This is a genomic window from Paracidovorax wautersii (assembly GCF_900113035.1).
Taxonomy (GTDB): Bacteria; Pseudomonadota; Gammaproteobacteria; order Burkholderiales; family Burkholderiaceae_C; genus Paracidovorax; species Paracidovorax wautersii.
This window is the reverse complement of sequence record NZ_FONX01000010.1, coordinates 56,503-113,952: the sequence shown is the minus strand read 5'-3', so window position 1 is coordinate 113,952 and position 57,450 is coordinate 56,503. Positions and strand designations below refer to the sequence as shown.

The 57,450-nt window shown below is 69.2% G+C and carries 46 protein-coding genes (1 of these 46 only partly in view); 30 read left to right on the top strand and 16 right to left on the bottom strand.

The genetic code is table 11. The features are described 5' to 3' along the window. The 3 genes from BM070_RS15230 to sucC form a co-directional block, all read right to left on the bottom strand. A protein-coding gene (locus tag BM070_RS15230; RefSeq protein WP_092940267.1) for a TerC family protein crosses the window boundary here: on the bottom strand, positions 1-414 show its 5' portion. It extends 279 nt beyond the left edge of the window; the window shows 414 of its 693 coding nt (coding positions 1-414); it begins with the start codon at positions 412-414; its stop codon lies off the left edge, out of view. A 143-nt stretch (positions 415-557) separates the two neighbouring features. Next, positions 558-1,454 (bottom strand): succinate--CoA ligase subunit alpha, encoded by an 897-nt coding sequence (gene sucD / locus BM070_RS15225; protein WP_092940266.1) that lies wholly within the window; start codon positions 1,452-1,454, stop codon positions 558-560. A gap of 15 nt (positions 1,455-1,469) precedes the next feature. Then, positions 1,470-2,630: an ADP-forming succinate--CoA ligase subunit beta gene (gene sucC / locus BM070_RS15220; protein ID WP_092940265.1), complete on the bottom strand. Its 1,161-nt coding sequence runs from the start codon at positions 2,628-2,630 to the stop codon at positions 1,470-1,472. Positions 2,631-2,810: 180 nt separating this feature from the next. Between sucC and argC the strand changes: the two genes are divergently transcribed. Further along, positions 2,811-3,743, top strand: coding sequence for an N-acetyl-gamma-glutamyl-phosphate reductase (argC, locus tag BM070_RS15215; RefSeq protein ID WP_092940264.1), 933 nt, complete (start codon positions 2,811-2,813; stop codon positions 3,741-3,743). A gap of 22 nt (positions 3,744-3,765) precedes the next feature. Here argC and dprA read toward each other — a convergent pair whose 3' ends face one another. Together dprA and BM070_RS15205 are read right to left on the bottom strand one after the other, a co-directional pair. Further along, the gene (gene dprA, locus BM070_RS15210) at positions 3,766-4,995 is read right to left on the bottom strand and encodes a DNA-processing protein DprA (protein WP_092940263.1); all 1,230 of its coding nucleotides are present in this window, start codon (positions 4,993-4,995) and stop codon (positions 3,766-3,768) included. A gap of 52 nt (positions 4,996-5,047) precedes the next feature. Continuing rightward, positions 5,048-6,265, bottom strand: coding sequence for a LysM peptidoglycan-binding domain-containing protein (locus tag BM070_RS15205; protein ID WP_245785245.1), 1,218 nt, complete (start codon positions 6,263-6,265; stop codon positions 5,048-5,050). A gap of 245 nt (positions 6,266-6,510) precedes the next feature. Between BM070_RS15205 and def the strand changes: the two genes are divergently transcribed. The 6 genes from def to BM070_RS15175 all read left to right on the top strand — a co-directional run bounded on the left by def (position 6,511) and on the right by BM070_RS15175 (position 11,212). Then, positions 6,511-7,020 (top strand): peptide deformylase, encoded by a 510-nt coding sequence (def, locus tag BM070_RS15200; protein WP_092940261.1) that lies wholly within the window; start codon positions 6,511-6,513, stop codon positions 7,018-7,020. After that, the gene (locus BM070_RS15195) at positions 7,017-7,580 is read left to right on the top strand and encodes a hypothetical protein (RefSeq protein ID WP_245785244.1); all 564 of its coding nucleotides are present in this window, start codon (positions 7,017-7,019) and stop codon (positions 7,578-7,580) included. Before def ends, BM070_RS15195 begins: the two co-directional genes overlap by 4 nt. A gap of 67 nt (positions 7,581-7,647) precedes the next feature. Beyond that, on the top strand, positions 7,648-8,727 hold the full coding sequence (gene fmt / locus BM070_RS15190) for a methionyl-tRNA formyltransferase (protein ID WP_092940260.1): 1,080 nt from the start codon (positions 7,648-7,650) through the stop codon (positions 8,725-8,727). After that, positions 8,724-9,548, top strand: a complete 825-nt coding sequence (locus tag BM070_RS15185; protein WP_092940259.1) for an AzlC family ABC transporter permease — start codon at positions 8,724-8,726, stop codon at positions 9,546-9,548. The genes fmt and BM070_RS15185 overlap by 4 nt, the downstream gene beginning before the upstream one ends. Beyond that, positions 9,545-9,910 carry an AzlD domain-containing protein gene (locus BM070_RS15180; protein WP_092940258.1) on the top strand — a complete coding sequence of 122 codons (366 nt, stop codon included), beginning with the start codon at positions 9,545-9,547 and terminating at the stop codon, positions 9,908-9,910. The genes BM070_RS15185 and BM070_RS15180 overlap by 4 nt, the downstream gene beginning before the upstream one ends. A 108-nt stretch (positions 9,911-10,018) precedes the next feature. Beyond that, the gene (locus tag BM070_RS15175; RefSeq protein ID WP_092940329.1) at positions 10,019-11,212 is read left to right on the top strand and encodes a phosphoglycerate kinase; all 1,194 of its coding nucleotides are present in this window, start codon (positions 10,019-10,021) and stop codon (positions 11,210-11,212) included. Between the two features lie 144 nt (positions 11,213-11,356). Here BM070_RS15175 and BM070_RS15170 read toward each other — a convergent pair whose 3' ends face one another. Further along, positions 11,357-11,992, bottom strand: coding sequence for a YbhB/YbcL family Raf kinase inhibitor-like protein (locus BM070_RS15170; protein WP_092940257.1), 636 nt, complete (start codon positions 11,990-11,992; stop codon positions 11,357-11,359). Positions 11,993-12,215: 223 nt separating this feature from the next. Here BM070_RS15170 and pyrF point away from each other — a divergent pair, with 223 nt between their 5' ends. The 4 genes from pyrF (at position 12,216) to BM070_RS15150 (ending at position 16,094) form a co-directional block, all read left to right on the top strand. Then, complete coding sequence (pyrF, locus tag BM070_RS15165) at positions 12,216-13,040, top strand: orotidine-5'-phosphate decarboxylase (RefSeq protein ID WP_092940256.1); 825 nt, start codon at positions 12,216-12,218, stop codon at positions 13,038-13,040. 17 nt (positions 13,041-13,057) lie between these two features. Next, the gene (locus BM070_RS15160; protein WP_092940328.1) at positions 13,058-13,954 is read left to right on the top strand and encodes a LysR family transcriptional regulator; all 897 of its coding nucleotides are present in this window, start codon (positions 13,058-13,060) and stop codon (positions 13,952-13,954) included. A 134-nt stretch (positions 13,955-14,088) separates the two neighbouring features. Then, entirely contained in the window at positions 14,089-15,078 is a 990-nt protein-coding gene (locus BM070_RS15155; RefSeq protein ID WP_092940255.1) for a Bug family tripartite tricarboxylate transporter substrate binding protein, read from the top strand. Positions 15,079-15,089: 11 nt separating this feature from the next. Beyond that, a complete protein-coding gene (locus BM070_RS15150) occupies positions 15,090-16,094 on the top strand; it encodes a M14 family metallopeptidase (protein ID WP_092940327.1) in 1,005 nt (334 codons plus the stop codon). A gap of 129 nt (positions 16,095-16,223) precedes the next feature. Here the strand turns inward: BM070_RS15150 and BM070_RS15145 are convergent, their stop codons facing one another. Continuing rightward, positions 16,224-17,165, bottom strand: coding sequence for an EamA family transporter (locus BM070_RS15145; RefSeq protein ID WP_092940326.1), 942 nt, complete (start codon positions 17,163-17,165; stop codon positions 16,224-16,226). A gap of 396 nt (positions 17,166-17,561) precedes the next feature. Between BM070_RS15145 and BM070_RS15140 the strand changes: the two genes are divergently transcribed. The 3 genes from BM070_RS15140 (at position 17,562) to BM070_RS15130 (ending at position 23,083) form a co-directional block, all read left to right on the top strand. Then, positions 17,562-19,532: a methyl-accepting chemotaxis protein gene (locus BM070_RS15140; protein ID WP_092940254.1), complete on the top strand. Its 1,971-nt coding sequence runs from the start codon at positions 17,562-17,564 to the stop codon at positions 19,530-19,532. 198 nt (positions 19,533-19,730) lie between these two features. Next, a complete protein-coding gene (locus tag BM070_RS15135; RefSeq protein WP_092940253.1) occupies positions 19,731-21,602 on the top strand; it encodes a DUF1800 domain-containing protein in 1,872 nt (623 codons plus the stop codon). Positions 21,603-21,625: 23 nt separating this feature from the next. After that, entirely contained in the window at positions 21,626-23,083 is a 1,458-nt protein-coding gene (locus BM070_RS15130) for a DUF1501 domain-containing protein (RefSeq protein WP_092940252.1), read from the top strand. Here the strand turns inward: BM070_RS15130 and BM070_RS15125 are convergent. Further along, complete coding sequence (locus BM070_RS15125; protein ID WP_092940251.1) at positions 23,073-24,011, bottom strand: LysR family transcriptional regulator; 939 nt, start codon at positions 24,009-24,011, stop codon at positions 23,073-23,075. The genes BM070_RS15130 and BM070_RS15125 overlap by 11 nt on opposite strands. Positions 24,012-24,183: 172 nt before the next feature. Here BM070_RS15125 and BM070_RS15120 point away from each other — a divergent pair, with 172 nt between their 5' ends. From BM070_RS15120 to BM070_RS15055, 14 genes are all read left to right on the top strand, one after another. Beyond that, positions 24,184-25,146 carry a Bug family tripartite tricarboxylate transporter substrate binding protein gene (locus BM070_RS15120; protein WP_092940325.1) on the top strand — a complete coding sequence of 321 codons (963 nt, stop codon included), beginning with the start codon at positions 24,184-24,186 and terminating at the stop codon, positions 25,144-25,146. 1 nt (position 25,147) lies between these two features. Further along, positions 25,148-26,203 (top strand): 4-hydroxythreonine-4-phosphate dehydrogenase PdxA, encoded by a 1,056-nt coding sequence (locus BM070_RS15115; RefSeq protein ID WP_092940250.1) that lies wholly within the window; start codon positions 25,148-25,150, stop codon positions 26,201-26,203. Between the two features lie 122 nt (positions 26,204-26,325). Continuing rightward, a complete protein-coding gene (locus BM070_RS15110) occupies positions 26,326-27,498 on the top strand; it encodes an L-rhamnonate dehydratase (protein ID WP_092940249.1) in 1,173 nt (390 codons plus the stop codon). 8 nt (positions 27,499-27,506) lie between these two features. Next, a complete protein-coding gene (locus BM070_RS15105; RefSeq protein WP_092940248.1) occupies positions 27,507-28,436 on the top strand; it encodes a dihydrodipicolinate synthase family protein in 930 nt (309 codons plus the stop codon). Positions 28,437-28,542: 106 nt separating this feature from the next. Further along, positions 28,543-29,538, top strand: a complete 996-nt coding sequence (locus BM070_RS15100) for a TRAP transporter substrate-binding protein (protein ID WP_092940247.1) — start codon at positions 28,543-28,545, stop codon at positions 29,536-29,538. A gap of 19 nt (positions 29,539-29,557) precedes the next feature. After that, complete coding sequence (locus BM070_RS15095; protein ID WP_092940246.1) at positions 29,558-30,058, top strand: TRAP transporter small permease; 501 nt, start codon at positions 29,558-29,560, stop codon at positions 30,056-30,058. A gap of 25 nt (positions 30,059-30,083) precedes the next feature. Beyond that, entirely contained in the window at positions 30,084-31,361 is a 1,278-nt protein-coding gene (locus tag BM070_RS15090; RefSeq protein WP_092940245.1) for a TRAP transporter large permease subunit, read from the top strand. A gap of 21 nt (positions 31,362-31,382) precedes the next feature. Further along, a complete protein-coding gene (locus BM070_RS15085) occupies positions 31,383-32,324 on the top strand; it encodes a YncE family protein (RefSeq protein ID WP_092940244.1) in 942 nt (313 codons plus the stop codon). A gap of 45 nt (positions 32,325-32,369) precedes the next feature. Next, positions 32,370-33,356 carry a TRAP transporter substrate-binding protein gene (locus BM070_RS15080; protein ID WP_092940243.1) on the top strand — a complete coding sequence of 329 codons (987 nt, stop codon included), beginning with the start codon at positions 32,370-32,372 and terminating at the stop codon, positions 33,354-33,356. A 1-nt stretch (position 33,357) separates the two neighbouring features. Then, positions 33,358-34,293 carry an amidohydrolase family protein gene (locus tag BM070_RS15075; protein WP_092940242.1) on the top strand — a complete coding sequence of 312 codons (936 nt, stop codon included), beginning with the start codon at positions 33,358-33,360 and terminating at the stop codon, positions 34,291-34,293. Continuing rightward, positions 34,290-35,246, top strand: coding sequence for an amidohydrolase family protein (locus BM070_RS15070; RefSeq protein ID WP_092940241.1), 957 nt, complete (start codon positions 34,290-34,292; stop codon positions 35,244-35,246). The genes BM070_RS15075 and BM070_RS15070 overlap by 4 nt, the downstream gene beginning before the upstream one ends. Before the next feature lie 39 nt (positions 35,247-35,285). After that, the gene (locus BM070_RS15065) at positions 35,286-36,284 is read left to right on the top strand and encodes a TRAP transporter substrate-binding protein (protein WP_092940240.1); all 999 of its coding nucleotides are present in this window, start codon (positions 35,286-35,288) and stop codon (positions 36,282-36,284) included. Positions 36,285-36,338: 54 nt separating this feature from the next. Further along, positions 36,339-37,949: an aldehyde dehydrogenase (NADP(+)) gene (locus BM070_RS15060; RefSeq protein ID WP_092940239.1), complete on the top strand. Its 1,611-nt coding sequence runs from the start codon at positions 36,339-36,341 to the stop codon at positions 37,947-37,949. 299 nt (positions 37,950-38,248) lie between these two features. Further along, a complete protein-coding gene (locus BM070_RS15055; RefSeq protein WP_245785242.1) occupies positions 38,249-39,289 on the top strand; it encodes an alpha/beta hydrolase in 1,041 nt (346 codons plus the stop codon). Positions 39,290-39,329: 40 nt separating this feature from the next. Here BM070_RS15055 and uvrA read toward each other — a convergent pair whose 3' ends face one another. Beyond that, the gene (uvrA, locus tag BM070_RS15050) at positions 39,330-42,440 is read right to left on the bottom strand and encodes an excinuclease ABC subunit UvrA (protein WP_434803192.1); all 3,111 of its coding nucleotides are present in this window, start codon (positions 42,438-42,440) and stop codon (positions 39,330-39,332) included. A 347-nt stretch (positions 42,441-42,787) separates the two neighbouring features. On the opposite strand from uvrA, the gene BM070_RS15045 reads away from it, so the two are divergent. Next, a complete protein-coding gene (locus BM070_RS15045; protein WP_092940237.1) occupies positions 42,788-43,969 on the top strand; it encodes an MFS transporter in 1,182 nt (393 codons plus the stop codon). Positions 43,970-44,012: 43 nt separating this feature from the next. On the opposite strand, the gene BM070_RS15040 is transcribed toward BM070_RS15045, so the two are convergent. Then, complete coding sequence (locus BM070_RS15040; protein WP_092940236.1) at positions 44,013-45,431, bottom strand: chloride channel protein; 1,419 nt, start codon at positions 45,429-45,431, stop codon at positions 44,013-44,015. 258 nt (positions 45,432-45,689) lie between these two features. Between BM070_RS15040 and ssb the strand changes: the two genes are divergently transcribed. Next, positions 45,690-46,259, top strand: a complete 570-nt coding sequence (ssb, locus tag BM070_RS15035) for a single-stranded DNA-binding protein (protein ID WP_092940235.1) — start codon at positions 45,690-45,692, stop codon at positions 46,257-46,259. 171 nt (positions 46,260-46,430) lie between these two features. Here the strand turns inward: ssb and BM070_RS15030 are convergent, their stop codons facing one another. The 6 genes from BM070_RS15030 to BM070_RS15000 all read right to left on the bottom strand — a co-directional run bounded on the left by BM070_RS15030 (position 46,431) and on the right by BM070_RS15000 (position 57,145). Beyond that, on the bottom strand, positions 46,431-49,640 hold the full coding sequence (locus tag BM070_RS15030; RefSeq protein ID WP_092940234.1) for a type I restriction endonuclease subunit R: 3,210 nt from the start codon (positions 49,638-49,640) through the stop codon (positions 46,431-46,433). Then, positions 49,637-51,661, bottom strand: coding sequence for an RNA/DNA-binding domain-containing protein (locus tag BM070_RS15025; RefSeq protein WP_092940233.1), 2,025 nt, complete (start codon positions 51,659-51,661; stop codon positions 49,637-49,639). Before BM070_RS15025 ends, BM070_RS15030 begins: the two co-directional genes overlap by 4 nt. Beyond that, on the bottom strand, positions 51,661-52,608 hold the full coding sequence (locus tag BM070_RS15020) for a DUF4268 domain-containing protein (RefSeq protein ID WP_092940232.1): 948 nt from the start codon (positions 52,606-52,608) through the stop codon (positions 51,661-51,663). The genes BM070_RS15025 and BM070_RS15020 overlap by 1 nt, the downstream gene beginning before the upstream one ends. Next, entirely contained in the window at positions 52,605-53,798 is a 1,194-nt protein-coding gene (locus tag BM070_RS15015; RefSeq protein WP_245785241.1) for a restriction endonuclease subunit S, read from the bottom strand. Before BM070_RS15015 ends, BM070_RS15020 begins: the two co-directional genes overlap by 4 nt. Positions 53,799-53,847: 49 nt before the next feature. Next, positions 53,848-55,410: a class I SAM-dependent DNA methyltransferase gene (locus tag BM070_RS15010; protein WP_092940230.1), complete on the bottom strand. Its 1,563-nt coding sequence runs from the start codon at positions 55,408-55,410 to the stop codon at positions 53,848-53,850. Positions 55,411-55,903: 493 nt separating this feature from the next. Beyond that, positions 55,904-57,145 carry a sensor domain-containing phosphodiesterase gene (locus BM070_RS15000; RefSeq protein WP_092940228.1) on the bottom strand — a complete coding sequence of 414 codons (1,242 nt, stop codon included), beginning with the start codon at positions 57,143-57,145 and terminating at the stop codon, positions 55,904-55,906. Positions 57,146-57,450 lie beyond the last annotated feature (305 nt).

The following is a 57,450-nucleotide window of genomic DNA, read 5'->3' as shown; positions in this document are numbered from 1 at the left end:
CAGCACCATGTTGCCGTGGGCGGCAGCCGCCACGGCGATCACGTTGTCCAGGCTCATCACCAGGTCGGCGATCAGGATGGTGCGCACGGCAGCCATCAGGCCGCCGCTGGCCTTGGATTCGCCTTCGTCTTCGTCGCCATCGGTGAGCAGCTGGAAGCCGATCCAGAGCAGCAGGCAGCCACCGATGATCTGCAGGAAGGACAGCTCCAGCAGCTTGGCCGCGACCACGGTCAGCGCGATGCGCAGGAACACGGCAGCGCCCGAACCCCAGGCGATGGCCTTCTTCTGCTGGTGGGGCGGCAGCGAGCGGGCCGCCAGCGCGATGACGACGGCGTTGTCGCCCGAGAGGATGATGTTGATCCAGACGATCTTGACCAGACCGATCCAGAAGTCGGCGGATTGCAGGAATTCCATGGCGTGTGCTCCGGTGTTATGAATGCAAGAAGCGCCCGAAACTCGCGTTTCGGGCGCTTCCGTTCTTTTTGGAGCGCCGAGTTTATCGGCGGCCCAGCACCGGAGCGTGCGTAGTTTTGCTTATCGCCGCACCGGAAGCCGAATCACTTCAGCTGGGCCTTGAGCAGCTTGCCCAGTTCGGACGGGTTGCGCGTCACGACGAAGCCGCACTCTTCCATGATGGCGAGCTTGGCATCGGCCGTGTCGGCGCCGCCGGAGATCAGCGCGCCGGCGTGGCCCATGCGCTTGCCGGGAGGGGCGGTCACACCAGCGATGAAGCCGACGATCGGCTTCTTCATGTTGGCCTTGCACCATTGGGCGGCTTCGGCTTCGTCCGGGCCACCGATTTCACCGATCATGATGACGGCGTCGGTGTCGGGATCGTCGTTGAAGGCCTTCATGACGTCGATGTGCTTGAGGCCGTTGATGGGGTCGCCACCGATGCCCACGGCGCTCGACTGGCCCAGGCCGACTTCGGTCAGCATGGCCACGGCTTCATAGGTCAGCGTGCCGGAGCGCGAGACCACGCCGATGCGGCCCTTGCGGTGGATGTGGCCGGGCATGATGCCGATCTTGATCTCGTCGGGCGTGATCAGGCCGGGGCAGTTGGGGCCCAGCAGCAGCGTCTTCTTGCCGCCGGCGGCTTCCTTGGCCTTCATCTTGTTGCGCACTTCGAGCATGTCGCGGACTGGAATGCCTTCGGTGATGCAGATGGCCATGTCCAGGTCGGCTTCCACGGCTTCCCAGATGGCGGCAGCGGCGCCTGCGGGCGGCACGTAGATCACCGACACGGTGGCGCCGGTCTGCGATGCGGCTTCCTTGACGGAGGCGTAGATCGGGATGTTGAAGATCGACTCGCCGGCCTTCTTGGGGTTCACGCCCGCGACGAAGCAGTTCTTGCCGTTCGCGTATTCCTGGCACTTTTCGGTGTGGAACTGGCCCGTCTTGCCCGTGATGCCTTGGGTGATGACCTTGGTGTCTTTGTTGATGTAGATCGACATGAGTGTTCTCCGGGCTTACTTGACGGCAGCAACGATCTTCGTCGCAGCTTCGGCCATGGTGTCTGCAGCGATGATGGGCAGGCCGGATTCGGCCAGCATCTTCTTGCCCAGCTCTTCGTTCGTGCCCTTCATGCGCACGACCAGCGGCACGTTCAGGTTCACGGCCTTGCAGGCGGTGATAACGCCGGTGGCGATGGTGTCGCACTTCATGATGCCGCCGAAGATGTTGACCAGGATGCCCTCGACCTTGGGGTTCTTGAGCATGATCTTGAAGGCTTCGGTGACCTTCTCGGGGGTGGCGCCGCCGCCCACGTCCAGGAAGTTGGCCGGCTCGCCGCCGAACAGCTTGATGGTGTCCATGGTGGCCATGGCCAGGCCGGCACCGTTCACCAGGCAACCGATGTTGCCGTCCAGGCTGATGTAGGCCAGGTCGAACTTGGAGGCTTCCACTTCGGCCGGATCTTCTTCGTCCAGATCGCGGTAGGCCACGATCTCGGGATGGCGGAACAGGGCGTTGGCGTCGAAGTTGAACTTCGCGTCCAGGGCCATCAGGTCACCCTTGGAATCGCAGTTCAGCGGGTTGATTTCCACCAGCGACGCATCGGTTTCCATGTAGCACTTGTAGATCTTCGCGAAGATGTCCAGCGCCTGGTCCACGGACTTGCCGGTGAGGCCGATGGCTTCGGCGACCTTCTTGCCCTGCTCGGGCGTGATGCCGGTGAGCGGGTCGATCATCTCGGTGACGATCTTCTCGGGCGTGGAGTGGGCCACTTCCTCGATGTCCATGCCGCCTTCGCTCGAAGCGATCAGGGCGACCTTCTGCGTGGCGCGGTCGGTGACCAGCGAGACGTAGAGTTCGTTCTTGATGTCGGCGCCGTCTTCGATGTAGAGGCGGCGGACCTTCTGGCCTTCGGGGCCGGTCTGGTGGGTCTTGAGCTGCATGCCCAGGATCTCGCCAGCGAGCTTCTTGACGTCGTCAATGCTCTTGGCCACCTTCACGCCGCCGCCCTTGCCACGGCCACCGGCGTGGATCTGGGCCTTGACCACCCACACGGGGCCGCCGAGCTTCTGGGCGGCTTCCACGGCTTCCTGCACCGTGAAAGCAGGAATGCCGCGCGGAACGGGCACACCAAAATTGCGCAAGATTTCCTTGCCTTGGTATTCGTGAATCTTCATGAGGTCTCTCTCAGGAAAGGATGGTGTTTACCCGTTTGCCATGATGTTGGAATGTCTCTGGCCGCGGGCTTGGGACATGGCAACCGGCGACTGTATCATGCTGCGGCGCACCATCCATGTGGATACAACTTACGTCCCCACCGCGGCCCCCGCCGCACTTTTTCGCAGGAGCTCTCCCCCATGTCTAAAGTGTTCATCGACGGCGAAGCCGGCACCACCGGGCTGGAGATCCGCGAACGCCTGCAGGCCATGCCGCAGGTCGAGCTGGTCAGCATCGCGCCCGAGCTGCGCAAGGATGCCGCCGCCAAGCGCGCGCTGATCGCCGGCGTGGACCTGGTCGTGCTGTGCCTGCACGACGACGCCGCGCGCGAAACCGTCGCGCTGGTGGACGCCATCACCGCCGAAACCGGCCGCACCATCCGCATCATCGACGCCTCCACCGCGCACCGCACGGCGGACGGCTGGGTCTATGGCTTTCCCGAACTCTCGGCCGACCAGGCCCAGGCCGTGAAGAGCGCGCTGCGCGTGTCCAACCCCGGCTGCTACGCCACCGGCGCCATCGCGCTGCTGCGCCCGCTGGTCGATGCCGGCCTGCTGCCCGCCGACTACCCGGTGGCGCTGCCCTCGGTCAGCGGCTATTCGGGCGGCGGCCGCCCGATGATCGAGGCCTACGAAAAGGGCGAAGCCGCGCCCTTCGAGCTCTACGCCCTGGGCCTGTCGCACAAGCACCTGCCCGAGATCATGAAATACACCGGCCTCGCGCGCCGGCCGATCTTCACGCCCTCGGTGGGCAACTTCCGCCAGGGCATGCTGGTGCAGTTGCCGCTGCACCTGGACCTGCTGCCCGGCACGCCCAAGGTGGCCGACCTGCACGACGCGCTGGCCGCCCACTACGCGCGCAGCAACACGCCCGACCAGTGGGTGCGCGTGCTGCCCCGCACCGAAGACGGCAAGCTCGAACCCACCGCCGTCAACAACACCAACCAGCTGGAGCTGCGCGTGTTCGGCAACGACGATCACCGCCATGCCGTGGCCGTGGCACGCCTGGACAACCTGGGCAAGGGCGCCAGCGGCGCCGCGGTACAGAACCTGAAGCTGATGCTGGGCCTCTGACGGCCCATCGATGGCCGAGGCCTCAGCCCCGGCCCATGCGCTGGAACAGGCCGCCCGGCAACCGGGCGACCTGGCCGTCGAGCTCCAGTTCCAGCAGCGCGACCTGCAAGCCGGCCGTGTCGCGCCCCGTACGCGCCTGCAGCGCGTCGAAGCTCACCGGATCGAAGCCCAGGGCATCCAGCAGATCGGCGTAGGGGCCGTCGGCGGCCCGCTGGCCATCCTGCGATCCGGGTGCGGCCTCGTCTTCGTCCTCTTCTTCCGCCACCGGCTCCACGCCCGCCCCCGCGCGGCGGCGCGGCGCTTCGCCGGCGATGGGCGCACGCAACTCCTCCAGCACGTCCTGCGCCGACTCCACCAGCTTGGCGCCCTGGCGGATCAGCGCATGGCAGCCGCGCGACTGCGGTGCGTGGATGGAGCCCGGAATGGCGAACACCTCGCGCCCCTGCTCGGCCGCCAGGCGGGCCGTGATGAGCGAGCCCGAGGCCAGCGCCGCCTCGACCACCAGCGTGCCCTGCGACAGGCCCGAGATGATGCGGTTGCGCTTGGGGAAGTTGGGTGCCAGCGGCGGCGTGCCCAGCGGGTATTCGCTCACGATCAGCCCATGCTGGGCGATGCGGCGGGCCAGGTCCAGGTTGCGGCGCGGATAGACGCGGTCCAGCCCCGTGCCCACGATGGCGATGGTGGCCGGCACGGACGGATCGCCGGGGTCGTCCAGCGCGCCTTCGTGCGCGGCGGCATCCACGCCCAGCGCCAGCCCCGAGACGATGCCCAGCCCCGCGCCGCGCAGGGCGCGGGCGAACTGCCGGGCGTTGTCCGCCCCCTGGGCCGTGGGGTTGCGGCTGCCCACGATGGCCAGGCAGCGGGACGAGGGAAAGGGGTCGCACTCCCCGGTGACGAAGCGCGGGGCGCCCATCACGTAGAGCAGCAGGGGCGGGTCTTCGGTTTCCAGCAGGCTGCGCGGGTAGCGCGCATCGCCCAGGGTGACGAGGCCCCGGGCGGGGCCGCCGGCCTCGGCGCCGGGCAGGGCCAGCCACTGGTGCACGGCCTCGATCCGGGCGGCCAGCGCCTCGGGCGCGCTGCCGAGGGCGCGGGCCTGCGCGGCAGTGGCGCCGCAGGCCTGCAGCGCGGCCTCGGTCTGGCCGAAGATGGCCTGCGGCAGGCCGAAGGCGGCCAGCAGGCGGCGGGCGGTGGTGTTGCCCACGCCCTCGGTGAGCGTGAGCCGCAGCCAGGCGGTCAGTTCTTCGGAATCCATGGGCACGACGACGAAGGCCGCGACGGCGCCGGACGGGCCGCGCGAGCTGCGCTTACTGGGGGTTCACGAGGCGGTCGCCCACGCGCACGCCCTGCTGCACGCGCAGCAGCAGCGCGTAGGACACCCGGTCGAAGGTACGGAACACCATGGCGGTGCCGTTGGCCTCGCTGGGCAGCTGCAGGGAGATGCGCTCGCCGCCGGTCTTGTCGGTGATGCGGGCGCCCTGGGTGAGCACGGTGAGCACGTAGCCGGCCTCCATGCCGTCGCGCGTGCCCTTGTTGATCGCGATCACCTGGTTCTGCGCGGCGAAGGCGAGGGCGCTGCTGCCGTAGAGCGACACCACGCGGGCATCGACCGGCATCTGCGGCTCGCGCGGGGTGTAGCTGGTCAGCACGCGCTCGGGCGCGGGCAGCAGGCGGTCGCCCGCGCGGATCTCTTCCTTGGCCGAGCGCAGGTCCACCGTGGCGGGCACGATCTCTTCGGTGGTGCCGCCCTTGCCGTCGGGCGAGGATTCGACCGACTGGCTGCGCACCAGCTCGGCCAGGCCGACGTACTGCGCCTCGTAGCCCAGGATCTCGCCAGTGACCGGGTCCTTCATGGGCGTGGCGCTGCGGAACACGCGGTACTCGCGCGGCGACTGGGGCGTGATCGTGAGCGGACTGCCCTCCGGGCCCATGGCGTAGGCGCGGTCGCCGCTGGCCATGAGCACGCGCGCCTGGGTGGTGGCGACGATGCGCGGCGCCTGCGAGAAGGTGAGCTCATCGACCACCAGCGGCTCGACGAGGAAGGGCTCGATGAGGTGCGGGGGCAGCGTGGGCAGGGCGCTGGAGGCCAGGCTCTCGGAGCGGGTGCGCGGCGACAGGCGCACGGTGTCCGTCGGGTCGCCGGAGCGGCTGGTGCGCAGGCGGGCGTAGCCATCGACCTTCTCCAGGTAGAGGGTCTGGCCGGGGTAGATCAGGTGCGGATTGGGAATGGCCTGCAGGTTCATGCCCCAGAGCTCGGGCCAGCGCCAGGGGCGCAGCAGGTACATGCCCGAGATACCCCAGAGCGTGTCGCCGCGCTTGACCACGTAGGTGTCGGGCGCGGTGGGGGAGAGTTCGGAGAGGGGAATGCCCCGCGAGGCGACCTGCTGGGCCGTGGCGCGCTGCGCGCCGGTGACGGGATAGCGGCCGGCGGCGGTCTGCGCTGCGGCGGGAAGGACGGCCAGGCATCCGCTCAGGAAAGCCAGCGTGCCCAGCACGTTGCGGCGCGCGCGGATGGATGCCCTCATGTCGTTCCTTGTGTAATGCATTGGAAAGGGGAAGAACCGCAGGAAGCAATCGCCGTTGCAATCGCGGCCGCCAGGAAATCCCGGGCCCCTGCATTCTGCTTTTTGTAACGAATGACACAGCTGCCGAGACGTTCAAAACCGTTTGTGATTCTCTGCGCAAGCCCTTTCAGGGGCAATGATTATTGACAGCGCGCCCCGTGCACCCGGAGAAAGTGGCGAAAATAGCGACATATTTCCCCCGCGCCATGGCCATTCTTTCCATTCTCCGCTACCCCGATCCGCGCCTGCACAAGGTCGCCCAGCCCGTCCAGCAGGTGGACGACCGCGTGCGCGCCCTGCTGGACGACATGCTCGCCACCATGTACGACGCCCACGGCATCGGCCTGGCCGCCACGCAGGTGGATGTGCATGAGCGCATCGTCGTCATCGACGTCTCCGAAGAGCGCGACACGCCCCTGGTGCTGATCAACCCCGAGATCGTCTGGGCCAGCGCCGAGCGCGTGACGGGCGAAGAAGGCTGCCTCTCGGTGCCCGGCATCTACGACGGCGTCGAGCGCGCCGCCGCCGTGCACGTGCGTGCGCTGGACCGCGACGGCCAGGCCCGCACGATCGAGGCCGAAGGCATGCTGGCCGTGTGCATCCAGCACGAAATGGATCACCTGCTGGGCAAGGTGTTCGTCGAATACCTCTCGCCGCTCAAGCGCAACCGCATCAAGACCAAGCTGGTCAAGCAGCAGCGCGAGGAACGCGCATGACCCAGCGCGGCGGCAGCTGCGAGAGCCGCACGGCCGCCGGCCTGCCGGTGTTCGCCCTGCTCCGCGCCTGGCCCTTCGCCCGGTGGCTGCCCCTGGCGGCCGCGCTGCTGCTGGCCGCCTGCGCCGCAGCGCCCACGCAGATCGCGCCCGGCACGCCGCGCGCCGCCGTGGCCGCCCAGCTGGGCACGCCCTATTCCGTCTCCCCCCTGCCCGGCGGCGGCGAGAGCTGGCTCTACACCACCTACCCGATGGGCTTCTATGCCTATCACGTCGATCTGGACGCGGCCGGGCACGTGGCCCGCACCGAGCAGGTACTGACCTTCGAGCGCTTCGCCGCCATTCCCGTCGGCCGCTTTACCGCCGCCGACGTGCGCGCCACCTTCGGCCCGCCCTTCGTGATCGAACGCGTGTCCAGCTTCAACGGCGACGTGTGGACCTACCGCTTCATCGCCGACATCAATCTGCGCCGGCTGGCCCATGTGCATATCGACCCGGCCGGCGTGGTGCGCCGCGTGATGTTCACCGACGAGCCGATGTCCGACGACCGCCGCGCGTTCTGACTCCCCGGGCCGGGGCCATCCCCCCGGCCACTCCTGGCGCCCTGGGGCGCATTGCAGAATCTCCACCATGAAGATCGTTTTCGCCGGCACGCCGGATTTCGCCCGTGTGGCCCTCGAACGCCTGCTCGCCGCCGGCTTCACCGTACCGCTGGTGCTGACCCAGCCCGACCGCCCCGCCGGCCGCGGCATGAAGCTGCAGGCCTCGCCCGTCAAGCAATGCGCGCTGGAACACGGCATCGCCGTCGCCCAGCCGCGCAGCCTGCGCCTGGACGGCAAGTACCCCGATGAGGCCGCCGCCGCGCGCGAGGCGCTGCTGGCCGCGGGCGCCGATGCGATGGTGGTGGCCGCCTACGGGCTGATCCTGCCGCAGTGGGTGCTGGACCTGATGAGCGCCGCACGGCCGCCCGAAGGCGCGAAGGCCCCCCAGGGGGGCAGCGAACCACGCACCGCGGGGAGCGTGGGGGCCCACGGCCTGGGCTGCCTCAACATCCACGCCAGCCTGCTGCCGCGCTGGCGCGGCGCCGCGCCCATCCACCGCGCCATCGAGGCGGGCGACGCCGAGACCGGCGTGACCATCATGCAGATGGACGCCGGCCTGGACACGGGCGACATGCTGCTGATGGAGCGCCTGCCCATCGCCGCGCACGACACCACCGCCTCCCTGCACGACCGGCTGGCCGCGCTGGGCGGGCGCATGATCGTCGAGGCGCTGGAGCTGGCGGCCTGCGGCGGCCTGCGCCCCGAGCCGCAGCCGGCCGAGGGCGTGACCTACGCGCACAAGATCGAGAAGGCCGAGAGCGCCATCGACTGGACGCTGCCGGCCGAGGCCATCGGCCGCCGCATCCGCGCCTTCGACCCCTTCCCCGGCGCCAGCACCACGGCCCAGGGCGAGATGGTCAAGCTGTGGAGCTACGAAATCGATAGCACGCAGCCCGCACCGGATGCGCGCCCGGGGCAGATTCTTGCCATAGAACCGGCCGGCATCGCCGTGGCCTGCGGCCAGGGCGCGCTGCGCCTGACGGTGCTGCAGCGCGCGGGCGGCAAGCGCCTGCCGGCGGCCGACTTCCTGCGCGGCTTCCCGCTCGCGCCGGGCCAGCTGCTGGGCGCCGCGGCAGAAACGGCCGCCGCTTCGCCGGAGCGCGCATGAGCCGCCTGCAGGCGCTGCGTGCCACCGTGCGCGACCCGGCTTTCCGCACGGGCGTGACGGACATGATGGCGACCTGCGTGGGCATCGCCGCCTGGGGCCTGGTGACCGGGGTGGCCATGGTCAAGACGGGCATGTCCGCACCCATGGCCATCTTCATGTCGCTGGTCGTCTATGCCGGCAGCGCCCAGCTGGCCGTGCTGCCGCTGATGGCGGTGGGCGCGCCGCTCTGGGTGGTGTGGCTCACTGCCATGTGCGTGAACCTGCGCTTCGTCATCTTCAGCAGCATGTGGCGCAGCTACTTCCAGCCGTTGCCGCGCCGCCACCGGCTGGCGCTGGGCTATTTCAGCGGCGACGTGATCTTCGTGGCCTTCATGAAGCGCTTTCCCCGGCCCGAGCCGCAGCCGGAGCAGGTGCCCTACTTCTGGGGCGCGGCGACGATCAACTGGTTCTCGTGGCAGGTGCCGGCCATCGCGGGCATCCTGCTGGCCAACGCGGTGCCGCTGTCCTGGGGCCTGGGCTTCGCGGGCGTGCTGGCGCTGATGGGCGTGCTCTTGTCCATGCTGTTCGACCGCGCCACCTGGCTGGCCACGCTGGTCGCCGCCACGGCGGCCGTCGCCGCGTTCGCGCTGCCGCTGAAACTCAACATCCTGGTGGCGATCGCCGCCGCCGTCACGGCCGGCCTGCTGATCGAGGCGGCCGACCACCACCTGCGCCGCAAGCCCAAGGTGTTGCTGGTGCCGGCGGACGAGCCCCTGCCGCCCGCCGATCGCCGGCAGGTGCAGGACGGCGACGTGCCGCTGCGCGAGGAGCGCCACCCATGAGCGCGATCGGCCAATGGTTCGCGGGCTGGAACTGGTCCTGGGTGGAGCCGACCATCGCCATCCTGGGCCTGGCGGCGATCACCGTGGTGTCGCGCGCCTTCTTCATGATCCCCGAGCGCGAGCTGCCGCTGCCCGACTGGCTCAAGCGCGGCCTGAAATACGCGCCGCTGGCCGCCCTCACCGCCGTGATCGCGCCCGAGCTGCTGATGACGCAGGGCGAGCTGATCCACACCCTGTGCGATGCGCGCCTGCCGGCCGTGCTGTGCGCGGCGGGCTACTACTTCTGGCGGCGCGGCATCCTGGGCACCATCGTGGCGGGCATGCTGGTCTATCTGCCGCTGCACATCGGCTGGGGCTGGTAGGCGCCGGCCGGGGCCGGCTGCGCCCATCGGTTACCAAGCGGTTACCAAAGCGCTGCCGGGGCCGCGCACGGCCCTAAAATGCGGCGCAACCTCAACCCAGCCGACTCCATGCACATCCTTCGCTTCTCCGATCTCTGCGCCCAGGGCAAGGCCCGCGGCCAACGCGTTTTCATCCGTGCCGACCTGAACGTGCCGCAGGACGACGACGGCCGCATCACCGAAGACACGCGCATCCGCGCCTCGGTGCCCTGCATCCAGATGGCGCTGGACGCCGGCGCCGCCGTGATGGTCACCAGCCACCTGGGCCGCCCCACCGAAGGCACGCTGACGCCGGCCGATTCGCTGGCGCCCGTCGCCCGGCGCCTGGGCGAGCTGCTGGGCCGCGACGTCCCCCTGGTGGCCGACTGGGTGGACGGCGTGCAGGTGCAGCCCGGCCAGGTCGTGATGCTGGAGAACTGCCGCGTGAACCCTGGCGAGAAGAAGAACAAGCCCGAGCTGGCGCAGAAGCTGGCCCAGCTGTGCGACATCTACGTCAACGACGCCTTCGGCACCGCGCACCGCGCCGAGGGCACGACCTACGGCATCGCCGAATACGCCAAGGTGGCGTGCGCCGGCCCGCTGCTGTCGGCCGAGATCGACGCCATCACCCAGGCCCTGGCAGCGCCCAAGCGCCCGCTGGTCGCCATCGTGGCGGGCAGCAAGGTGAGCACCAAGCTGACCATCCTGCAAAGCCTGGCCAGGAACGTCGATGGCCTGATCGTGGGCGGCGGCATCGCCAACACCTTCATGCTGGCCGCGGGCCTTTCGATCGGCAAGAGCCTGGCCGAGCCCGACCTGGTGGGCGAAGCCACCGCCGTGATCGAAGCCATGAAGGCGCGCGGCGCCGAGGTGCCGATCCCCACCGACGTGGTGGTCGCCAAGACCTTCTCCGCCGATGCGCCGGCCACCGTCAAGGCCGCCACCGACGTGGCCGATGACGACCTGATCCTGGACATCGGCCCCGAGACCGCGAAGAAGCTCGCCGCACAGCTCAAGGCCGCCGGCACCATCGTCTGGAACGGCCCGGTGGGCGTGTTCGAGTTCGCCGCGTTCGAGAACGGCACCAAGGCCATCGCCCAGGCGATCGCCGAATCGCCGGCCTTCAGCATCGCCGGCGGCGGCGACACGCTGGCCGCCATCGCCAAGTACGGTATTGAGAAGGACGTGGGCTACATCTCCACGGGCGGCGGCGCCTTCCTGGAAGTGCTGGAAGGCAAGACCCTGCCGGCCTTCGAGATCCTGCAAAAGCGCGCCAACGGCTGATCCGCAGGGTTCGAAGCCTGTTGGGCCCCCAGCGCTTGCCCCGCAAGCGCTGGCAGCTATCAAAAGATGAGCCCGCTGGCACCCTGCCAGCGGGCTTTTTCTTTCACATCGGCGCGACCGGCCGTGCGGCCCGCGCCTGCGCGCTCACGCCAGGGCGACGGCCGGGTTGAGCGTGTACAGGCCCGTCAGCCGGGCCTGGGCCAGCACGGGCGCTTTTTCCAGCGCGGCGCGCACGTTGGCGCCGGTGAGCGGCCCCTCGACCTGCAGCGTGGGCGTGCCCAGCGCATACACCGTGAAGACGTAGTGGTGGACGATGGAATCGTTCCAGGGCGGGCAGGGGCCGTCGTAGCCGTAGTAGTCGCCGCGCATGTCCGCATCGCCGGCGAACCAGCCGGTGTAGTCGTTGATGCCGTGGCGCAGGCCCTCGGGCGCGGCGGGTCCGGGTTTGCCGCGCGGCGTGACGGCGCTGGAATGGGCGCCTGCGGCGATCTCGGTGCGGCCGGCGGGAATGTCGAGCAGCAGCCAGTGGAAGAAGTCCACGCGCGACAGGCTGGCCGGCACGGTGCGGCCCTCCTGGTTCACGTCGTCGCCCCGGCTGGGCACGTCCGGGTCGTGGCAGACGATGGCGAACGACTGCGTGCCGGCGGGCGCGCCGCTCCAGGCCAGGTGCGGATTGCGGTTGGCGGACAGCGCGACGTGCGCGGCCGCATCCGGCACGGCGAAGGCGAATTCGCCGGGAATGGCCTGGCCGTCCTGGAAGCTGTGGCTGGTGAGTTGCATGCGGGAAAGCTCCTGTGCGGTGGGTGAACGAAACGGCAGCCCCGGCAGAGCCGGGCAGCTTCGGCATTCTAGGAATGCCCCCTCCGGGCCGACGCCCCCGCCCCGATCGACCCCTGACTGAATCCCGTCAATGCGGCAGGCTGCGCCGCAGAGCAGCAGGGCCTGGCTGGAGCCAGTGCCACGCAGCGGCGCCGCCACCGGGGCGCCTTCTACAATCCCGGCCATGACTTTCACCGACATGCTGCGCGGCGCGACCGCGCAGAACGACTCCCTGCTGTGCGTGGGTCTGGACCCCGAACCCCAGCGCTTTCCCGAGCACCTGCGGGGCGACGCCGGCAAGATCTACGACTTCTGCGCCGCCATCGTCGATGCCACGGCCGGCCTGGTCAACGCCTTCAAGCCGCAGATCGCGTACTTCGCCGCGCACGGCGCCGAGGCGCAGCTCGAACGCCTGATCCGCCACATCCGCGCCACCGCGCCGCAAGTACCCGTCATCCTCGACGCCAAGCGCGGCGACATCGGCTCCACCGCCGAGCAGTACGCCAAGGAAGCCTTCGAGCGCTACGGCGCCGACGCGGTCACGCTCTCGCCCTTCATGGGCTTCGACTCGCTCGCGCCCTACCTGGCCTACCACGGCAAGGGCGCGATCCTGCTGTGCCGCACCTCCAACCCCGGCGGCGACGACCTGCAGGCCCAGCGCCTGGCGAGCGTGGAAGGCCAGCCCCTGCTGTACGAACACATCGCCCGGCAGGCGCAGGGCCCCTGGAACACCAACGGCCAGGTCGGCCTGGTGGTGGGTGCCACCTACCCGGCGGAGATCGAACGCGTGCGCGCCCTGGCGCCCACCGTGCCGCTCCTGATCCCCGGCGTGGGCGCCCAGGGCGGCGACGCTGCCGCCACGGTGCGCGCCGGGCTGCGCGCCAACGGGCCGATCATCGTCAGCTCCTCGCGCGCCGTGCTCTATGCATCGGCCGGCGCCGACTTCGCCACCGCCGCGCACCAGGCGGCCGAGGCCACCCGCACCGCGCTGAACGCCGCCCGGCAGTGATCGCCGGGCTGCCCGCCGTGCAGCTCAAGTGGCTGGAAGACTTCCTCCTGCTCGCGCAGGAGCGCAGCTTCACGCGGGCGGCGGAGCTGCGCCACGTCACGCACCCGGCCTTCGGAAGGCGCATCCGCGCGCTCGAGGCCTGGGCCGGCACGCCGCTGGTCGAGCGCGGCGGCGGGCCGGTGCGCCTCACGCCCGCCGGGCAGGTGCTGCTCGACGGCGCCGAGCAGATGACGCGCAACCTCGCGCAGTCGCACGAGGAGATGCAGGCCGTCGCCGGCCGGCAGGCGCGCACCGTCACGCTGGCCACGGGCCGCACGCTGGCGCGCACCCTGGTGGCCGACCTGCTGGTGCGCCTGCGCCCCGTATTGGCCGATGGGGAACTGCGCATCGTCACGCGCACCCTGGCCGAGGCGGTGGGGGAGATGCAGCGCGGCGAGGCCGACTTCTCCCTCACCTACCATCACCCTTCGCTGGTCGTGCCGCTGGATGCGCGCCAGTTCTCGCACCTCACGCTGGCCTCCGACCGGCTGGTGCCCATGTCGCGTGCGGACGCGAGCGGCGCGCCCCTGTTCCACTTCGCATCGCAGGGCGACCCCGTGCCCTACGTGGCCTATGCCCGCACCCTGGCGCTGGGGCGGCTGGTGGAAGACCACCTGGCCAACCACCGCGCGGCGCCGCGCCTGCAGCGCCTGATCGAATGCGATTCGCCGGACGCGCACTACGAATACGTGCTCAAGGGCCTGGGCGTGTCGTGGCTGCCGTGGTCGCTGGTGCATGCCGACGTGAAGGCCGGCCGCCTGGCCGCTGCGGGCGACAAGCGCATGGAGATCCGCTTCGACGTGCGCCTCTACCGCCCCAAGCGCCGCCTGGGCGCGATGGCGGAAACGCTGTGGATGCTGATGAGCCGGCGCTGAAGCGCTCCGCCCCGGCTCGCGCGCTACGGGTTTCCCCTCCACCCTCGCCGAAACAGCACCGGCCCGTGCCGTTTCGGCACCATGCTGCAGCCCACGGCTTCCACAATCGGCTCCATTCCCTCACGGAGCCCTGCATGAACACCACCTCTTCCCTGCCACGCCGCGGCGCGCTGGCCGCCGCGCTCGCGGCTGCCGCCCTGCTCGCGGGCGCGCCCGCCGCCTTCGCCCAGGCCTACCCGGCCAAGCCCATCACCATCGTCGTCGGCTACCCGGCCGGCGGCAGCACCGACCTGGTGGGCCGCATGGTGGGCACCGAGCTGGCCAGCCGCCTCGGCCAACCCGTGGTGATCGAGAACCTGGGCGGTGCCGGCGGCGCCATCGGCGCGCAGAAGGTGGCCAATGCCCCGCCCGACGGCTACACGCTGCTGGTGGGCGCGAGCAACGAGCTGGCCATCACCAAGCTGGTCAACAGGAAGATCAAGTACGACGTGAAGGACTTCACGGCCATCGGCCTGGTGGCCTCGCAGCCCCTGGTGCTGGTGGCCTCCGCCGGCGCGGGCGTGAAGAACGCCAACGAGTTCACGCAGCTCGTCACCAAGAACCCCGGCAAGTTCAGCTACGGCAGCTCCGGCGTGGGCACCGCGCTGCACCTGGCCGGCGAGATGATCAAGGAACAGGGCAAGCTGTTCATGACGCACATCCCCTACCGCGGCGTGGCGCCGCTGACCAGCGACCTGATGGGCAACAACCTGGAGTTCGGCGTGTTCGTGCTCTCCAGCGGCCTGCCGCACATCAGGAGCGGCAAGGTCGTGGCGCTGGGCACCACCGAGGCCAGGCGCTCGGCCATCACGCCCGACATTCCGGCGCTGGCCGAATACCCGCAGTTCAAGAACGTGGACATCGGCATCTGGTTCGCGCTGATGGGCCCGGCCAACCTGCCCAAGCCGGTGTTCGACAAGCTCAAGAAGGCGCTCGACGACACGCTGCAGTCGCCCGAGTTCCGCAAGAAGATGGAAGCCACCGGCTCCGTCGTGGCCTCGCCCACGGTGGACCTGAACAAGTACTGGGCCAGCGAAGTCGCCAAGTACCAGAAGATCGTGCAGTTCGCCAGGATCGAGGAATGATGAGCACGGAAATGAGCGCAGACGCCCCTTCCACCCCCGCCCCCCTCGCGTTCACCCTGCCCGCGCCGGACATCGCCGCCTGGCGCGCCGGCAACACCGGCACCGAAGGCGTGTGGCGCTTCGATAGCGGCAAGCCGGGCCGCCACGTGATGATCAGCGCGCTGGTGCACGGCAACGAGCTGTGCGGCGCCTGGGCCCTCCAGGGCCTGCTGGAAGCCGGCGTGCGCCCGCAGCGCGGCTCGCTCACGCTGGCGTTCTGCAACCTGGAGGCCTTCGACCGCTTCGACCCGCAGCACCACGACGCCTCGCGCTTCATCGACCAGGACATGAACCGCCAGTGGATCGACGAACGCCTGCAGGCGGCCGACAGCCGCGAGCGCCGCCGCGCCGCCGCCCTGCGCCCCTTCGTCGCCCAGGCGGACTGGCTGCTGGACCTGCACTCCATGCACGAGCGCGCCGCGCCGCTGCTGCTCACCGGCGTGCAGCCGCGCAACCTGCAGCTGGCCCAGGCCATGGGAGCGCCCGAGCACATCGTGGTCGATGCCGGCCACCAGGACGGCGTGCGCATGCGCGACTACGGCCGCTTCGGCCTGCCCGACGCCGAAGCCGGCCCGGTGCAGGACACCCGCTCGCTGCTCATCGAATGCGGCTTCCACGGCGATGCGAGCAGCCGCGACGTGGCCCGCGACCAGTGCGTGCGCTTCCTCGAAGCCGCCGGCACGCTGGACGCCGACGAGATCGCCCGCCGGCTGCCCGGCTGGCGCCAGGCGGACGCCCCACGCCAGTGGGCGCTGGAGGTCACTGGCCCGGTCGTCGCAAAGAGCGAGCGCTTCCGCTTCACGCAGCCCTTCACGGGCCTGGAGGTGATCGAAAAAGCCGGCACGGTGATCGGCGACAACGACGGCGAACCCGTCACCACGCCGTACGACGACTGCGTGCTGGTCATGCCCTCCACCCGCCAGGCCCGCGCCGGCGTGACGGTGGTCCGCTACGCGCGGCGGCGGCGGCTGGGGTGAAACGCGGCCCCCGCGCCCGCCGCTCTGCGCACGGCGGGCAGGGTGGCCCCAGGTCGATTCGCTATCGATTCAATAGCTATATGCGCTTGATAGGAGCGGGCTGACGGCCAAAAACACCGACACCCGGCCCTACCGGCGCGACGCCGCCCAGCGCGGGCCCAGCACCACGCACACCAGGGCCAGCACCACGAAGGCCACGCCCGCCCACTGCCAGGGCGTGAGCACCTCGCCCAGCGCCAGCATGCCGGCCGTCAGGCCCACCACCGGCACGCCCAGGCTGAAGGGCGCGACCCGGTTGGCCGGGTGGCGCGTGAGCAGCCGGGTCCAGAGGCCGTAGCCCACGATGGTCGCCACCCAGCCCAGGAACATGGCCGCGGCCCAGCCCGACCACGGCACCGCCGCCCAGGTCGAGGCCTGCAGCCAGCGCCCGGCGTCCGGATCGGCCAGCGCCGACAGCGCCACGAAGGGCACGATGGGCACCAGGCAGCTCCAGCCGACGAAGGCCAGCGGGTCGTAGCCGGGCGACTCCTGCTGCGCCAGGCGCGCCACGATGTTCGAGGCCGCCCAGCAGGCCGCGCCGACCAGGGTCAGGGCCACGCCCGCCAGCGTCACGCCGCCCGCGCTCGCGCCCGGCGCGGTGAAGTGCATGCCGAAGCACAGCAGCCCCACGGCGGCCAGCCCCATGCCGATGACGAGCGGGCGGCCCGGCCGCTCGTGCAGCAGCAGAAACGCCCAGAGCGCGGTGAAGAACACCTGCGTCTGCAGCAGCACGCTGGCCAGCGCCGCCGTCATGCCCAGGCGCAGCGCGAGAAACACCATGCCGAACTGCCCCACGCCCTGGCACAGGCCGTAGAGCAGCATCCAGCGCCAGCGCACCGCCGGCGGGCGCACCAGCAGCACCAGCGGCAGCGCGGCGAACACGTAGCGCGCCGCGCCCAGCTGGAACGGCGTGAACGTGCGCAGGCCCCACTTCATGACCACGAAGTTGACGCCCCAGATCAGCACCACCACCAGCGCGGCGAGCAGATCGCGCCCGGGCAGGGGCGCAGACGGTGCGGCGGGCCGGCTCATGGCCGCACGCCGCAGCAGCCGCGGCGGGAGCAGCCACGGCCCCAGGCCATGGAAGGTGCGCGGCCCGCAGGGGCCGGAGAGGGAAGGCAGGGCATGGGAGACAAGGCAGTGCAATCGCACCAATACGGTGCAGCGAAAGAAGGGGCGCGTGCGCTGAGAGGGGGCGCGCGAGAACAGGCCCCGGGCGGCCCATTATTCCGCAACGCCCGCTGGCGCGCCGGCCGCCCTTGACTCACATCAAGGCCCCAGGCGCGCAAGTTGCTAAATTGCAAAGTGTTCGATGGAGTTGTATCGCGCTCCGCCCCCGGCGGGCGCGGCAAAGCTCGAAGCCCGTTGTTGACCAGCCTTGGAGGCGCGCCCTTCCCGCCGTTTCCAGGCCCCTGCATTCCCATCGCCATGAACCGCCTCAGCCACCTCCGCCTGCTTCACAAATTCATCATCCTCGGCCTGGTCGGCCTGCTGATGAGCGCCGTGCCGGCGACGCTCTTCGTCTCGCAGGCGCTGGACGGCATCCGCACCGCCCGGCTGGAGGCGCGCGGCACGCCGCCGCTGCTGGCGCTGCACAAGGCCGTGCAGGAGCTGCAGGTCCACCGGGGCCTGTCGGCCGGCATGCTGGGCGGCAACGAGGTGCTGGCCGGCCGCCGCCCACAGGTGCGCGATGCGGTGAACCAGGCGCTGGAGCAGGGCAGCGCCCGCTTCGCCGAAGCCGGCGTGCCCGAAGCGCTGGCCCAGTCCTGGGCGCAGGCGCGCCAACGCTGGCAGCAGCTGGAGCCCGAGGTGGCCGCCCGCCGCCTGCAGCCCGCGCAGAGCACGGCGCAGCACACCGCGATCATCAGCGCCCTGCTGCTGCTGGGCGAAGAGCTGCTGCACACCTACGGCCTGCAGGTGGAGCCCGACGAGGAGATGCACGCGCTGGTGCTGGCCAGCATGGTGAGCGCACCGCTGCTGGGCGAAAAGCTGGGCGTGATGCGCGCCCAGGGCACGGGCTTCCTGGGCAAGAAGGAGCTGCCGCCGCAAGGGCGCGGCCAGCTGCTGGGCCTGCGCGAGCGGGTGCTGGAGCTGCAAGGCGAAACCACCCGCAACCTGGAACGCGCCATGCGGCACGACGCCGACTTCTCCGCCGCCATGCAGGGCCCCACCCGCACCATGCAGGAACGGGTGGCCGCGGCGCTGGAGCTGGCCAACCGCTCGCTCATCGACCTGGACCCGGCCCAGACGCCCAGCCTGTCGCCGCAGGAATACTTCGACACCTTCACCCGCGCCATCGAGGCGCTCTCCGCGCTCGACTCGCAGGCCATGGCCAGCCTGCAGACGGCGCTGGACGCACGCATCGGCCAGCTGCAGCGCACGCTGCTGTGGCAGGCCCTGCTGATGGGCGCCATCGTGGCGCTGGCCGCCGTGCTGATGGCGGTGTTCGCGCGCTCCGTCACCCGGCCCATGGCGCAGGCCGTGGCGCTGGCCGACGGCGTGGCCGCGGGCGACCTGGCCGGCCCGGCCATCGAGCACGGCCGCGACGAAGTGGGCCAGCTCATCGCCGCGCTGCTGCGCATGCGCGCCCAGCTCACGCGGGTGGTGGCCGGCGTGCGCCACGGCGCCGAGGGCGTGGCCACGGCCAGCGCCGAGATCGCGCAGGGCAACAGCGACCTCTCGGCCCGCACCGAATCGCAGGCCAGCGCGCTGCAGGAAACCGCCGCCTCAATGGAACAGATGACCGCCACCGTGCGCCAGAACGCCGACAACGCGCGCCAGGCCAGCCAGCTGGCGGCCAACGCCAGCGCCGTGGCCACGCAGGGCGGCGACGTGGTGGCGCAGGTGGTGAGCACCATGGGCCAGATCACCGACAGCTCGCGCAAGATCGGCGACATCATCGGCGTGATCGACTCCATCGCCTTCCAGACCAACATCCTGGCGCTGAACGCGGCGGTGGAGGCCGCCCGCGCGGGCGAGCAGGGCCGTGGCTTCGCCGTGGTGGCCAGCGAAGTGCGCGGCCTGGCGCAGCGCAGCGCCGAGGCGGCCAAGGAGATCAAGATCCTCATCACCGACAGCATGGGCCGCGTGCAGCAGGGCGGCGCGCTGGCCGACCGCGCCGGCAGCACCATGACCGAGGTGGTGCAGGCCATCCAGCGGGTGACGGACATCATGGGCGAGATCAGCGCCGCCAGCCAGGAGCAGAGCCAGGGCGTGGCCCAGGTGGGTGAAGCCGTCACGCAGATGGACCATGCCACCCAGCAGAACGCGGCGCTGGTCGAAGAGATGGCCGCCGCCGCCGCCAGCCTGCGCGGCCAGGCCGAAGAACTGGTGCGCGCCGCCGGGGTCTTCCGACTGGGCGACGAGGCAGGCGGGCCGCAGTCGCTACGCATTCAATAGCAACAACCCCAGGCGCAGACTGCGCCCATGGCCGATCAGGCCTTCAGATACGGCTCGCCGGCAGCGGCGCAGTTAACGTATTGACACGCTTTAGGGCTACAAGCGGGGCATCGCGCACCCGAAGAACCCAGAACAACACCCGCGTTGACGGGGCGGCACCCGAGCCCGCCGCCCCGCCGCTTTTGCCGAAAGCCGAACATGAGCCCCACCCCCACGGCTGCCGCCTGCACGGCGCAGCCGCACTCCTGCGCGCCCGCGGACTCCGCCGCCGACCCCGCGCACCACAGCCCCGCCCCGGCCCTGGCGGCCGCCATGGCGGCGGCGATGCTGGCGGCCTGCGGCGGAGGGGGCGGCGGGGGTGACACGGCCGGCGGCGCGGCAGGTGGCAGCAGCGGCGGCAGCGGAGTGGCCGGCGGTACCGGCGGCACCGGCAGCGCCGCCACCCCGGCCAGCGACGAGGAGGCCGCCCGCTTCTTGCTGCAGGCGCAGTTCTCGGCCACCGACGAGGACATCGCCGCGCTGCGCAGCAAGGGCTACGGCCCCTGGCTGGCCGATCAGTTCGCGCAGCCCGTCGGCACCACGGGCACGGCCTGGCTCATGCAGCGCGGCTACGGCGTGGCCGCGCCCGACACGCGCTACGACAACGTCTCCTACCCCAGCGACTTCATGCTGTGGAACCAGCTCTTCACCGAGCGCGACGCCGTGCGCAAGCGCGTGGCGCTGGCGCTCTCGGAGATCCTGGTCGTCTCCACCAGCGGGCTGGAGCAGCCCTGGCGCATCTTCCTCGCCTCGGGCTACTGGGACCTGCTCAACCAGCACGCCTTCGGCAACTTCCGCGCGCTGCTCGAAGCCGTCACCCTGAGCCCGGCCATGGGCATCTACCTGAGCGTGCGCGGCAGCCAGAAGGAAGACGCCCGCACCGGCCGCCAGCCCGACGAGAACTACGCCCGCGAGGTGATGCAGCTCTTCACCATCGGCCTCTACCGCCTCAACCCCGACGGCACCGAGCAGCGCGACGGCAACGGCAACCGCATCGACACCTATTCCGCCGCCGACGTGAGCAATCTGGCGCGCGTCTTCACCGGCTACGACTACGACACGCGCCAGAACCAGCCCACCACCCTCGGCAGCAGCACCGTGCCGGGCCTGCAGCAGGCGCTGCTGCCCATGGCCTTCAACGCGGCGCGCCATTCCACGCTGGCCGCCACCTTCCTGGGCACCACGATACCGGCCGGCACGGCGGGCGACGCGGCGCTCAAGACCGCGCTCGACACCCTTTTCAACCACCCCAACGTGGGCCCCTTCATCGGCCGCCAGCTGATCCAGCGGCTGGTCACCAGCAACCCCAGCCCGGCCTACGTGGGGCGCGTGGCCGCCGCCTTCGCCAACAACGGCAGCGGCACCCGGGGCGACCTGCGCGCCGTGATCGCCGCCGTGCTGCTGGACCCGGAGGCGCGCAGCACCGCCGGCCTCGCCAGCCCCCAGTACGGCCGCCTGCGCGAGCCCATGGTGCGCTTCGTGCAATGGGGCCGCACCTTCGGCATTCAGTCGGCGCGCGGCACCTGGAAGATCGACAACCTGAGCGATCCGGCCACCCGCCTGGGCCAGAGCCCGCTGCGCTCGGGCTCGGTGTTCAACTTCTTCCGCCCGGGCTACGTGCCGCCCGCCACCGCCATGGCGGCGGCCGGCCAGGTGGCGCCGGAGTTCCAGATCGTCAACGAAAGCAGCGTGAGCGGCTATCTGAACTTCATGCAGAACACCATCCGCTTCGGCTACTACGTGAACGCGCCCGACCTGCCGCAGAACGGCAGCACCGCCGCCAACGGCTTCGACATCACCTGCAGCTACGCCAACCTGCTGCCCCTGGTGGCCGATGCCGCCGCGCTGGTGCGCAAGGCGGCGCTGCTGCTGTCGGCGGGGCAGGTGTCGGCCGCCACGCAGGCGCGCATCGTGGCCGCGCTCAACGCCACGCCGGTCACCGCCGGCAGCTCCGCCGCCGCGCAGCTCAACCGCGTGGCCGCCGCCGTGCTGCTGGTGATGGCCAGCCCCGAATACCTCGTGCAGAAGTGACCGACCGCCCAGCGAGCCCCGCCATGAACTTCATCGACCCCGCCCGCCACACGCGCCGCGCCTTCCTGCGCCGCAGCGCGCAACTGGCCGCCACCGGCACCGCCCTGCCCTTCGCCATGAACCTCGCCGCGCTGGGCGAGGCCGCCGCCTTCGAGTCCAGCGACTACAAGGCCCTGGTCTGCGTCTTCCTCTACGGCGGCTGCGACTACGCCAACACCGTCGTGCCCTACGACAGCAGCCGCTACGCGCAGTATTCCGCCATCCGCGGCGGCAACAGCGACGGCACGGCCGCGGGCATCGCCCTGGGCCGCGATGCGCTGGCCGCCACGCAGCTGCGGCCCGGCACCGCGCTGGCCGGCGGCATGCAGTACGCGCTGCACCCGTCCATGACGGGCCTGGCCGGGCTCTTCAACGCCGGCCACGCCGCCGTGCAGCTCAACGTGGGCCCGCTGCTGGTGCCGCTGACGCGCGCGCAGTACGCCAGCGGCGACCGGCGCAACTACCCGCTGCCGCCCAAGCTCTTCTCGCACAACGACCAGCAATCGGTCTGGCAGTCGCAGGGCGCCGAAGGCTCCACCGTGGGCTGGGGCGGCAACCTGGGCGACCTGGCCCTGTCGTCCAACGCCAATTCGCTCTTCACCTGCATCTCGGCCACCGGCAACGCCGTGTTCCTCTCGGGCGACCAGGCGCTGCAATACCAGATCAACCCCAGCGGCGCCACGCCCGGCGCCGTGCCCATCAACGCCGTCAAGGGCAACGTCTATGGCTCCAGCGCCGTGCGCAGCCTGCTGAGCGATCTGGTGCAGACGGCCGGCAGCCATGCGATGGAGGCCGAATACGCGCGCGTCACGCAGCGCTCCATCGGCGCGGAGGGGCAGATCTCGTCCGCACTGGCCGGCGCGAACATCTCCACCGCCTTTCCCACGGGCAACCCGCTGGCCGACCAGCTCAAGATCGTGGCCCGGCTCATCGCCGGCCGCAACGCGCTGGGCACGCGCCGGCAGGTGTTCTTCGTCTCGCTGGGCGGGTTCGACCTGCACGACAACCTGATCGCCAACCAGCCCCAGCTGCTGGACAAGGTGAGCAGCGCCATGACCTCCTTCTACAACGCCACAGCCGAGCTGGGCGTGGCCGACAAGGTCACCGCCTTCACCGCATCGGACTTCGGCCGCACGCTCACCTCCAACGGCGACGGCTCCGACCACGGCTGGGGCAGCCACCATCTCGTCGTGGGCGGCGCGGTGCGCGGCGCCGCCTTCTACGGCACGCCGCCGCCCGTCAGCGTGGGCAACGGCAGCGGCAGCGAAGACCAGTGGCACGTGGGCCAGGGGCGCCTGCTGCCCAGCACCGCCGTGGACCAGTACGCCGCCACCCTGGGCCGCTGGTTCGGCGTGGCGAACACCGAACTGGCCGGCGTGCTGCCGCACATCGGCAACTTCGGCGGCTCGGCCTATCCCGTCGATCTGGGGTTCATGGGCTGATCGCTTCGGCCGATTCCGGGCCTTCGGGCGCGGCATGCAGCAGCGCGAGGAAGTGCTCCAGCGCGGCGGACGCAGGTCGGTCCAGCCGCACCACGCTGCCATAGGCGGCCAGCCGGTTGCGCACCGTATAGGGCAGCACGCGCAGCAGCCCATGGCGCTCGTAGCGCAGCGCGATCGAGGCAGGGATCACGGCCACCATGTCGCTGCGCGCGATGAGGTTGGTGGTGGTGAGGATGGAGGCCGTCTCGACCAGCCCGCCCGGCAGGGGCTGATGGTGCAGCGCGAATTCCTGTTCCAGCACGTCGCGCATGGGGCTGCCGGCGGGCTGAAGGATCCACGGGTAGGCCAGCAGTTCGGCAAAGCGCAGCGACCGGCGGCGTGAGAGCGGGTGGTCGGTCGCCACCACCACCGACAGCACCTCCTCGGCCAGCGGCCGGAAGCGGCAGTCGCCGCCACTGCGCCCGGGCATGCGGCCGATCACCACGTCCAGCCGGCCTTCGCGCAGGCGCTCCATCAGGCGGTTGCTGGTGTCCACCGCGATCTCCACCGTGAGCAGCGGATAGGCCGTCTTCAGCCGTACCAGCGCGTCGCTCAGGAGTTCCGGCGCGGCCGCCATGATGCAGCCCACGAAGAGCTTGCCGGCGCTGCCCAGGTGCAGCGCGTCCAGCTCGCGGCGCATGGCCTCGATGCCGCCGCGCATGCCGCGGAAGTACTGCGTCACGCAGCTGCCCGCCACATTCACGCGCAGCCCCCGGCCCACGCGGTCGAACAGCGGATGGCCCAGGGCATCTTCCAGCTCGTGCAGCATCTTGGTGGCTGCCGGCTGGGTCATGCCGAGGTCCGCCGCTGCGGCGCGCAGCGTGCCGCGCGCTTCGATGGCCAGCATCAGCGCCACCTGCCGCATGCGCAGGCGGTTGAGCAGGGGCATGGGCAAGGGGGTGGTTTCCTCTCGGCGTTGTGTCACTGTTTTGATAACCCCAGGCGATCAATTCATCAGTTCATTTCATTTTACGGAAACAAACCCAACCCATAGCATGGGCCCCCATGAATGCCGCCACACCACAACAAGGCATCGTGATTCCAAGGAGACAAAAGACATGCTGCGCCGTACCCCATTGATCGGGCTGGCCCTGGCCGCCCTGCTGGCCCCGCTGGCCACCCACGCCCAGGAATGGCCTTCGCGCCCCCTTCGCATCCTGGTGGGCTCATCCGCCGGCGGCGGCACCGACGCCATGGCGCGCGCCGTGGCCGACCGGCTGGGGCCGCTGCTCAAGCAGCCGGTGGTGGTGGAGAACCGCCCCGGCGCCTCGAACACGCTGGCCGCTGACACCGCCGCCAAGTCCACCGACGGGCACACGCTGCTGATGGGCGTGGTCACGGCGCACGCCATCGCGCCGCACCTGCTCAAGCTGGGCTACGACAACAACAAGGACCTGGTGCCGGTGGCCTACGTGGGCGCCGTGCCCAACGTGCTGGTGGTCACCACCGGCTTGCCCGTCCAGTCGGTGAAGGAACTGGTCGCGCTGGCGAAGAAGGAGCCCGGGCGCATCAACTACGCCAGCAGCGGCACCGGCAGCACGCAGCACATCGCCGCCGAGACCTTCAAGGATGCCGCCGGCATAGACCTCACCCACGTTCCGTACAAGGGCAGCAGCGCCGCGCTGGTGGACCTGGTGGGCGGGCAGGTGCAGATGAGCTTCGACACCATGCCTTCGGTGATCGGACAGATCAAGAACGGGAAGATGCGCGCCCTGGCCGTGACCACGCCGCAGCGCAACCCGCAGCTGCCGCAGGTGCCCACCATGGCCGAGGCCGGGCTGCCGCAGGTGGACATCACCGCCTGGTACGGCATCTACATGCCCGCCGCGACGCCCAAGGCCGTGCAGCAGCGCGTACATGACGCCGTCAATCAGGTGCTGGCCATGCCCGAGACGCAGGCCCGCCTGGGCGCCGTGGGCGCCGAGCTCAAGCCCATGCCGCAAGCCGATTTCGTCGCCTTGCAGAACGCCGAATACCAGCGTTACGGGCAGCTCATCCGCAAGAACAACATCCGCATTGACTGATATGACGCAGACGAACCCGACGCTACCCGTAGTGGCACTCACACTCGGCGACCCCGCCGGCATCGGCCCCGAACTCATCGCCCGCCTGCTCGCGCGGCCCGAGGCCACCCGGCACGCCAACATCGTGCTGGTGGGCGATCCCTGGCTCTGGGACGACGGCCAGCGCATCGCCGGCGTGCAGGTGGGCACCGAGGCCGTCGCGTCGCTGGCCGAAGTGCGCGGGCGCGCCGGCACTTCGCGGCCGGCCTTCCTGCGCATGGACACGGTGGCGCAGTCCGACGTGCATCGCAGCCGGGCCGAAGCCGCCGGCGGCCGCTCGGTGCTGCAGGTGCTCGACCTGTGCATGGATGCGGCACAGGCCGGCGAGATCGACGCGATCTGCTTCGCGCCGCTCAACAAGCAGGCCATGAAGCTCGGCGGCATGCGCCACGAGGACGAGTTGCACCACTTCGCCCAGTACCTGGGCGTGCAGGGCTACTTCTGCGAATTCAATACGCTGGGCGGGCTGTGGACCTCGCGCATCTCTTCGCACGTGCCCCTCAAGGACGTGACGCAGTACCTCAGCGTGGAGCGCATCGAGCAGGCGGCCGAGCTGATCTACCGCTCGCTGCGCGCCAGCGGTGTCGCCGAACCCAAGGTGGCCATCGCCGCGCTCAATCCGCACGGCGGCGACGGCGGCACCTGCGGCCGCGAAGAGGTGGACATCATCGCCCCGGCGGTGCAGGCGCTGCAGGCCCGCGAGTGGCCGACGCCCGCGCCGTTCCACGGCCCCTTCCCGGCCGACACCATCTTCCTGAAGGCCCAGGCGGGCGAGTACCAGGCCATCGTGACCATGTACCACGACCAGGGCCAGATCGCCATCAAGCTGCTGGGCTTCTCGCGCGGTGTCACCGTGCAGGGCGGCCTGCCGATACCGATCACCACGCCGGCCCACGGCACGGCCTACGACATCGCGGGCCAGGGCAAGGCCAGCGTGGAAGCGACCTGGCAGGCCTTCCTGATCGCCTGCCGCATGGGCGCCGCGCAGCGGCAGGGCCACGCCGCCGCCCCCGCCTGACCACCGCTGCCGGCAGGCAGCCCCATCCCCGACCGACGACAACGTCCGCGCCTGCGCGGCGCGGGGAGAGGCCATGCCTGCAACGCCCGCATCCCCACCCGAATGACCCAGGAGACCACACCATGAAGATCAAATCCGTCCGCGCCCGCGTCTATGAATGGAAGGGCAAGACCGTTCCGCCTCAAGGCAATTTCTGCTCCAACGCCATGGACCTGCTCTATTCCAAGAAGGAGACCATGGCTACCTTCCGCTTCCACTCGTGGACGGTGGTGGAGATCGAGACCGACGACGGCATCGTCGGCCTCGGCAACGTGGCGCTGGCGCCCCGGATCGCCAAGGCCATCATCGACGAATACCTCGCGCCCCTGGTCGTCGGCCAGGACCCGTGGGACTACGAATACCTGTGGCAGCGCATGTACCGCGCCACCCACGCCTGGGGCCGCAAGGGCGTGACCATGGCGGCCATCTCGGCCGTCGATCTGGCGATCTGGGACATCCTGGGCAAGAGCGTGAACAAGCCCGTGTTCAAGCTGCTGGGCGGCCGCACCAAGGAAAAGATCCCCTGCTACTACAGCAAGCTCTACCGCACCGACCTGAAGGAAATGCAGGACGAGGCGCAGAAGTTCCTGGACCAGGGCTTCAAGGCCTTCAAGATGCGTTTCGGCTACGGCCCGGCGCACCTGCAGGAAGGCGTGAAGGAGAACCTGAAGTCGGTCGAGGCGATCCGGGAAGTGATCGGCTACGACACCGACCTGATGCTCGAGTGCTACATGGGCTGGAACCTGGAATACGCCAAGCGCATCCTGCCGAAGCTGGAGAAGTTCGAGCCGCGCTGGCTGGAGGAGCCGGTGATCGCCGACGACATCGACGGCTATGCCGAACTGAACCAGCTCACCAGCATCCCGATCTCGGGCGGCGAGCATGAATTCAGCCTCTACGGCTTCAAGCAGCTGCTGGACAAGAAGGCCGTCTCGGTCGTGCAGTACGACACCAACCGCGTGGGCGGCATCACCGCGGCGCACAAGATCAACGCGCTGTGCGAGGCCTACAGCGTGCCGGTGATCCCGCACGCTGGCCAGATGCACAACTACCACCTGACCATGAGCACGCTGGCCTCGCCCATGGCGGAGTACTTCCCCATCTTCGACGTGGAGGTGGGCAACGAGCTGTTCTGGTACATCTTCGACGGCGAGCCGATCGCGGAGAACGGCTTCCTGCAGTTGCAGGACGACGTGCCCGGCCTGGGGCTCACGCTCAAGACCGAGTACCTGGACCAGTTCCAGATCACCGAGTGAGGCGCGCCATGCCCGGACTCTCCCAGCCGCGCTTTCGCGGCATCTTCCCGGTCGTGCCCACCACCTTCCACGAAGACGGCACGCTGGACCTGGCCAGCCAGAAGCGCTGCCTGGACTTCATGATCGACTCCGGCGTGGACGGCCTGTGCATCCTGGCCAACTTCTCCGAGCAGTTCCTGATCGCCGACGACGAGCGCGAGCTGCTCACGCGCACGGCCCTGGAACATGTCGCCGGCCGCGTGCCGGTGATCGTGACCACCACCCACACCAGCACCAAGGTGTGCGCGGAGCGCAGCCGCCGCGCGCAGGACATGGGCGCGGCCATGGTGATGGTGATGCCGCCCTACCACGGCGCCACCTTCCGCTTCGGCGAGGCGGCCGTCCAGTCGTTCTACCAGGGCGTGTCCGACGCGATCGGCATCCCCATCATGGTCCAGGACGCGCCCGCCGCCGGCACGCCGCTGCCGCCGGCCCTGCTGGCGAAGATGGCCCGCGAGATCGAGCAGGTCAGCTACTTCAAGATGGAGACGGCCGGCGCCGCGAACAAGCTGCGCGAGCTGATCGCCCAGGGCGGCGAGGCCATCGAGGGCCCCTGGGACGGCGAAGAGGCCATCACCCTGTTGGCCGACCTGGAGGCCGGCGCCACCGGCGCGATGACGGGCGGCGGCTTCGCCGACGGCATCAGGCCCATCCTCGAAGCGCACCGCGCGGGCGACCGGGATGCGGCCTTCGCCCAGTACCAGCGCTGGCTGCCGCTCATCAACCACGAGAACCGGCAGGCGGGCTTCCTCGCGGCCAAGGCCCTCATGAAGGAAGGCGGCGTGATCGCCTGCGACGCGCCGCGCGCACCCTGGCCGCCCATGCACCCGCAGACCCGCCGCGAACTGATCGACATCGCGCGCCGGCTCGACCCGCTGGTGCTGCGCTGGGGGCGCTGACCCTGCACCGAACCCCGGCGGCAGGAGGCCCGCCCGCGCCCCGGCCTCCTGCCGCATCGACCGCGTTTTTCCGGCGACGACAAACACGACAACAAAGGAGACATCCATGAAACGGTTCGCTTTTCTCAAGGCGGTGCTCGCCGCCCTGGCGCTGGGCGCCACGGTGGCCGCGCCCTCGCTGGCGCAGGCCCAGCCCACCAAGATCCGCTTCGCCCATGCCGGGCCCGAAACGGCTTCGCAGCACCTGGCGGCGCTGGAATTCGCGCGCCTCGTCAAGGAGCGCAGCGGCGGCAAGCTGGAGGTGCAGGTCTTCCCGGGCAGCCAGCTGGGCAACGACTCCACCGTAATCGGCGCGGTGCGCGGCGGCACCATCGACATGATGATGGCCGGCAGCGGCAACTTCTCGGGCATGTCGTCCAGGTTCGACGTGCTGGACATTCCCTTCCTGTTCCGCAATCCGGCACACGCCTACGCCACGGTGGACGGCGAAGTCGGCCAGCGCCTGGCACGCGAGCTGGAGCCGCACAACCTGCAGCAGCTGGCGTTCTGGGAGGTGGGCTTTCGCTCCATCACCACCAGGAACCGCGCCGTGACCAAGCCCGAGGACGTCAAGGGCCTGAAGATCCGCGTCACACCCAACCCCACCCACATCCAGGCGTGGAAGCTGCTGGGCGCCAACCCCATCCCCATGCCGCTGGGCGAGCTGTACCAGGCGCTGGAATCGGGCGCGGTGGATGCGCAGGAGCACCCGGTGGACATCACCTACGCAGCCAAGTTCTACGAGGTGCAAAAGCAGCTCACCCTGAGCCGGCACGCCTTCACGGCGATGCCGGTGGTCATGAACAAGAAGAAGTTCGACGCCCTGGCACCGGCGCTGCAGCAGGCGCTGCTGACGTCGGCCAACGACGCCAAGCTGTTCCAGCGCCAGCTCAACCAGAAGAACGAGCCGGGCATCGTGGCGGAGCTGCGCAAGCACGGCATGAACGTGATCGAGACCTTCGACCCCGCGCCCTTCCGCGCCATCGTGGGCGAGTCGGTGCGCCAGTCCTTCGTGGCCAAGAACGGCCCCGAACTGCTGAACGCGGTGGACGCGGTCAAGTGACCGGCCGGGAGATTCCGACATGAAAAACCTGGTCACGCGCGCGGCCGAAGGGCTGCTGATCGTGCTGCTCGCCGTCATGGTGGTGCTGGTGTTCGGCAACGTCGTGCTGCGCTACTTCTTCAACTCCGGCATCGTCTTCTCCGAGGAGGTGTCGCGCTTCGTCTTCATGTGGCTCACGCTGATCGGCGCGCTGGTGGTGATGAAGGACAACGCCCACCTGGGCATGTCCAGCCTGATCGACCGGCTGGGCGAGCGGGGCCAGCGCATCTGCCGCTTCCTCTCGGACACGCTCACGCTGGCCTGCTGCGTGCTGCTGGCGCATGGCACCTGGGCGCAGGTGGTGATCGGCATGGACAACACCGCGCCCGTCACCGGCGTGCCGCTGGGGCTGGTGTTCCTTTCGCTGCTCATCAGCAGCGTGGGCATGGCCCTGCTGCTGGCGCATTCGCTGTGGCGCCAGGTCACGGGCCGCATGCCGCGCGAGGAACTGGTGCCCCGCTCCGTGAGCGCCGGCGAATGACGGACGCACGCACAAGGAGAACCCCATGACGATCGCCGTCTTCCTCATCGCGCTGCTGGGCAGCATGGCCCTGGGCATGCCCATCGCGTTCTCGCTGCTGGCCTGCGGCGTGGCGCTGATGGTCCACCTGGGCAATTTCGACACGCAGATCCTCGCGCAGAACCTGCTCGAGGGCGTGAACAACTATCCGCTGATGGCCGTGCCCTTCTTCATGCTGGCCGGCGAGCTGATGAACGCCGGCGGCCTGTCGCGCCGCATCGTCTCGGTGGCAGAGGCCCTGGTGGGCCACGTGCGCGGCGGCCTGGGCTACGTGGCCATCCTGGCCTGCCTGATCGTGGCCAGCATCTCGGGCTCGGCCGTCGCCGACACCGCCGCCGTGGCGGCGCTGCTGATCCCGATGATGCGCAACGCCGGCTACAACGTGCCGCGCGCCTCGGGCCTCATCGCCGCCGGGGGCATCATCGCGCCGGTGGTGCCGCCCTCGATCCCGATCGTGGTGTTCGGCGTGGCGGCGCAGCTGTCCATCACCAAGCTGTTCCTCGCGGGCATCTTCCCCGGGATCATGATGGCGCTGGCGCTGGCCTTCACCTGGTGGCTGTGCGCCAAGAAGGAGAACGTGGCACCGGGCCGGCCCTTCGACGCGCGCGTGCTGGCCCGGGCCCTCTACGACGGCATCTGGGCGCTGATATTGCCGGGCGTGATCATCGGCGGCATGAAGTTCGGCATCTTCACGCCGACCGAGGCCGCCGTGGTGGCCGTGGTCTATGCGCTGCTGGCGGGCCTCTTCGTCTATCGCGAGCTCAAGCCCCGGCAGATCCCGCACCTGATGCTGGTGGCGGCCAAGACCTCCAGCACGGTGATGTTCCTCGTGGCGGCCGCCCTGGTGTCGGCCTGGCTCATCACCATCGCGGACATCCCCTCGCAGGCCACGGCGCTGCTGCAGCCCTTCATGGACAACAAGATCCTGCTGATGTTCGTGATCATGATCCTGGTGATCGTGGTGGGCACGGCGCTGGACCTGATGCCCACGGTGCTGATCCTCACGCCCATCCTCATGCCGGTGATCAAGCAGGCGGGCATCGACCCGATCTACTTCGGCGTGATGTTCATCATGAACAACGCCATCGGCCTGCTCACGCCGCCCGTGGGCACGGTGCTCAACGTGGTGGCCGGCGTGGCCAAGGCGCGGCTGGACGACGTCATCAAGGGCGTCTGGCCCTTCCTGCTGGCGCAGACCATCCTGATGTTCCTCTTCGTGCTGTTCCCGCAGCTCATCACGGTGCCGGCGAGCTGGTTCCGCTGACCTGAAAAAAGGCTTTTCCCCATGACCCGCGAAACCCTCCTGCTGGTGCAGAAATGTGCCCACACGTTCAGCTTCTACGACGCAGCCAGCCGCCGCGCCGAAAAGCACATCGTGGTCCCCAACTTCCCGCACGAGTTCGTCGTCGATCCGGTGCGGCAGCTCGCCTACGTGGGCCACTACGGCATCGAGACCGCCAGCCACCTCGGCGACGAGGGCGGGCACTCGGTGTTCGTGATCGACCTGCAGCGCCGCGAGCATGTGAAGACGCTGAACCTCTGGCCCTACTACCGCCCCCACGGGCTGGCGGTGGACGGCCGGGGCCGGCTCTTCGCCATGTCCGAGGCGCACAACGTGCTGCTGCGCTTTTCCGACCCGCTGGCGCGGCAGGTGCCGGACCTGGCCGTGCCCTCGGGCGGCTACAAGACCCACCTGTTCGCACTGACGCGCGATGCCGAGACGGCCTATGCGCTGAACCTGCTCTCCAACACCGTCACCAAGATCCGGCCCAACGACCCCACCTTCGCGCCCGTGGCCGTGGTGCCCGGCCCGGTGCCGGAGGGCAACGTGCTGTCGGCCGACGAGTCCCTGCTCTACGTCGCCAACCGGGGCGACGACACGCTGGTGGCCATCGACACGGCGCGCATGGCGGTGGTGGCCTCGGGCAGGACCCGGCGCGATCCGAACCGCGTCTATCGCTATCTGGGCAGCGACGGGCAGGACCGGCTGCTCACCACCAACTCGGGCGAGCAGAGCCTGTCGGTGTTCGGCACCGACCTCAAGGAGCAGCGCTGCGTCGAGCTGCCGGCCAACCCGCTGGCGCTGTCGTTCCACCCGAAGGAGCGCGCCGCCTACATCTCGTTCCAGGACGAGAAGGTGCGCCGCCTGAACCTGGACAGCTTCGCCTTCGAGCAGGAGATCGCCACGCTGCGCGAGCCCGATTCGTCCTACCTCTGGATCGCCTGATCCCCGCTGCACACGCACCCACGCACCACACGACAGGAGACAAGCATGCAAAGACACCACTTCCTGCGCGCACTGGCCGGCGCCGCGCTGGCCGCCCTGCTGGCAGCCCACGCGCAGGCACAGACCACGAAGCTGCGCATGGCGCATTCGGGCGCCGAGACCGAGACTCAGCACCTCGCGGCGCTGGAGTTCGCGCGGCAGGTCAAGGCCCGCACCAACGGCCAGATCGAGGTGCAGGTCTATGGTTCCAGCGCGCTGGGCAACGACAACACCGTGATCGGCGCGGTGCGCGGCGGCACGATCGATCTGGCGACCTCGGGCACGCCCTACTACACCGGCATGGTGGGCCGCATGAACGTGCTGGACCTGCCCTATCTCTTCACCAGCACCGAGCACGCCTACAAGGTGCTGGACGGCCCCATCGGCCGCAGCCTGCTGGACGAGCTCGAAGGCCACGGAATGAAAGGCCTGGCGTACTGGGAGGTGGGCTTCCGCAGCCTCACCAACTCGCGCCGCGCGGTGCGCACGCCCGACGACGTGAAGGGCCTGAAGATCCGCACCACGCCCAACCCGGCGCACATCAAGGCCTTCCAGATCCTGGGCGCCACGCCCACGCCCATGCCGCTGGCCGAGGTGTTCACCGCGCTGGAGAACAAGGCCGTGGACGGGCAGGAGAACCCCGTCAACATCGTGCGCAACAACAAGCTCTACGAGGTGCAGAAGTACATGTCCCTCACGCGCCACGCCTACACCGCCATGCCGGTCGTGATGAACAAGGCGAAGTTCGCGGCGCTCAAGCCCGAGCAGCAGCAGGCGCTGATCGACGCGGCCCGCGCGGCCGCCACCTTCCAGCGCGACCTGATCAGAAAGAGCGAGGCCGGCGATATCGCCTTCCTGCGCTCGCAGGGCATGCAGGTGGAGGAGAACGTCGATCCCGAGCCGTTCCACAAGCTGGTGGCCGAGCCCACGCAGCAGATGTTCGCCGACAAGTACGGCCGGCAGTTGATCGACGCCGTGCTGCAGGCACGTTGACATGGCCCTCGACGTGCATGACGAGGCAGCCGCCGAGCTGCCCGTGGTCGATGCCCATCACCACCTGTGGAGCTTCGCCCACGGCCGCTACCCCTGGCTGCAGAACGAGTACGACGCCGAACGCTTCTTCCTGGGCGACTACCGCGCCCTGTGCCAGGACTTCCTGCCCGCGCACTACCGCGCCGCCAGCGCCGGCTGCAACGTGGTGGCGACGGTGCATATCGAGGCCGAACGCGACCGTGGCGAGCAGGTGGCCGAAACCGCCTGGCTGCACGCCCTGCACGCGGAGCACGGTTTTCCCAACGCCGTGGTGGCCCACGCTTGGCTGGACCGGCCCGAGACCGAGGAACGTCTGCGCGAGCACTTGCGCTACCCCCTGGTGCGTGGCATCCGCAGCAAGCCCGTCACGGCGCCGACGCCCGACGCCAGCGTGCGGGGCCAGCCCGGCACCATGCAGGACGAGGTCTGGCTGCGCGGCCTGGCCCTGCTGCCCGGACTGGGCCTGAGCTGGGACCTGCGCGTGCCCAGCTGGCACCTGGCCGAGGCGGCCGAGGTCGCCGCGATGTTCCCGCAGCTGGCCATCGTGCTCAACCACCACGGCTTCGCCTGGGACCGCAGCGAAGCCGGCCTGCAGCGCTGGCGCCAGGGCATGGAACGGCTGGCGCGCGAACCCAACGTCCACGTCAAGCTCTCGGAATTCGGGCTCAGGGACAGCCCCTGGATCGAGGCCGACAACGCCCGCATCGTGCGCGAGACGCTGGACATCTTCGGCTGGCAGCGCTGCATGTTCGCCAGCAACTTCCCCGTCGCGGGCCTGCGCATCGGCTACCGCGAACTGGTGGCCGCCATGCGCCGCATGACCGCCCACCTCGGCCCCGAACGGCAGCGCGCCGTGCTGTGCGACAACGCGCTGCGCTTCTACCGAATCCGCCTATGAATGCCGACCTGCAGGCCGCGCGCGAGGAATTCCTGGCGACGCAGGACGACCGGCTGCTGCCCATCGTCGATGCCCACCATCATTTCTGGGATCTGGGCCGCAACCCCCACCCCTGGCTGCAGCAGGAGCCGCCGGTGGCCTTCCGCTACGGCGACTACCGCGCCATCCGCCGCGACTTCCTGCCCGCGCATTACCGGGCGAGCCAGGGCACGCACCGCGTGCTGCGCCATGTGCTGATGGAAGGCGAATGGGATCCGCGCGACCCGACCGGCGAGGCCCTGTGGGTGGATGCGCTGGCCCGCGAGACCGGCAAGCCCCACGCCCTGGCGGCCCAGGCCTGGCTGGACGGCCCGGCGCTGGACGCGCAGCTGGAAGCCTATGCCCGCCTGCCGCTGGTGCGCAGCGTGCGCCACAAGCCGCGCAGCGTGCCACGTGCCGAGCACCATGCGGGCTACGCGGCGCACGGTTCCATGCGCTGCCAGCGCTGGCGCGCCGGCTATGCGCGGCTGGAGGGCGCCGGCCTGATGTTCGAGCTGCAGGCACCCTGGTGGCACTTCGGCGAGGCGGCCGAGCTGGCCCGCGATTTCCCCCGTACCCGGATCGTCGTGAACCACACCGGCCTGCCCGCCGAGCGCGATGCCGAATCGCTCGCGGCCTGGCGCGCCGCGCTCGAAGTGCTGGCGCGCGAGCCGCAGGTCTTCCTCAAGATCTCGGGCCTGGGCGTGCCCGGCCGCCGCTGGACGCCGGAACTGCAGGCGCCCGTGGTGCACGACGCGATCAGCATCTTCGGCTGGGAGCGCTGCATGTTCGCCAGCAACCATCCCGTCGATGCGCTGGTCGCTCCGCTCGACCGGATCTTCCAGGGCTTCAAGCAGCTCACCGCCGCGCGGCCCGCGCGGCAGCGGCTGGCGCTGTTCTGCGACAACGCCGCCGGGCTGTACGGGCTCGACTGAGCGGTCCCCATCCCACAACGACTATCGGAGACAACGACCATGCAACCCTTCTGGAAGATCGCGCTGGCGGCTGCCGCCATCGCAGCCAGCGCCCTGTCCGGTGCGCAGGAAATCAAGGCCCGCTTCGGCACCAGCCTGCCCGACAGCCACCCGCAGACGCTGGGCGCACGCAAATTCGCCGAACGGGTGGAAGCGAAGACGGCCGGCCGCATCAAGGTGGCGGTGTATTCGGCCGGCCAACTGGGCAGCGACCTGCAGATGCAGGCCGCGCTGCAGGGCGGCACGCAGGAATTCGCCGCGCCCTCCACCGCCACGCTGGCCGGCCTGGTCAAGGACTTCGGCGTGCTGGGCCTGCCCTTTTCGTTCGCCGACGAGAAGGAAGCCGATGCCGTGCTCGACGGCCCCCTCGGCCGCAAGCTGCTGGCACAACTGCCCGCTCGCGGCCTGGTGGGCCTGGCATTCTGGGAAAACGGCTTCCGCAACGTGACCAACAACAAGCGCCCCATCGTGCGCGCCGAAGACATCGCGGGCCTGAAGGTGCGCACCATGCAGAACAGCCTCTACATCGACATGTTCAGCGGGCTGGGCGCGAACGCCGTGCCCATGTCCGTCACCGAACTGTTCACCGCGCTGGAGTCGCACGCCGTGGATGCGCAGGAGAACCCCTACACCGTGGTCCATGCGCAGAAGTTCTACGACGTGCAGAAATACCTCTCCACCACCGGCCATGCCTATGACGCGCTGGCGCTGATCGTCTCGAAGAAGTTCTGGGACCGGCTCTCCGCCGCGGACCGCCAGGCCGTCCAGGCCGCCGCGGCCGAAGCCACCGTGTATGAGCGCACCACCAGCCGCGCACTCAACGCCCAACTGCGCGCCGAGCTGGCCCACCTGGGCATGCAGATCAACGACGTGTCGCCGCAGGAGCGCGCCCGCATGCGCGAGAAGCTGCAGCCCGTCATCGCAAAGTACACGGCCGGCGCGGGCGAAGAGACCGCGCGCGAGTTCTTCGCGGCCATCGAGCAGGCCCGCAAGCCCTGAAGACCTGTCCGCGGCGAGGGCCGAACGATTTCCACCACCTGCATCGAAAGCACCATGCAACAGCATCAGTCCACACATTCACAGCCCACGGGCGAGATGGTCATCGGCGCCGCCACGGTGCGCGGCACCGAAGGCAGCCAGCGCGCCTTCGACCCCGCGCGCAACAGCGAGATCGCCGAGCCTGTCTTCGGGCTGGGCGGCGCGGCGGAAGTCGAGCGCGCCTGCGCCCTGGCACGCGAGGCCTTCGACCCGTACCGTGCCCTGCCGCTGGAACGCCGGGCGGCCTTCCTCGAAGCCATCGCCGACCGCATCATGGGTCTGGGCGATACGCTCATCGCCCGCGCCCAGGCCGAAAGCGGCCTGCCCGCAGCCCGCCTGCAGGGCGAGCGCGGCCGCACCGTCGGCCAACTGCGCATGTTCGCCCAGGTGGTGCGCGACGGCCACTTCCTGCGGGCGACCATCGACCCGGCCCAGCCCGGGCGCCAGCCGCTGCCGCGCTCCGACCTGCGCCTAGCCAAGATCCCGCTCGGCCCGGTCGCAGTGTTCGGTGCCAGCAACTTCCCGCTGGCCTTCTCGGTGGCAGGCGGCGACACCGCCGCAGCCCTGGCCGCAGGAGCGCCGGTGGTGGTGAAGGCCCACGGCGCCCATCTGGGCACATCGGAGCTGGTGGGCCGCGCGATCCAGCAGGCGGTGGCCGATTGCGGCCTGCCGGAGGGCGTGTTCTCGCTGCTGATCGGCGCAGGCCGCCAGCTGGGCGAGGCGCTGGTGGCGCATCCGGCGATCAAGGCGGTGGGCTTCACCGGCTCGCGCCAGGGTGGCCTGGCACTGGTGCGGGTGGCCAACGCGCGGCCCGAGCCGATCCCGGTCTATGCGGAGATGAGCAGCATCAATCCGGTCTTCCTGTTCCCTGCGGCGCTTGCGGCACGCGCCGAAGCCATCGGCCAGGGCTTCGCGGATTCGCTCACGATGGGCGCGGGCCAGTTCTGCACCAACCCGGGCCTGGTGATCGCCATCGACGGCCCGGACCTGCAGCGCTTCGTCAGGGCAGCGAGCGCAGCGCTGGCGGCCAAACCGGCGCAGACCATGCTGACGCCGGGCATCCACCAAGCCTATGCCGCCGGCACGGCCCAGGTCGATGGCGTGGCGGGAGTGGAGAAGGTCGCAGCCGGCCTGGCCGCCGGCGAGATGCCCAACGCCGCAAGCGCGGCCCTCTACGCGACCGATGCGCAGCAGCTGCTGTCGTCACCCGCGCTGATGGAAGAGATGTTCGGGCCGGCCTCCATCGTGGTGCGCTGCCGCAGCCTGGACGAGATGCACGCGGTGGCCGAACACCTGGAAGGCCAGCTGACCGCAACGCTGCAGATCGACGCGGGCGACCATGCCGAGGCGGCGCGCCTGCTGCCGGTGCTCGAACGCAAGGCTGGCCGCATCCTGGCCAACGGTTATCCGACGGGGGTGGAGGTCTGCCAGGCGATGGTGCATGGCGGGCCCTTCCCCTCGACCTCGAACGCGATGTTCACCTCGGTGGGAGCCACCGCCATCGACCGCTTCCTGCGGCCGGTGTGCTATCAGGACCTGCCCGACGGCCTGCGCCCCGCAGCGCTGCAGGACGGCAATCCGCTCGCTCTCTGGCGCCTGGTGGACGGCGCGCTCGTGCAGCCCTGAGAGGTCGCGCCCGGGTGGAAGAAGGCGCGGGAGTCTTCCACCGCCCCATTGGCATGTGCGTGATGCGCTTGCCATGCCACGGCGCTTCCCGCGTCTAGCGGTTGCCGCGCAGGTCCGGTTCTTCCGCCGCCACGAGGACCTTGGCGAGCGGCTCGGCCACGTGCCGGTGGTGGCAGGCCATGAGGGCGCACGGGCGTGCCTGTCATGCTTTGTGATGATTTGCCACGCGCGCTTCACCACGGCAGCGTCGGCTTGGCGCACCATATGCCCCATCTCCGTCAAGCCACGAAGGAGCCGCCATGTTCCGACGCCGTTCCCCGTCTGCCGCCCTACCCCTCGCGCTCAGCGGGACGGCCATGGCCCGCCCCGTCTGGCACAGCGCCGCCGCCACCCTGCTGCTGGCGGGCCTGCTTTCCGGCTGCCAGGCCCAGCGGCGGCTGCACGAGGGCGATGGCGGCGGCGGCCTTGGCGAATCGCTGCGCAGCCGCTGGGCCGAGCGCGTGCAGGGCCCGGCGGCCTCGGCCGGCGCGCTGCCGGCCGGGGTGCGCAGGATCGCCGACCTGCCCTACGGCGGCGATGCGCGCCAGCGCATGGATGTGTACCTGCCGCCCGCGGGCGCCCTGCCCCCGGGCCAGCGCGCGCCGGTGATCTTCATGGTGCATGGCGGCGCCTGGCGCACGGGCGACAAGGCCATGCCGAAGGTGGTGGAACACAAAATCGCGCGCTGGGTGGCGCGGGGCTTCGTGCTCGTTTCCATCAACTACCGCATGCTGCCGGGCACGCCCGTGGCGCAGCAGGCGCAGGACGTGGCCCTGGCGCTGGCCGCCGCGCAGCGGCACGCGAGCGATTGGGGCGCGGACGCGGGCCGCTTCATCCTCATGGGGCATTCGGCCGGGGCGCATCTGGTGGCGCTGATCAACGCCCAGCCGGCGGCCGCGCTGCGCGGGGGCGCCCAGCCCTGGCTGGGCACGGTGGTGCTGGACAGCGCCGTGCTCGACGTGCCGCAGTACATGGCGCAGCCGCATGTGCGGCTCTACGACGAGGCTTTCGGCAGCGACCCGGCCCTCTGGCGGCAGCTGTCGCCCGCCGACCAGCTGGTGGCGGGCGCCCCGCCCTACCAGTTCGTCTGCTCCACCGAGCGGCGCGATCGCCCCTGCCCGCAGGCCGAGGCCATGGCCCGCCGGGTGCGTGCCCTGGGCGGCCGCGCCAGCGTGCTGCCGCAGCCGCTGAGCCACGGCGACATCAACGGCGAGCTGGGCCTGGAAAGCGCCTACACCCGGGCCGTGGAGGCCTTCATGGCCTCGCTGGACCCGCTGGTGGCGCAGCGCCTGCCGCGCTGAGCGGCTGGCTGCGCGCGCCCGGCGCCGCGCCGCGGCCTCATCAGGCCAGGTAGCGCTGCAGGTAGCGCCCGGTGTGGCTGGCCGGGTTGGCCGCCACCGCTTCGGGCGTGCCTTCGGCCACCACGGTGCCGCCGCCGGCGCCGCCTTCGGGGCCCATGTCGATGATCCAGTCGGCGGTCTTGATGACGTCGAGGTTGTGCTCGATCACGACGATGGTGTTGCCCGCGTCGCGCAGCTGGTGCAGCACCTTGAGCAGCAGGTCGATGTCGGCGAAGTGCAGACCGGTGGTGGGCTCGTCGAGGATGTAGAGCGTGCGGCCGGTATCGCGCTTGGAGAGTTCCTGCGCGAGCTTGACGCGCTGCGCCTCGCCGCCCGAGAGCGTGGTGGCCGACTGGCCCAGGCGCAGGTACGACAGACCCACGTCCAGCAGCGTCTGCAGCTTGCGGGCGATCGCGGGCACGTCCTGGAAGAAGGCGTGGGCGTCTTCCACCGTCAGGTCGAGGATCTGCGCGATGTTCTTGCCCTTCCAGAGCACTTCCAGCGTCTCGCGGTTGTAGCGCTGGCCGTGGCAGACGTCGCAGGGCACGTAGACGTCGGGCAGGAAGTGCATCTCCACCTTGACCACGCCGTCGCCCTGGCAGGCCTCGCAGCGGCCGCCGGCCACGTTGAAGGAAAAGCGCCCGGGGCCGTAGCCGCGTTCGCGGGCGGTGTTGGTCTCGGCCATCAGTTCGCGGATGGGCGTGAACAGGCCCGTGTAGGTGGCCGGGTTGCTGCGCGGCGTGCGGCCGATGGGCGACTGATCGACATTGATGACCTTGTCGAAGTATTCGATGCCCTCGATGGCCTCGTGCGGCGCGGGCTCGTCGTGGGCGCGGTAGAGCTGGCGCGCCACGGCCTTGTGCAGCGTGTCGTTGACCAGCGTGCTCTTGCCCGAGCCGGACACGCCCGTCACGCAGGTGAAGAGGCCCACGGGGAATTCGACGCTCACGTCCTTCAGGCTGTGGCCGGTGGCGCCCACCACGCGCAGGGCCTGCAGGCGGCCCTGGGTGGCGCGGTGTTCGGCCAGGCGCTCGGCGCGGCGGCGGCTGGCGTCGGTTTCGGGGAAGCGGGGCTTGCCGCTGCTGCCGCTCTTCTTCTCGGGCTCGGGCGCGGCGCCGCTGCCTTCGAGCACCGGCAGCCAGGGCGTGCGCCGCGCGGGCACGGCGATGGTGCGTGCGCCCGACAGGTACTGGCCGGTGAGCGATGCGGGGTTGGCGCGCACCTGGTCGTAGGTGCCCTGAGCCATGACGCGGCCGCCATGCACGCCGGCGCCCGGGCCCATGTCCACCACGTGGTCGGCGGCGCGCATCATGTCTTCGTCGTGCTCGACCACGATCACGCTGTTGCCGATGTCGCGCAGGTGCTGCAGCGTGGCGATGAGGCGGTCGTTGTCGCGCTGGTGCAGGCCGATGCTGGGCTCGTCGAGCACGTACATCACGCCGGTGAGGCCGGAGCCGATCTGGCTGGCCAGGCGGATGCGCTGGGCTTCGCCGCCGGAGAGCGTCTCGGCGCTGCGGTCCAGGCTCAGGTAGTTGAGGCCCACGTCGTTCAGGAAGGTGAGGCGCGTGGCGATCTCGCGCACCACCTTGCTGGCGATGTCGGCCTTGGCGCCGGTGAGCGAGAGCGTCTCGAACCAGGCCAGGGCCTCGGCCAGCGTGGCGCGGCTCACCTCGTAGATGGCGCGGGCCTGGTCGCCCTCGCCCACGAAGACGTGGCGCGCCTCGATGCGCAGGCGCGTGCCGTGGCAGTCCGGGCAGGGCTGGGTGCTGCGCAGGCGGGCCAGGTCTTCGCGCACGACGACCGAATCGGTCTCGCGGTAGCGGCGCGCCATGTTCGGCAGGATGCCTTCGAAGGGGTGCTTCTTGATGACGGCGCGGCCCTTGTTGGCGCCGCTGTCCAGGATGTAGCTGAAGGCGATCTCTTCCTCGCCGGAGCCGTAGAGCACGGCCTGCTGCACGCGCTCGGGCAGCGATTCGAAGGGTGCCTCCACATCGAAGCCGTAGTGCGCCGCCAGGCTCTCCAGCATGGCGAAGTAGTAGCCGTTGCGCCGGTCCCAGCCCTTGATGGCGCCGCTGGCGAGGCTGAGCGAGGGGAAGGCCACCACCCGCGCCGGATCGAACACCTCCTGCTGGCCCAGGCCGTCGCAGGTGGGGCAGGCGCCCATGGGGGCGTTGAACGAGAAGAGGCGCGGCTCCAGCTCGGGCAGCGAGAAGCCGCAGATGGGGCAGGCGAACTTGGCGGAGAAGAGGTGCTCGCGGCCCGAATCCATCTCCAACGCCAGCACGCGGCCGTTGCCGTCGGCGCCGGCCGCCTCCTGGCCCACGCGCAGCGCGGCCTCGAAGCTCTCGGCCAGGCGCTGGCGGAATCCGCCGCTGGCCTGCGGTTCGGTGTCGGCGCGCACCTTCAGCCGGTCGATCACCACATCGATGTCGTGCTTCTCGGTCTTCTTGAGCGGCGGCAGGTTCTCCACCTCGTGGATCTGGCCGTCCACGCGGAAGCGCACGTAGCCCAGCGCCTGCATCTGCGTGAAGAGCTCGGTGAACTCGCCCTTCTTGTCGCGCGCCACCGGGGCCAGCACCATGAGGCGCGTGTCCTCGGGCAGGGCCAGCACGATGTCCACCATCTGGCTCACGGTCTGCGCGGCCAGCGGCAGGCCGTGCTCGGGGCAATGCGGCGTGCCGGCGCGGGCATAGAGCAGGCGCAGGTAGTCGTGGATCTCGGTGACCGTGCCCACGGTGGAACGCGGGTTGTGGCTGGTGGCCTTCTGCTCGATGGAGATCGCGGGCGAGAGGCCCTCGATCAGATCGACGTCGGGCTTGTCCAGCCGGCCCAGGAACTGCCGCGCATAGGCCGACAGGCTCTCCACGTAGCGGCGCTGGCCTTCGGCATAGAGCGTGTCGAACGCCAGGCTGGACTTGCCCGAGCCCGACAGCCCGGTGATGACCACCAGCTGGTTGCGTGGCAGGTCCAGGTCGATGTTCTTCAGGTTGTGGGTGCGCGCACCCCGGATGCTGATGCGCTGCTCGCGCAGGGCGCGGGCCAGGTAGGTGCCGCTCTCGGGCAGGGCCGGGGCAGAAGCGGCGGCGTCAACATCGTGGGCAGGGGTGGTCACGGCGGGAAACGGTGGAAAAAGGTCAACCGGCCATCATAGGGGACGGCCCCGTTGCCTGCAGGGCGGCGCCCGGGTGCCGGCCGGGGGGTATCGTCCATTCACTACCAAAACCATAGCTGCCTGCGCAGGCAGGACAAGCGCAGGAGCCGGTTTTGGCCTCAAACGGCCACGCCCGCGGCGGCCGCCCCCGGGGCGATGCGCGAGAATCGCGGCTTCGCCCCCCGGGGGGCACCCCCACGATCCTCGCCAAGATAGGCGCACCCACCACCGTGCAGGACTCTTCCACGCCCTCTTCCCCGGCGGCCTCCACGCCTTCCGCCGGAGCCGCCGCCCCCACGGCCACCACCATGACCCCGCTGGAGCGCCGCTCCAGCCTGAGCCTGGCGCTGATCTTCGCGCTGCGCATGCTGGGGCTCTTCCTCGTGCTGCCGGTGTTCGCGCTGGAAGCGCGCAAATACCCCGGCGGCGACGACCCCGCCCTGGTCGGGCTGGCCATGGGTATCTACGGGCTCACCCAGGCCGTGCTGCAGCTGCCGCTGGGCCTGGCCTCCGACCGCTTCGGCCGCAAGCGCGTGATCGTGCTGGGCCTGCTGGTGTTCGCCGCCGGCAGCCTGGTGGCGGCGCTGGCCGATTCGCTCACCGGCCTGCTCTGGGGCCGCGCGCTGCAGGGCGCGGGCGCGGTGTCGGCCGCCGTCACCGCCCTGCTGGCCGACCAGACCCGTGACGGCGTGCGCACCAAGGCCATGGCGCTGGTGGGCGGCAGCATCGGCCTGATGTTCGCCGTGGCCCTGGTGGCCGCGCCGCCGCTGGCCGCCCGCTTCGGCCTGGGCGGCCTGTTCGGGCTGACCTGCGCGCTGGCGCTGGCCGGCATCGCCACCGTGCTGTGGGTGGTGCCGCCCGAGCCCGCGCGCCACACCGCCTCGCCGCGCGGCGGGCTGGCGCGCGTCTTCGCCCACCCGGATCTGCTGCGCCTGAACCTGGGCGTCTTCGTGCTGCACACGGTGCAGCTGTCGATGTGGGTGGCCGTGCCCGCGCTGCTGGTGCAGGCCGGCCTGCCCAAGGCCGAGCACTGGCACCTCTACCTGCCGGCCGTGGTGGCCTCGTTCGTACTGATGGGCGGGCTCTTCGCGCTGGAGCGCGCCGGCCGCCTGCGCGCAGCGCTGCTGGGCGCCATCGGCCTGGTGCTGCTGGTGCAGGCCGGGCTGGGCTGGGCGGCGGCGGCCGGCGCGCCCGCCCCGCTGTGGGCGCTGGGCGGGCTGCTGTTTCTCTTCTTCTGCGGCTTCAATGCGCTGGAGGCCAGCCAGCCCAGCCTGGTGTCGCGCACCGCGCCGCCCGAAGTGCGCGGCGCCGCCCTGGGCACCTACAACACGCTGCAGTCGCTGGGCCTGTTCGCGGGCGGCGCCCTGGGCGGCACGCTGCTGCGCTTCGGCGGCGCGCCCAGCCTGTTCGCGGTGACGGGCGCTTTGTGCCTGGCCTGGCTGGCCCTGGCCTGGGGCATGCGGCCGGTGCCTGCGGCGCAGCACCGCTGAATCGAGGGCGGCCCCCGGGCGCTGCCCGGCTCCCCGCCCCCGCTCAGCGGCCTTCCGGCGGGCGTTCCTGGGGCAGGGGCTCGCCCTCGGGCCCGGGCTTGGCCGGCTCCGCCTCTTGCGGCTCGCCCTCTTCGGGGAAGGTATCCGGCAGATGCGCCGCGCTCAGCATGGCGGCGGCCAGCGTCTCGTAGAGCGGCCGCGCCAGCATGCGCGAGATCAGGCTGGCCAGCATGGCCGAAGACATCAGACTCAGCACCAGCGCCTGGCCGTCCACCATCTCCATCACGATGATGAAGGACGTGAGCGGCGCCTGCGTCACCGCCGCCAGAAAGGCCGCCATGCCCATGGCGATGAGCGCCGGGGCGATGTCGCCGCCGCCCATCAGCACCGCCACGTTGTGGCCCACGCCCGCGCCGATGGAGAGCGACGGCGCGAAGATGCCGCCGGGCACGCCGGCCCAGGCCGTGAGCCAGGTGGCGATGAACTTGAGCGTGACGTAGAAGGCCGGCACGTCGGCCTCGCCCGCCAGCATGTGCTTGACGGCCTCGGAGCCCGCGCCGAAGGTGGCGCCGCCAGTCACCAGCCCGATCACCGCCACCGCCAGGCCGGCAACGGCGGCGAAGCGCACCGGCCAGCGCGCGCGCCAGCGGTTGAAACGGTTGGGCGCGCCGGTCAGCGAATCGGCCAGCAGCTTGGCGAAGAGCCCGCCCAGCACGCCGCAGACCAGCGACACGGCCAGGCCCGGCAGGAAGGCGTCCCAGCCCAGGCGCGTGACCAGGATGCGGCCGAAGTAGCTCAGGTTGCCGAACACCGACACGCCCATCAGGCCGGCCAGCACGATGGCCGCGATGATCAGGCCGCTGCTGCGCGACTCGAACTTGCGCGTCAGCTCTTCGATGGCGAACACCACCCCCGCCAGCGGCGCATTGAACGCGGCGGCGATCCCGGCCGCGCCGCCCGCCACCAGCAGGCCGTAGGGCGTGATGCCCGAACGCGGCCCGAACCAGCGGCGGCCGTGGTGCATCACGCCGGCGGCCACCTGCACCGCCGGCCCCTCGCGGCCGGTGGACAGGCCCGCCAGAAACCCCAGGGACGTGAGCACCGCCTTGGCGAACGACAGCCACAGCGACACGAAACGGCCCCGGTCCTTTTCGGTCAGACCGGTCTGCAGCGCCGCCGCCACCTGCGGAATGCCCGAGCCCGCGGCGTTGGCCGCCCAGCGCCGCGTGGCCCACACCACGAAGGCGGTGATGGCCGGCGTCCACAGCAGCACGAACCAGCCGCCCTGCCAGTGATAGACCTTCATGAAGATGCCGAACGCCCATTCGGCCAGCATGGTGAAGGCCACCACGCACAGGCCCGCCGCCACCGCATAGGCCAGCACGATGCTGCGGTCCAGCCAGCGGCGGCCGTCGCGAAACTCCGCGCGCAGGTTGTCCAGGAAGTTGGGTTCTCGTTGCATGGCGGAAGCGGGGGAGAAGAGACGAAACGGCGGAGGAATCGGAAAAAGGCACGGGGCCGATGGCCGGCGCTCCGGGTGCGCGGGCGCGGCGCGGGCCCGCGCGCAAGACGGCCATTGTGGCACCCGCGCCGCAATGCTGCCCGGCACGCCCATCGGCGGACGGCTTGGGGCACAATCGCCCCCTCTTCTTCGCGGCCCGCACAGGCCGCGCAGGCCGTAGTGCCTTCCCCCAACATTCTCTACAGGCCCATCAACCCCATGGCATCCGTCAACAAAGTCATCATCGTCGGCAACCTCGGGCGCGACCCCGAGATCCGCACCTTCCCCAGCGGCGATCAGGTCGCCAACGTCACCATCGCCACCACCGACCGCTGGCGCGACAAGAACACCGGCGAGAACAAGGAAGCCACCGAGTGGCACCGCATCGTCTTCAACGGCCGCCTGGCCGAGATCGTGGGTCAGTACCTGCGCAAGGGCTCCCAGGTCTACGTCGAAGGCAGCCTGCGCACCCGCAAGTGGACCGACCAGTCGGGCCAGGAAAAGTACACCACCGAAATCCGCGCCGACACCATGCAGATGCTGGGCAGCCGCCAGGGCATGGGCGGCGGCCAGGGTGGCGGCTATGACGACGGCGGCTACGGCGATGCCGGCGACAACGGCGGCGGCTACGGCGCTGGCAATGGCGGCGGCAACGCAGCCCCGGCCCGCCGCCCCGCCCCGCAGGCCGCGGCTCCGCGCCCGGCGCCGCGCCCCGCCCCGGCCCCCGTCGCCCAGCCGCCCCGCGCGGCCTCGGGCTTCGACGACATGGACGACGACATTCCTTTCTGAGCTTTGCCGTTGCCGAAATGGCCAGCAGGAAGCCCTAAGCAAAAAGCCCCAAGTGCCTGCCACCTGGGGCTTTTTGCTGGTAGGAATCGTGACTGACCTGCCACCCGCCATCCGCGCGAAGGCAGTACGGGCAGTACGACAAGGTGCGGCGACGACGCCAGAACGGTTTTGTCAGCCGCTATTGACCCATCCATCCCCGATCGTCTCGGCTTGCTCCAGCACCAGCTCCACCGCCGCGTCGGCCAGGTCAGGCGGGTACTTGTACTTGCGCAGAATCCGCTTGACCATCAGCCGCAGCTTGGCCCGCACGCTCTCGCGCTGAGCCCAGTCCACGCTGATGTTCTGGCGCAGGCTGGTCGTCAGCTCATGGGCGATCTTCTTGAGCGTCTCGTCGCTCAGTTCCCGCGCCGCCGATTCGTTGAGGATCAGCGCGTCATAGAACTTCACCTCGTCCTCGCTCAGGCCCAGGCTCTCGCCGCGTGAAGCCGCCTCGCGGAACTTCTTGGCCATCTCCACCAGCTCTTCCATGACCTGGGCGGTTTCGATGGAACGGTTCTGGTAGCGCTTGATGACGTTACCCAGCAGCTCGGAGAACTTGCGCTCCTGCACCACGTTGGTGGCAAAGCGGCTCTTGATCTCGCCTTCCAGCAGACGCTCCAGCAGTTCCACGGCCAGATTGCGCTCCGGCAGGTTCTTCACCTGCGCCAGGAACTCGTCGTCCAGCAGCCCGATGTTGGGCTTGTCCAGGCCCACGGCATCGAAGATGTCCACCACGCTGCCAGACACCACGGCCGAGCCGATGATCTGGCGGATGGCCAGCTCGCGCTGCTCGTCGGTCTTCTTCTGCCGTGTGATGTCCTTCTTGGTCAGGATCACCTTCACGGCCTGCATGAAGGCGACCTCTTCGCGAACGGCCTTGGCTTCGTCCAGCGTGCAGCACAGGGTGAAGGCCTTGCTCATGGCCAGCGCCGTGTCGGCGAAGCGCTTCTTGCCGTCGCGCTGGGCCTCGCTCTTCAAGCCCAGCACGTGGTTGGCCGCTCCGGCCAGCACCTTGTGCCCGCCTGTGATGAAGCCGCTGTAGTCGAAGCCGTGCAGCATGGCGCGCAGCACGTCGAGCTTTTCCTCCAGCACGGCGTAGGCCTCGTAGGCATCGACCGTGGGCTTGCCACGGCCCTGGCTGGCCGTGTACTCCTTCATGGCGGCCTTCAGCTCGTTGCCGATGCCGATGTAATCGACCACCAGGCCGCCCTGCTTGTCCTTGAACACGCGGTTCACGCGGGCAATGGCCTGCATGAGGTTGTGGCCCTTCATGGGCTTGTCCACATACAGGGTGTGCACGCAAGGGGCATCGAAGCCGGTCAGCCACATGTCGCGCACGATCACCAGGCGCAGCGGGTCGGTAGGGTCCTTGAAGCGCTTCTCCAGCCGCTTCTTGACCTGGCCGCTGTAGATGTGCGGGCGCAGCAGGGCCTTGTCACTGGCCGATCCCGTCATCACGATCTTGACGGCGCCCTTCTCGGGGTCCGAGTCATGCCAGTCGGGGCGCAGCTTGATGATCTCGTCGTACAGATGAACGCAGATGTCGCGGCTCATGGCCACGACCATGGCCTTGCCGTTCTGCGCCTTGTTGCGTTCTTCGAAGTGCCTGACCAGGTCCGCCGCCACGGCGGCCACGCGCGGCTCCGCACCCACCACCTTTTCCAGGGCGGCCCAGCGGCTCTTGAGCCTGGCCTGGGCGCCTTCTTCCTCGTCTTCGGCCAGCTCGTCCACCTCTTCGTCGAGGTGTGGCAGCTCTTCTTGCTTCAGGCTGAGCTTGGCCAGGCGGCTCTCGTAGTAGATGGCCACGGTGGCGCCATCTTCCTTGGCCTGCTGCATGTCGTAGACATGGATGTAGTCGCCGAACACGGCCCGCGTGTCGCGGTCTTCGCTGGACACGGGCGTGCCTGTGAAGGCCACGAAGGTGGCGTTGGGCAAGGCGTCGCGCAGGTGCTGGGCGTAGCCGGCCTGGTACTTGTGCTCCACCTCATAGGCGGGCGGCGCGAAGTTGGCAGGCAGCGCCGAACTGACTGCGTCACCCGTGGTCACTGCCGCCGCTGCGCCCTCTGGCTGGCCCGCCTTGCGCTTGATGGTCTTGAGCTTCGCCTCGAAGCCGTACTGCGTGCGATGCGCTTCGTCGGCGATCACAACGATGTTGCAGCGGTCCGAGAGCACCGGGAAGGTGTCCTCGTCCTCGCCCGGCATGAACTTCTGGATGGTGGCGAACACGATGCCGCCCGAGGGCCGGTGGGCCAGCTTGGCGCGCAGGTCCTGCCGCGTCTCGACCTGCACGGGCTGCTCGCGCAGCAGGTCAGCGCCCAAGCTGAACACGCCGAACAACTGCCCATCCAGGTCATTGCGGTCGGTGATGACCACGATGGTGGGGTTCTGCATGGCCGGCTCCTGCATCACCCGCGCGGCAAAGCAGGTCATGGTGATGCTCTTGCCGCTGCCCTGGGTGTGCCACACCACCCCGCCCTTGTGCGAACCACCCGGGCGGGACGCGGCCACCACCTGCTCGATGGCCGCGCGCACCGCGTGGAACTGGTGGTAGCCAGCGATCTTCTTGACCAGCCCGCCATCGTCCTCGAACAGCACGAAGTAGCGCAGGTAATCCAGCAGATAGGCCGGTGCCAGCGCACCGCGCACCAGGGTTTCCAGCTCGTTGAACTGGCCCAGCGGGTCGAGCGTGACACCGTCGATGGTGCGCCAGGCCATGAAGCGCTCGGCGTTGCTGGAGAGCGAGCCTATCAGCGCCTCGGAGCCGTCCGACACCACCAGCACCGCGTTGTACTGGAACACGTCGGGGATCTGCGCCTTGTACGTCTGGATCTGGTCGTAGGCCTTCCAGATGCTGGCGTTTTCGTCGGCCGGGTTCTTCAGCTCCAGCAGCACCACGGGCAGGCCGTTGAGGAACAGGATGATGTCAGGGCGACGGGTGTGGTGCGGGCCCTTGAGCGAGAACTGGTTGACGGCCAGCCATTCGTTCGCCGACGCATTGCCCCAGTCCACCAGGCGAACGAAGTCGCCACGGGTTTCGCCATCTTTCTGGTACTGCACGGGCACGCCGCCCACCAGCAGGCGGTGGAAGTGCCGGTTGGCCGACAGCAGCACGGGGGTGCCCAGATCCTGCACCTGCTTGAAGGCGTCTTCGCGCGCTGCCAGGGGAATGTGCGGGTTCAGGCGGGCGATGGCATCGCGCAGGCGCTGGGGCAGCAGCACCTGGCGTAAGTTGTCGCGCGCCGGCGTTGGGCTATCGGGGGCGATGTCGTAGCCACTCAGGTGGGTGTAGCCGACTTCGACGAGCCAACTGAGTGCGTCCTGTTCGAGTTGAACTTCTGTCATGGCTCTTCCGCGCTTCGGTATGACTGCAATTCGTGCGTCGGCGTGCCAGGGAACGCTCGGCGAATGCGGTGCTCTTTGACCAACGCCTCCAAATAGCCTTTGCGCAACCCGTCTGAGTTCCGGCTGAGCAGTTCAGCCAATACGCTCAGCCGTACATACCGGCCGGCACAAACGGACAAGATCACCTCGGTCATGACCTGAGGCCCAAGCCGGGCCTTTTCCCTCGGCAAGGCCGCGCGCTGCAACAGATCTGCCCTCAGTTCTTCAGACAACACGGCAAGCTCATCGACGACCGGCGCATCCAGAAGAGGCGACAGCAGGCAGCCATGTTCGTCTCTGAGCACGGAGCCGCTGGCGCCTCGTGCTGACGCGTCGGTAGCAGCCGCCTGCGCGGCCGCAAGCGCCTCGCCAGGCCAGAAACTGCCACCGTTACTACCGGAGCTAGCGCCACTACTACCGGAGCTGATACCGCTACTACCGGAGCTAAAGGCAGCCGGGAACACCTGCTCCGGGGTAACGGGGGCGGCACCGGGCAGGTGATAGACCTTGCCACGCGATTGCCCCTGAGACAGCAGCATCCCTTCCCGCTCCAGGCGCGCCAGCGCCAAGCTGATGTCATGGGAATGCTCGGCGCAGATTTCCGTCATTCGGGAGTGATTCACCACCCCCTCGATCACAGCGGTTGCCAGAATCATCCGATCGAGGGCATTGACATGGTCAAAAGCCACGCCAAACCGCGCTCGCAACGTGTCTAAAACCGTGGCAGGCAGCAGATCCAGCATGTGCAATTCCAACAGGGTTTGTTCAGGCTGATCCTTCTCGCGCAGAAGCGGCTGGCGCCAATGACAGCTCTGCCAACCGCTGTAAATCTTGGGGATGCCCGAACCACCGCGCTCGCCCAGGCCGATCAGCAAAAACATCTGGTGAAGAATCCGATTGCGGCAATCGCTTTCGCCACCCCGAATCACCTGCTCCAGGGGGAGCCGCAAAAGGCCGGGGTTGCGAAAGCCGAACATGTCTGGCCGCTTCACCACCAACACCGACACACGGCCGGTGTAGTCCGCATGCACCAAGGTGTTGACCAGGGCTTCCCGCAAGGCCACATGCACGGGCGTGTCGTCTTGCCGTTGCCCACCTTTGAGCGAGAAATGCACCTTCAGATCGGCCACCAGCTTGCGATACACACGCCGGTAAAACTCGAATAAATTGCCGGTCCAGGTGCCATCGGGCACCAGCCGATCCACCCACCGCAACTCGGTCTTCGCCTCCGGACGTTCCTGATAGTCCAGGAAATAGTGAGGCACGGCTTCTTGGATGGCAGACCACTGGCCAAACATCAGCAGCCCGGCCAGAGTCAGCCCCTCTTCTCCGGTGAGGCGGTCGCGGCGCCAGCCTCGCAGGCTCGTCAAGAAGGCGAAGTCATCCTGTTCGAGGTAAGGGTGACCTGGCTTTTCGTCCTTGAGCATCTGGCGATAGATGCGAAGGCTGTCCATGTCAATGTCTGACATGCCAAAGCCTGAAAGGATGCGGGCGTCGCGCTCATCTTCGACCTGCTCGGCCAACATGCGCTTGACGGTTTCTTCGTCACACAAACGATCGCCATCGTTGAGGCGCTTGTAGGTGTACCCCAAAGGCTGCCCGTTGAGGAACACCGGCCGCTGCTTGCGCGTGGCCTGCGGAACCTGGATGCACAGGATGGCCTTGCCCTCAATGACGACCTCTTGCACATCGGCATCGGTCAGCAAATTGGCGCTGACCTTGCCGGGGTTGTTCAGGTTGTTGAACAAGTCTGCACGCACCTTGGCGATGTCGGGCAGGCCAGCCACGGTGAACGAGCCATTGCGCTCCCTCACGCCTAACAACACCACCCCGCCATGCGCATTGGCCATGGCCGAGTAGGTGGCCCAGAAGTCCTTGGGCACCTCGCCTTGCCCACTTTGTCCCTGCGCCAGCTTGCATTCGAGTTCGTGGGTCTCACGCAGGGTCAATAAGTATTCTGGCGTTTGAAAGACCATGGGCATCAGCTCAACTCCTTGACCAAGGGCCGGAAGACCTCGGACATGCGCAGCGCTGCCTGCTCCAGCCAGGCGTAATAGGCAGGCCACTGGTCTTCGCTTTCCAGCGGCGATGCGGGCCGCACCTGCAGGATGCGGCAGGCGTGCCCGTCCGGCAGCTCCATCCATTCGAGCGTGGCGCCCAGGGCCGCGTCGATCGCCGCCTGATGGGCCTGGAGTTGCTTGAACATGCTCTTGGAGTTGCCGTGGTCGATATAGACCTCCAGGCCCACCCGGCTCTCCCGCGAATTGACGGTGGCGGACAGGTGGATGCCCGAGCGGCCCAGGGCGATATTGGTCCAGTGCTGCGGCAAGGGCTTTTGCGGGCGCAGCGTGGAGCCCCTGGCCTGCAGCCAGGCTTGCCAGCCCGACCAGAACTTCAGCTGGCGCTGCTTGGTGGGCGTGGTGGTGGCGGCGGCCTGGGCGTTCTGCTGGCCCGTCTTGGCCCAGTCATTGGGTTTGACGACCACGTTGAAGCTGGGCGCCATGGGCGAATCGCCGATGCGCCATAGCTCGATCTCGGCGGCGAAGAAGTCCAGCTCTTCGGTGGTGTGCTGGTTCAGGAACTCCAGCGCGGCCACATGCTCGGTACGGAAGGCTTCGGCCAGCCAGATCACCTTGCGCGCCCCCACCCCTGCGGCGTAGGTCAAGATCTGGCCCAGGTGGGTGTGGTTGGTCTTTTCCAACTGGTTCTCGATGATGACCTTGCCGCCATCGTCGGTGCAGAGGATGTCCACCTTGAAGTCGCCCACGGGGTGCTCGATGCCGGCCAGTTCCAGTTCCCCCAGCCCCAGGGCCTCGGCCAGCAGCAGAAGGTTGCCGGGCTGCGCCAGCCAGGGCGTGAACTCGCCGGCCTCATGGGCCCAGGCATGGCGCAGGGGGATGCGTTCGAGCTTACCGAGCGGGGGTTTCATGCGAGGGCTTCCTCCAGTTGGGACTGGGCTTCGGGCAGGCAGAGTTGGCCGGAGATGAGGCGGGGGAGCAAAGTGTCGCGCAGGTCCGCCAGACTTTGCGCATGTGTCTCGTTGCTCTTCACCCGCTCATGCAACGGCCTGGCAATCGACTCGAACGCTTCCACGCACGCCCGTTCAGGAATGACGTAGGGCAACCCGTGAATGTGGTTCCGATTGAGTGTTGGCACGGCTGACCCGGCATTGAAAGATTTGAAGTCCAACAATCGAAGCAGTTCATAGGCGTAGCAAGCAGTGGCCGCCCTGAACTCCTTGATCCATAACGTCGTGTTGAGCGGCCAGTAGTCATCGAACGTCAAGAACACACGACCCAGCACGCCTGAGCGACCCGTGACCACACCCGGGCCTTTCACCATGGCCTCGCGATGCGTGCCGCTTGGGCCACTGGCGGCGATGATTGGATATGCACCTTCGGTCCTGTCCTGCGCGGGAAGGTCAAATCCCCGCTGAAGCACAAGCAGGTCATCCAACTGACCAAGCTGCCACCCCTTCGGTACCAAGCCCCAGCTCGTCTCCTCCAACGCATCAGGGAACAGCGCGGCCGTGGCCTCGGCCATGCCTTCAGGGGCGCGGCCTGCCATCTTGGCGCGCACGGGGTCGAAATCGACGAACCACGACTTGAACAGCGCCTGGGCGATGGCTTCGAGGGTGGCGTTGGTTTCGCGCAGGAGGGTGATGCGGTCGTCGAGAGCGCCCAGAGTCGAGGCAATCTCTCGCTGAGTACCGATGGGAGGCAAGCTGAGTTTGAACTTGAAGCAGTCTCCCACCCGAATGTGGCTCACGACCGAGCCAGACCCCTCATGGCTCCCGAATTGGTGCTGCAAAGCTGGCGACAAGAACGTGTACAGCAAAAAGCGGGAATCGAGAAGCTTCGGGTTGGCGCGGTACTGCATCAACCTTTGTCCCAGAAACACGCCCTCGGCTTCTTTGACCATACCAACCTCACCGATTGGCGCCTCCCTTGTCAGGATGACATCGCCTGGCTGCAAATTGGCTCTGCGAGTCCACTTTTCGTAGGTGTCTTCTTCGACGTATCGGCATTCACTGAGATCGATTCGACCGTGACGCACGTTCGTAGTTCGAATCATCCTGAATCGAGTTTCATGTGCGACCAAGGGAGCGGTCTTGTTCACGCAGTCAACGATGAGGTCGCAGACATCCTCAATCGCCACTGTCGGCCACTCAGAGCTCATACCCCAGCCCCCCCAGCCTCTGCCGAATCAGCGCATCCAACTCCGCGCCCTTGGCCATCTGCTCGCCCAGCTTCTCGGTGAGCTTCTGCATCTTCTCGGCAAAGGCCTCGTCGTCGTCTTCCACCTCTTCGGCGCCCACATAGCGCCCCGGGGTCAGCACATGGCCGTGCTGCGCGATTTCGTCCAAGCGAACGCTGCGGCAAAAGCCCGGCACGTCTTCATAGCGGGTGATGCTGGCGCCCGCCTCCACCTCGCCACGCCAGGCGGCCACGGTTTCGGCGATGCGGGCAATCGCCGCATCGTCCAGCTCGGCCTGCACGCGTGAAATCATCTTGCCGAGCTTGCGGGCGTCGATGAACAGCACCTCGCCCTCGCGTGCCTTTTGCTTGGCCAAGAACCACAGGCAGGCCGGGATCTGGGTGTTGAAGAACAGCTGCCCCGGCAGGGCCACCATAACCTCGACCACGTCGGCATCGACCATCGCGGCGCGGATCACGCCCTCGTTGTTCTGGCTGCTGCTCATCGAGCCATTGGCCAGCACGATGCCGGCGCGGCCCGTGGGTTTCAGGTGGTGCAGCATGTGCTGCAGCCAGGCGTAGTTGGCATTGCCTTGCGGCGGGTCGCCGTAGTGCCAGCGGGCATCGCCTGCCAGGCTGCCGTGCCACCAGTCGCTGATGTTGAAGGGCGGGTTGGCCAGGATGTAGTCGGCCCGCAGGTCGGCGTGCTGGTCGCGGGTGAAGGTGTCGGCGGGCTCGCGACCCAGGTTGAAGTCGATGCCGCGAATGGCCAGGTTCATGGCCGCCAGGCGCCAGGTGGTGGGATTGGCCTCCTGCCCGTAGATGGACACGTCGCCTTTCCTGCCGCCGTGGGCTTCGATGAACTTCTCGCTCTGCACGAACATGCCGCCCGAGCCGCAGCAGGGGTCGTACACCTTGCCGTGGTGCGGGGCCAGCACGGCCACCAGGGTCTTGACGATGCTGGCGGGCGTGTAGAACTGCCCGCCCCGCTTGCCTTCGGCGCTGGCGAACATACCCAGGAAATATTCGTACACCTGGCCCAGCACGTCGCGGGCCACGGCGGGGTCGGTGCCGAAGCCGATGGTGGAGACCAGGTCCACCAGTTCGCCCAGCTTGCCGTCGGGTAATTGGGCGCGGGCATAACGCTTGTCGAGGATGTTCTTGAGCTTGGGGTTCTCGGCTTCGATCAGGCCCAGGGCGTCGTCGATGTGCTTGCCGATGGTGGTCTGCTTGGCGGCGGCGCGGATGGCCTCCCAGCGCGCGGCTTCTGGCACCCAGAACACGTTGGCCGAGGTGTAGTAGTCGCGGTCTTCGAGTTCGGCGGCGATGTCTTCGTCGCAGGCGTCGCCGTAGAAGTATTCGTCGTCGGGGTCGCGCAGGCGCGCGGCCAGTTCGGCTGTGCGGGCGGTGAAGGTGTCCGAGATGTACTTGAGGAAGATGAGGCCGAGCACGAGGTGCTTGTACTCGGCGGCGTCCATGTTGGCGCGCAGCTTGTCGGCGGTGGCCCAGAGGGTCTTCTTGATGTCGTCGAGCATGTGTCCCGAGGGCTGGATTCGTTGTTGACTGCAAGGTGGCAAGGGGATTTGCCCGATCTGTCGATCTTAGAACGTGCTCACGATCTCGCAGGGGATCGCGTTGGAGCGCAATCGGGATGAGTGGATGCTTCGGATGCGCCGCATGGACTCTCAGCCCATGCAATCAGCCGGGGCGTCAAAACTCGTTGCCATGGCCCGATTTCGCTCCAACCCGAAGGGCAGCTGTGTGGGCGGGCGGTCTGCGGCGTTGCGGCGCTTGTGGATAGCCGTGCTATCCACTGCGCACCGCGCCTTGCATCCCATCCCGCCGACGTAGCTGCGCGACCCCTGGGAGATCGTGAACACGTTCTTAGAACCTGCTCACCGTCTTTCCGGGATGGGTTCAGTCGGAGGCGGGGGCTTGCCGGCTTGTTGAAATAGGCCGCCCGGAAGCCTCTTCCTCTCGCGGGGAAGAGGCTTTTTTTACGGCCCGGGCGCCCGGCTTCTTCGGTGCTCAGTGGTCCCGCGCCCGCCAGACCGCCTCTTCCAGCGCCAGCGGCCGGGCCAGGTAGTAGCCCTGGGCGAAGTCCACGCCGAGCTGGCTCAGCACGTCCAGCTCGGCGGCCTGCTCCACGCCTTCGGCGACGAGCTGGCTGCCGATCTCGTGCGCGAAGCTGATGAGGCCCTTGGCAAGCGCGCGGCGGTGGCTGTCGCGGTCGATGGACTGGGTGATGCTCATGTCGAGCTTGATGACCTCGGGCTGCAGGTTGAGGATGTGGCGCATGCTGGCGTAGCCGGCACCCGCGTCGTCCACGGCCAGCCGCGCGCCGCGGGCGCGGAAGGGCCCCAGCGCCTGGGCCAGGGCGGCGTAGTCGTTGACGATGGCGTGTTCGGTGACTTCGAGCACCACGCGGGAGAAGTCGGTGCCGTCGTCCAGCAGCGGCTGCAGGGTGCCCGAGATGATGAGTTCGGGCGAGCAGTTCACGTTCAGCCGCACGTCGTGCGGAAAGGCCTGCAGCGCGGCCAGCGCCTTGTGGATGGCGTGCAGCTCCAGCTCCATGCCCAGCCCCACGGCGTGGGCCGCGCTGAACCACTGGTCGGGCGGGCGGCGGGGCTCGGCGTCGAAGCGCGCCAGGCATTCGAAGCCGTGGATGCGGCGCTGCGCGATGCCATAGACGGGCTGGAAGACGATGCGCAGGCTGTCGGCGGCCATGGCCATGCGGATGTCGTGGGCGACCGTGGCCTGCTGCTCTTCGCTGCGGGCCGCCGCGTCGAAGTGGAAGCCCAGGAACTCGGCGAAGGCGCGCAGCACGTCCATGTCGCGCTCGGTCAGCGTGGCGACGGGCTGGTAGCTGAAGCAGCACAGGGTGCCGAAGAGCCGCTGGTTGGCCAGCACGATGGGCACGCTCAGGTGCGAGCCGATCGGAACGGCCAGGGTTTCGGGGATGGCCATCGCGGCCGGGATGAGGGAGGTGTCGGGGATGAAGGCGGGCAGCTCGCCCCGGAACACCTTCAGGCAATAGCCCTGCGAGAGCGGGATCGCCTGGCCGGCGCGCAGCGGGCAGCCGGGCTCGGCGTCCAGGTGGTCCAGCACCCGGTCGGTCTCGCGGAAGCGCGACACGAAGGCCACGTCCATCGACAGATGGCGGCGCACCGCGTGCAGCACCCGCTCCAGGCCCGCAGCGCCGACCGAGTGCTCGAAGAAAGGTGCCAGCGGATCGGTGTAGTGTGGCGATGGTCCTGGTGGTGCCGACATGTCTCCTCCTTCGGGCGGATCGCTGCGAGGCGGCTGGCGGCTCCCGTACCGCCTGGCTGCCTTCCTCGACTCAGCAATGCTCATATCTATCGGTCGCCCGAGACGATTCGCTTATAGGCGGTTTCCTCCCTGCGCAGCAGGGGAATATCCCAAGATTCCATGCTGCGCACCGGCACCGGACGGCGCCTCCTTGAGGCAGATCAACCGGGCCCGCCGCCCTGCCGGCCAGCTCCTACCGCGCGGCAGGCCGTGCACCCACGGGGCGCACTCTGCGGGGGCGGCAAGCTGGAGGGCCACGGCGGCTC

What these genes read in the sequence shown, in the direction of transcription:
- BM070_RS15110 (WP_092940249.1), top strand. Translation starts at nt 26,326, where the DNA reads ATGAAGATCAAATCCGTCCGCGCCCGCGTCTATGAATGGAAGGGCAAG.
- BM070_RS15010 (WP_092940230.1), bottom strand. Translation starts at nt 55,410, where the DNA reads ATGCTCGACGACATCAAGAAGACCCTCTGGGCCACCGCCGACAAGCTG.
- BM070_RS15155 (WP_092940255.1), top strand. Translation starts at nt 14,089, where the DNA reads ATGAACACCACCTCTTCCCTGCCACGCCGCGGCGCGCTGGCCGCCGCG.
- BM070_RS15125 (WP_092940251.1), bottom strand. Translation starts at nt 24,011, where the DNA reads ATGCCCCTGCTCAACCGCCTGCGCATGCGGCAGGTGGCGCTGATGCTG.
- fmt (WP_092940260.1), top strand. Translation starts at nt 7,648, where the DNA reads ATGAAGATCGTTTTCGCCGGCACGCCGGATTTCGCCCGTGTGGCCCTC.
- BM070_RS15140 (WP_092940254.1), top strand. Translation starts at nt 17,562, where the DNA reads ATGAACCGCCTCAGCCACCTCCGCCTGCTTCACAAATTCATCATCCTC.
- def (WP_092940261.1), top strand. Translation starts at nt 6,511, where the DNA reads ATGGCCATTCTTTCCATTCTCCGCTACCCCGATCCGCGCCTGCACAAG.
- BM070_RS15100 (WP_092940247.1), top strand. Translation starts at nt 28,543, where the DNA reads ATGAAACGGTTCGCTTTTCTCAAGGCGGTGCTCGCCGCCCTGGCGCTG.
- BM070_RS15195 (WP_245785244.1), top strand. Translation starts at nt 7,017, where the DNA reads ATGACCCAGCGCGGCGGCAGCTGCGAGAGCCGCACGGCCGCCGGCCTG.
- BM070_RS15105 (WP_092940248.1), top strand. Translation starts at nt 27,507, where the DNA reads ATGCCCGGACTCTCCCAGCCGCGCTTTCGCGGCATCTTCCCGGTCGTG.
- BM070_RS15115 (WP_092940250.1), top strand. Translation starts at nt 25,148, where the DNA reads ATGACGCAGACGAACCCGACGCTACCCGTAGTGGCACTCACACTCGGC.
- BM070_RS15180 (WP_092940258.1), top strand. Translation starts at nt 9,545, where the DNA reads ATGAGCGCGATCGGCCAATGGTTCGCGGGCTGGAACTGGTCCTGGGTG.
- BM070_RS15170 (WP_092940257.1), bottom strand. Translation starts at nt 11,992, where the DNA reads ATGCAACTCACCAGCCACAGCTTCCAGGACGGCCAGGCCATTCCCGGC.
- sucD (WP_092940266.1), bottom strand. Translation starts at nt 1,454, where the DNA reads ATGTCGATCTACATCAACAAAGACACCAAGGTCATCACCCAAGGCATC.
- BM070_RS15205 (WP_245785245.1), bottom strand. Translation starts at nt 6,265, where the DNA reads ATGAGGGCATCCATCCGCGCGCGCCGCAACGTGCTGGGCACGCTGGCT.
- sucC (WP_092940265.1), bottom strand. Translation starts at nt 2,630, where the DNA reads ATGAAGATTCACGAATACCAAGGCAAGGAAATCTTGCGCAATTTTGGT.
- BM070_RS15075 (WP_092940242.1), top strand. Translation starts at nt 33,358, where the DNA reads ATGGCCCTCGACGTGCATGACGAGGCAGCCGCCGAGCTGCCCGTGGTC.
- argC (WP_092940264.1), top strand. Translation starts at nt 2,811, where the DNA reads ATGTCTAAAGTGTTCATCGACGGCGAAGCCGGCACCACCGGGCTGGAG.
- BM070_RS15040 (WP_092940236.1), bottom strand. Translation starts at nt 45,431, where the DNA reads ATGCAACGAGAACCCAACTTCCTGGACAACCTGCGCGCGGAGTTTCGC.
- dprA (WP_092940263.1), bottom strand. Translation starts at nt 4,995, where the DNA reads ATGGATTCCGAAGAACTGACCGCCTGGCTGCGGCTCACGCTCACCGAG.
- BM070_RS15060 (WP_092940239.1), top strand. Translation starts at nt 36,339, where the DNA reads ATGCAACAGCATCAGTCCACACATTCACAGCCCACGGGCGAGATGGTC.
- BM070_RS15055 (WP_245785242.1), top strand. Translation starts at nt 38,249, where the DNA reads ATGTTCCGACGCCGTTCCCCGTCTGCCGCCCTACCCCTCGCGCTCAGC.
- BM070_RS15080 (WP_092940243.1), top strand. Translation starts at nt 32,370, where the DNA reads ATGCAAAGACACCACTTCCTGCGCGCACTGGCCGGCGCCGCGCTGGCC.
- ssb (WP_092940235.1), top strand. Translation starts at nt 45,690, where the DNA reads ATGGCATCCGTCAACAAAGTCATCATCGTCGGCAACCTCGGGCGCGAC.
- BM070_RS15095 (WP_092940246.1), top strand. Translation starts at nt 29,558, where the DNA reads ATGAAAAACCTGGTCACGCGCGCGGCCGAAGGGCTGCTGATCGTGCTG.
- BM070_RS15070 (WP_092940241.1), top strand. Translation starts at nt 34,290, where the DNA reads ATGAATGCCGACCTGCAGGCCGCGCGCGAGGAATTCCTGGCGACGCAG.
- BM070_RS15025 (WP_092940233.1), bottom strand. Translation starts at nt 51,661, where the DNA reads ATGCCCATGGTCTTTCAAACGCCAGAATACTTATTGACCCTGCGTGAG.
- BM070_RS15045 (WP_092940237.1), top strand. Translation starts at nt 42,788, where the DNA reads ATGACCCCGCTGGAGCGCCGCTCCAGCCTGAGCCTGGCGCTGATCTTC.
- BM070_RS15020 (WP_092940232.1), bottom strand. Translation starts at nt 52,608, where the DNA reads ATGAAACCCCCGCTCGGTAAGCTCGAACGCATCCCCCTGCGCCATGCC.
- pyrF (WP_092940256.1), top strand. Translation starts at nt 12,216, where the DNA reads ATGACTTTCACCGACATGCTGCGCGGCGCGACCGCGCAGAACGACTCC.
- BM070_RS15150 (WP_092940327.1), top strand. Translation starts at nt 15,090, where the DNA reads ATGAGCGCAGACGCCCCTTCCACCCCCGCCCCCCTCGCGTTCACCCTG.
- BM070_RS15085 (WP_092940244.1), top strand. Translation starts at nt 31,383, where the DNA reads ATGACCCGCGAAACCCTCCTGCTGGTGCAGAAATGTGCCCACACGTTC.
- BM070_RS15175 (WP_092940329.1), top strand. Translation starts at nt 10,019, where the DNA reads ATGCACATCCTTCGCTTCTCCGATCTCTGCGCCCAGGGCAAGGCCCGC.
- BM070_RS15185 (WP_092940259.1), top strand. Translation starts at nt 8,724, where the DNA reads ATGAGCCGCCTGCAGGCGCTGCGTGCCACCGTGCGCGACCCGGCTTTC.
- BM070_RS15065 (WP_092940240.1), top strand. Translation starts at nt 35,286, where the DNA reads ATGCAACCCTTCTGGAAGATCGCGCTGGCGGCTGCCGCCATCGCAGCC.
- BM070_RS15135 (WP_092940253.1), top strand. Translation starts at nt 19,731, where the DNA reads ATGAGCCCCACCCCCACGGCTGCCGCCTGCACGGCGCAGCCGCACTCC.
- BM070_RS15030 (WP_092940234.1), bottom strand. Translation starts at nt 49,640, where the DNA reads ATGACAGAAGTTCAACTCGAACAGGACGCACTCAGTTGGCTCGTCGAA.
- BM070_RS15130 (WP_092940252.1), top strand. Translation starts at nt 21,626, where the DNA reads ATGAACTTCATCGACCCCGCCCGCCACACGCGCCGCGCCTTCCTGCGC.
- BM070_RS15145 (WP_092940326.1), bottom strand. Translation starts at nt 17,165, where the DNA reads ATGAGCCGGCCCGCCGCACCGTCTGCGCCCCTGCCCGGGCGCGATCTG.
- BM070_RS15090 (WP_092940245.1), top strand. Translation starts at nt 30,084, where the DNA reads ATGACGATCGCCGTCTTCCTCATCGCGCTGCTGGGCAGCATGGCCCTG.
- BM070_RS15000 (WP_092940228.1), bottom strand. Translation starts at nt 57,145, where the DNA reads ATGTCGGCACCACCAGGACCATCGCCACACTACACCGATCCGCTGGCA.